This is a genomic window from Novosphingobium sp. MD-1 (assembly GCF_001014975.1).
Taxonomy (GTDB): Bacteria; Pseudomonadota; Alphaproteobacteria; order Sphingomonadales; family Sphingomonadaceae; genus Novosphingobium.
Window position 1 is genome coordinate 165,388 of the sequence record NZ_BBXA01000026.1, and the last position, 53,295, is coordinate 218,682.

The 53,295-nt window shown below is 68.1% G+C and carries 59 protein-coding genes (2 of these 59 cut by a window edge); 25 read left to right on the forward strand and 34 right to left on the reverse strand.

What is annotated here, in order from left to right; translation table 11 throughout:
* A protein-coding gene (locus NMD1_RS09360) for an MFS transporter (RefSeq protein WP_125954509.1) crosses the window boundary here: on the reverse strand, positions 1-542 show its start. Its footprint begins 787 nt before the window's first position; 542 of the gene's 1,329 nt are visible here — the first part of the coding sequence; it begins with the start codon at positions 540-542; the stop codon falls past the left edge of the window.
* A gap of 60 nt (positions 543-602) precedes the next feature.
* Entirely contained in the window at positions 603-1,073 is a 471-nt protein-coding gene (locus tag NMD1_RS09365) for a MarR family winged helix-turn-helix transcriptional regulator (RefSeq protein ID WP_124810185.1), read from the reverse strand.
* A gap of 66 nt (positions 1,074-1,139) precedes the next feature.
* Between NMD1_RS09365 and NMD1_RS09370 the strand changes: the two genes are divergently transcribed.
* Together NMD1_RS09370 and NMD1_RS09375 are read left to right on the forward strand one after the other, a co-directional pair.
* Positions 1,140-2,621, forward strand: a complete 1,482-nt coding sequence (locus NMD1_RS09370; protein WP_125954510.1) for a carotenoid oxygenase family protein — start codon at positions 1,140-1,142, stop codon at positions 2,619-2,621.
* Entirely contained in the window at positions 2,618-3,091 is a 474-nt protein-coding gene (locus tag NMD1_RS09375; protein ID WP_124810183.1) for a DUF3237 domain-containing protein, read from the forward strand. The genes NMD1_RS09370 and NMD1_RS09375 overlap by 4 nt, the downstream gene beginning before the upstream one ends.
* 127 nt (positions 3,092-3,218) lie before the next feature.
* Here NMD1_RS09375 and NMD1_RS09380 read toward each other — a convergent pair whose 3' ends face one another.
* The 10 genes from NMD1_RS09380 to NMD1_RS09425 all read right to left on the reverse strand — a co-directional run bounded on the left by NMD1_RS09380 (position 3,219) and on the right by NMD1_RS09425 (position 13,494).
* Positions 3,219-3,449 (reverse strand): hypothetical protein, encoded by a 231-nt coding sequence (locus NMD1_RS09380; protein WP_125954511.1) that lies wholly within the window; start codon positions 3,447-3,449, stop codon positions 3,219-3,221.
* Positions 3,450-3,648: 199 nt separating this feature from the next.
* A complete protein-coding gene (locus tag NMD1_RS09385; RefSeq protein ID WP_125954512.1) occupies positions 3,649-4,914 on the reverse strand; it encodes an N-succinylarginine dihydrolase in 1,266 nt (421 codons plus the stop codon).
* 27 nt (positions 4,915-4,941) lie between these two features.
* A complete protein-coding gene (locus tag NMD1_RS09390) occupies positions 4,942-5,955 on the reverse strand; it encodes an arginine N-succinyltransferase (protein ID WP_125954513.1) in 1,014 nt (337 codons plus the stop codon).
* 5 nt (positions 5,956-5,960) lie between these two features.
* Entirely contained in the window at positions 5,961-7,166 is a 1,206-nt protein-coding gene (locus tag NMD1_RS09395; protein WP_125954514.1) for a hydrolase, read from the reverse strand.
* Positions 7,167-7,251: 85 nt separating this feature from the next.
* Positions 7,252-7,398: a lmo0937 family membrane protein gene (locus NMD1_RS09400; protein ID WP_124810178.1), complete on the reverse strand. Its 147-nt coding sequence runs from the start codon at positions 7,396-7,398 to the stop codon at positions 7,252-7,254.
* A gap of 115 nt (positions 7,399-7,513) precedes the next feature.
* Entirely contained in the window at positions 7,514-8,593 is a 1,080-nt protein-coding gene (locus NMD1_RS09405) for a phosphotransferase family protein (RefSeq protein ID WP_125954515.1), read from the reverse strand.
* Positions 8,590-9,681 carry a Zn-dependent alcohol dehydrogenase gene (locus NMD1_RS09410; RefSeq protein WP_125954516.1) on the reverse strand — a complete coding sequence of 364 codons (1,092 nt, stop codon included), beginning with the start codon at positions 9,679-9,681 and terminating at the stop codon, positions 8,590-8,592. Before NMD1_RS09410 ends, NMD1_RS09405 begins: the two co-directional genes overlap by 4 nt.
* 123 nt (positions 9,682-9,804) lie before the next feature.
* Positions 9,805-11,094: an acyl-CoA dehydrogenase family protein gene (locus NMD1_RS09415; RefSeq protein ID WP_125954517.1), complete on the reverse strand. Its 1,290-nt coding sequence runs from the start codon at positions 11,092-11,094 to the stop codon at positions 9,805-9,807.
* A 127-nt stretch (positions 11,095-11,221) separates the two neighbouring features.
* Complete coding sequence (locus tag NMD1_RS09420) at positions 11,222-12,649, reverse strand: MFS transporter (RefSeq protein ID WP_158453935.1); 1,428 nt, start codon at positions 12,647-12,649, stop codon at positions 11,222-11,224.
* The gene (locus NMD1_RS09425) at positions 12,646-13,494 is read right to left on the reverse strand and encodes an SDR family NAD(P)-dependent oxidoreductase (RefSeq protein WP_125954519.1); all 849 of its coding nucleotides are present in this window, start codon (positions 13,492-13,494) and stop codon (positions 12,646-12,648) included. Before NMD1_RS09425 ends, NMD1_RS09420 begins: the two co-directional genes overlap by 4 nt.
* A gap of 206 nt (positions 13,495-13,700) precedes the next feature.
* Here NMD1_RS09425 and NMD1_RS09430 point away from each other — a divergent pair, with 206 nt between their 5' ends.
* The 3 genes from NMD1_RS09430 to NMD1_RS09440 all read left to right on the forward strand — a co-directional run bounded on the left by NMD1_RS09430 (position 13,701) and on the right by NMD1_RS09440 (position 16,969).
* Positions 13,701-14,861 (forward strand): acyl-CoA dehydrogenase family protein, encoded by a 1,161-nt coding sequence (locus tag NMD1_RS09430; protein WP_124810172.1) that lies wholly within the window; start codon positions 13,701-13,703, stop codon positions 14,859-14,861.
* 119 nt (positions 14,862-14,980) lie between these two features.
* A complete protein-coding gene (locus tag NMD1_RS09435) occupies positions 14,981-16,120 on the forward strand; it encodes an acyl-CoA dehydrogenase family protein (RefSeq protein WP_125954520.1) in 1,140 nt (379 codons plus the stop codon).
* A gap of 45 nt (positions 16,121-16,165) precedes the next feature.
* Positions 16,166-16,969: an SDR family oxidoreductase gene (locus NMD1_RS09440; RefSeq protein ID WP_124810170.1), complete on the forward strand. Its 804-nt coding sequence runs from the start codon at positions 16,166-16,168 to the stop codon at positions 16,967-16,969.
* A 62-nt stretch (positions 16,970-17,031) separates the two neighbouring features.
* Here NMD1_RS09440 and gmk read toward each other — a convergent pair whose 3' ends face one another.
* Positions 17,032-17,685, reverse strand: coding sequence for a guanylate kinase (gene gmk / locus NMD1_RS09445; protein ID WP_125954521.1), 654 nt, complete (start codon positions 17,683-17,685; stop codon positions 17,032-17,034).
* A 98-nt stretch (positions 17,686-17,783) separates the two neighbouring features.
* Between gmk and NMD1_RS09450 the strand changes: the two genes are divergently transcribed.
* On the forward strand, positions 17,784-18,161 hold the full coding sequence (locus NMD1_RS09450; RefSeq protein WP_124810168.1) for a VOC family protein: 378 nt from the start codon (positions 17,784-17,786) through the stop codon (positions 18,159-18,161).
* Positions 18,162-18,183: 22 nt separating this feature from the next.
* Here NMD1_RS09450 and NMD1_RS09455 read toward each other — a convergent pair whose 3' ends face one another.
* Both NMD1_RS09455 and NMD1_RS09460 read right to left on the reverse strand, forming a co-directional pair.
* Entirely contained in the window at positions 18,184-18,630 is a 447-nt protein-coding gene (locus NMD1_RS09455) for a hypothetical protein (protein ID WP_233497469.1), read from the reverse strand.
* 54 nt (positions 18,631-18,684) lie between these two features.
* Positions 18,685-19,182 (reverse strand): SspB family protein, encoded by a 498-nt coding sequence (locus tag NMD1_RS09460; protein WP_124810167.1) that lies wholly within the window; start codon positions 19,180-19,182, stop codon positions 18,685-18,687.
* A 158-nt stretch (positions 19,183-19,340) separates the two neighbouring features.
* Between NMD1_RS09460 and hisB the strand changes: the two genes are divergently transcribed.
* From hisB to NMD1_RS09530, 14 genes are all read left to right on the forward strand, one after another.
* Positions 19,341-19,943, forward strand: coding sequence for an imidazoleglycerol-phosphate dehydratase HisB (gene hisB, locus NMD1_RS09465; RefSeq protein ID WP_124810166.1), 603 nt, complete (start codon positions 19,341-19,343; stop codon positions 19,941-19,943).
* Entirely contained in the window at positions 19,936-20,571 is a 636-nt protein-coding gene (hisH, locus tag NMD1_RS09470; RefSeq protein WP_125954522.1) for an imidazole glycerol phosphate synthase subunit HisH, read from the forward strand. The genes hisB and hisH overlap by 8 nt, the downstream gene beginning before the upstream one ends.
* A 1-nt stretch (position 20,572) precedes the next feature.
* The gene (gene hisA / locus NMD1_RS09475) at positions 20,573-21,301 is read left to right on the forward strand and encodes a 1-(5-phosphoribosyl)-5-[(5-phosphoribosylamino)methylideneamino]imidazole-4-carboxamide isomerase (protein WP_125954523.1); all 729 of its coding nucleotides are present in this window, start codon (positions 20,573-20,575) and stop codon (positions 21,299-21,301) included.
* Positions 21,302-21,304: 3 nt separating this feature from the next.
* Positions 21,305-22,066, forward strand: coding sequence for an imidazole glycerol phosphate synthase subunit HisF (hisF, locus tag NMD1_RS09480; RefSeq protein ID WP_125954524.1), 762 nt, complete (start codon positions 21,305-21,307; stop codon positions 22,064-22,066).
* A gap of 52 nt (positions 22,067-22,118) precedes the next feature.
* Complete coding sequence (locus tag NMD1_RS09485; RefSeq protein ID WP_125954575.1) at positions 22,119-22,445, forward strand: phosphoribosyl-ATP diphosphatase; 327 nt, start codon at positions 22,119-22,121, stop codon at positions 22,443-22,445.
* Between the two features lie 54 nt (positions 22,446-22,499).
* On the forward strand, positions 22,500-22,880 hold the full coding sequence (locus NMD1_RS09490) for a histidine triad nucleotide-binding protein (RefSeq protein WP_125954525.1): 381 nt from the start codon (positions 22,500-22,502) through the stop codon (positions 22,878-22,880).
* A 120-nt stretch (positions 22,881-23,000) separates the two neighbouring features.
* Complete coding sequence (locus NMD1_RS09495) at positions 23,001-23,489, forward strand: YbgC/FadM family acyl-CoA thioesterase (protein ID WP_124810161.1); 489 nt, start codon at positions 23,001-23,003, stop codon at positions 23,487-23,489.
* Positions 23,486-24,187, forward strand: coding sequence for a protein TolQ (gene tolQ / locus NMD1_RS09500; protein WP_124810160.1), 702 nt, complete (start codon positions 23,486-23,488; stop codon positions 24,185-24,187). Before NMD1_RS09495 ends, tolQ begins: the two co-directional genes overlap by 4 nt.
* Before the next feature lie 3 nt (positions 24,188-24,190).
* Entirely contained in the window at positions 24,191-24,652 is a 462-nt protein-coding gene (tolR, locus tag NMD1_RS09505; protein WP_124810159.1) for a protein TolR, read from the forward strand.
* A gap of 12 nt (positions 24,653-24,664) precedes the next feature.
* Positions 24,665-25,618: a hypothetical protein gene (locus tag NMD1_RS09510; protein ID WP_125954526.1), complete on the forward strand. Its 954-nt coding sequence runs from the start codon at positions 24,665-24,667 to the stop codon at positions 25,616-25,618.
* The gene (gene tolB, locus NMD1_RS09515) at positions 25,615-27,030 is read left to right on the forward strand and encodes a Tol-Pal system beta propeller repeat protein TolB (protein WP_124811124.1); all 1,416 of its coding nucleotides are present in this window, start codon (positions 25,615-25,617) and stop codon (positions 27,028-27,030) included. The genes NMD1_RS09510 and tolB overlap by 4 nt, the downstream gene beginning before the upstream one ends.
* A gap of 141 nt (positions 27,031-27,171) precedes the next feature.
* The gene (gene pal, locus NMD1_RS09520; RefSeq protein WP_125954527.1) at positions 27,172-27,684 is read left to right on the forward strand and encodes a peptidoglycan-associated lipoprotein Pal; all 513 of its coding nucleotides are present in this window, start codon (positions 27,172-27,174) and stop codon (positions 27,682-27,684) included.
* A 163-nt stretch (positions 27,685-27,847) separates the two neighbouring features.
* Positions 27,848-29,542, forward strand: coding sequence for a caspase family protein (locus tag NMD1_RS09525; RefSeq protein ID WP_124811122.1), 1,695 nt, complete (start codon positions 27,848-27,850; stop codon positions 29,540-29,542).
* Positions 29,542-30,075 carry a DnaJ domain-containing protein gene (locus NMD1_RS09530; RefSeq protein WP_124811121.1) on the forward strand — a complete coding sequence of 178 codons (534 nt, stop codon included), beginning with the start codon at positions 29,542-29,544 and terminating at the stop codon, positions 30,073-30,075. The genes NMD1_RS09525 and NMD1_RS09530 overlap by 1 nt, the downstream gene beginning before the upstream one ends.
* Positions 30,076-30,309: 234 nt before the next feature.
* Here the strand turns inward: NMD1_RS09530 and NMD1_RS09535 are convergent, their stop codons facing one another.
* The 5 genes from NMD1_RS09535 to NMD1_RS09555 all read right to left on the reverse strand — a co-directional run bounded on the left by NMD1_RS09535 (position 30,310) and on the right by NMD1_RS09555 (position 34,737).
* Entirely contained in the window at positions 30,310-31,491 is a 1,182-nt protein-coding gene (locus tag NMD1_RS09535) for a CCA tRNA nucleotidyltransferase (RefSeq protein ID WP_125954528.1), read from the reverse strand.
* Positions 31,488-32,096 carry a CoA pyrophosphatase gene (locus tag NMD1_RS09540; RefSeq protein ID WP_125954529.1) on the reverse strand — a complete coding sequence of 203 codons (609 nt, stop codon included), beginning with the start codon at positions 32,094-32,096 and terminating at the stop codon, positions 31,488-31,490. The genes NMD1_RS09535 and NMD1_RS09540 overlap by 4 nt, the downstream gene beginning before the upstream one ends.
* Complete coding sequence (locus NMD1_RS09545; RefSeq protein WP_125954530.1) at positions 32,093-32,668, reverse strand: DUF1285 domain-containing protein; 576 nt, start codon at positions 32,666-32,668, stop codon at positions 32,093-32,095. Before NMD1_RS09545 ends, NMD1_RS09540 begins: the two co-directional genes overlap by 4 nt.
* A gap of 23 nt (positions 32,669-32,691) precedes the next feature.
* The gene (locus NMD1_RS09550) at positions 32,692-33,201 is read right to left on the reverse strand and encodes a GNAT family N-acetyltransferase (protein WP_125954531.1); all 510 of its coding nucleotides are present in this window, start codon (positions 33,199-33,201) and stop codon (positions 32,692-32,694) included.
* A gap of 114 nt (positions 33,202-33,315) precedes the next feature.
* Positions 33,316-34,737, reverse strand: a complete 1,422-nt coding sequence (locus NMD1_RS09555; RefSeq protein ID WP_125954532.1) for a short-chain fatty acyl-CoA regulator family protein — start codon at positions 34,735-34,737, stop codon at positions 33,316-33,318.
* 147 nt (positions 34,738-34,884) lie between these two features.
* Here NMD1_RS09555 and NMD1_RS09560 point away from each other — a divergent pair, with 147 nt between their 5' ends.
* Positions 34,885-36,480 (forward strand): isocitrate lyase, encoded by a 1,596-nt coding sequence (locus NMD1_RS09560; RefSeq protein ID WP_124811116.1) that lies wholly within the window; start codon positions 34,885-34,887, stop codon positions 36,478-36,480.
* A gap of 68 nt (positions 36,481-36,548) precedes the next feature.
* A complete protein-coding gene (locus NMD1_RS21355; RefSeq protein ID WP_168196035.1) occupies positions 36,549-36,707 on the forward strand; it encodes a hypothetical protein in 159 nt (52 codons plus the stop codon).
* A gap of 169 nt (positions 36,708-36,876) precedes the next feature.
* Here NMD1_RS21355 and NMD1_RS09565 read toward each other — a convergent pair whose 3' ends face one another.
* Positions 36,877-37,215 (reverse strand): PilZ domain-containing protein, encoded by a 339-nt coding sequence (locus NMD1_RS09565; protein ID WP_124811115.1) that lies wholly within the window; start codon positions 37,213-37,215, stop codon positions 36,877-36,879.
* Positions 37,216-37,858: 643 nt separating this feature from the next.
* On the opposite strand from NMD1_RS09565, the gene NMD1_RS09570 reads away from it, so the two are divergent.
* Positions 37,859-38,551, forward strand: coding sequence for a glutamine amidotransferase (locus NMD1_RS09570; RefSeq protein WP_125954533.1), 693 nt, complete (start codon positions 37,859-37,861; stop codon positions 38,549-38,551).
* A 26-nt stretch (positions 38,552-38,577) separates the two neighbouring features.
* On the opposite strand, the gene NMD1_RS09575 is transcribed toward NMD1_RS09570, so the two are convergent.
* From NMD1_RS09575 to NMD1_RS09615, 9 genes are all read right to left on the reverse strand, one after another.
* A complete protein-coding gene (locus NMD1_RS09575) occupies positions 38,578-39,411 on the reverse strand; it encodes a phosphoadenylyl-sulfate reductase (RefSeq protein WP_125954534.1) in 834 nt (277 codons plus the stop codon).
* Between the two features lies 1 nt (position 39,412).
* Complete coding sequence (locus NMD1_RS09580) at positions 39,413-39,847, reverse strand: DUF934 domain-containing protein (RefSeq protein WP_125954535.1); 435 nt, start codon at positions 39,845-39,847, stop codon at positions 39,413-39,415.
* Positions 39,840-41,474 carry a nitrite/sulfite reductase gene (locus NMD1_RS09585; RefSeq protein WP_125954536.1) on the reverse strand — a complete coding sequence of 545 codons (1,635 nt, stop codon included), beginning with the start codon at positions 41,472-41,474 and terminating at the stop codon, positions 39,840-39,842. The genes NMD1_RS09580 and NMD1_RS09585 overlap by 8 nt, the downstream gene beginning before the upstream one ends.
* 1 nt (position 41,475) lies before the next feature.
* Entirely contained in the window at positions 41,476-41,772 is a 297-nt protein-coding gene (locus NMD1_RS09590) for a DUF2849 domain-containing protein (RefSeq protein WP_124811110.1), read from the reverse strand.
* Positions 41,769-42,551, reverse strand: a complete 783-nt coding sequence (cobA, locus tag NMD1_RS09595; RefSeq protein WP_125954537.1) for a uroporphyrinogen-III C-methyltransferase — start codon at positions 42,549-42,551, stop codon at positions 41,769-41,771. Before cobA ends, NMD1_RS09590 begins: the two co-directional genes overlap by 4 nt.
* 110 nt (positions 42,552-42,661) lie before the next feature.
* On the reverse strand, positions 42,662-43,678 hold the full coding sequence (locus NMD1_RS09600) for a mechanosensitive ion channel family protein (protein ID WP_375600797.1): 1,017 nt from the start codon (positions 43,676-43,678) through the stop codon (positions 42,662-42,664).
* The gene (metC, locus tag NMD1_RS09605) at positions 43,678-44,913 is read right to left on the reverse strand and encodes a cystathionine beta-lyase (protein WP_125954538.1); all 1,236 of its coding nucleotides are present in this window, start codon (positions 44,911-44,913) and stop codon (positions 43,678-43,680) included. The genes NMD1_RS09600 and metC overlap by 1 nt, the downstream gene beginning before the upstream one ends.
* Positions 44,914-44,985: 72 nt before the next feature.
* A complete protein-coding gene (gene sseA / locus NMD1_RS09610; RefSeq protein ID WP_125954539.1) occupies positions 44,986-45,846 on the reverse strand; it encodes a 3-mercaptopyruvate sulfurtransferase in 861 nt (286 codons plus the stop codon).
* Between the two features lie 98 nt (positions 45,847-45,944).
* Positions 45,945-47,162, reverse strand: a complete 1,218-nt coding sequence (locus NMD1_RS09615) for a hypothetical protein (protein ID WP_125954540.1) — start codon at positions 47,160-47,162, stop codon at positions 45,945-45,947.
* Positions 47,163-47,329: 167 nt separating this feature from the next.
* Between NMD1_RS09615 and queF the strand changes: the two genes are divergently transcribed.
* Positions 47,330-47,782, forward strand: a complete 453-nt coding sequence (gene queF, locus NMD1_RS09620) for a preQ(1) synthase (protein ID WP_125954541.1) — start codon at positions 47,330-47,332, stop codon at positions 47,780-47,782.
* Between the two features lie 271 nt (positions 47,783-48,053).
* On the opposite strand, the gene NMD1_RS09630 is transcribed toward queF, so the two are convergent.
* From NMD1_RS09630 to NMD1_RS09640, 3 genes are all read right to left on the reverse strand, one after another.
* On the reverse strand, positions 48,054-48,314 hold the full coding sequence (locus NMD1_RS09630) for a hypothetical protein (protein WP_125954542.1): 261 nt from the start codon (positions 48,312-48,314) through the stop codon (positions 48,054-48,056).
* A gap of 124 nt (positions 48,315-48,438) precedes the next feature.
* Positions 48,439-51,006: an ABC transporter permease gene (locus tag NMD1_RS09635; protein ID WP_125954543.1), complete on the reverse strand. Its 2,568-nt coding sequence runs from the start codon at positions 51,004-51,006 to the stop codon at positions 48,439-48,441.
* Positions 51,003-51,692: an ABC transporter ATP-binding protein gene (locus tag NMD1_RS09640; protein WP_125954544.1), complete on the reverse strand. Its 690-nt coding sequence runs from the start codon at positions 51,690-51,692 to the stop codon at positions 51,003-51,005. Before NMD1_RS09640 ends, NMD1_RS09635 begins: the two co-directional genes overlap by 4 nt.
* A gap of 64 nt (positions 51,693-51,756) precedes the next feature.
* Here NMD1_RS09640 and NMD1_RS09645 point away from each other — a divergent pair, with 64 nt between their 5' ends.
* Positions 51,757-52,464, forward strand: coding sequence for a GDSL-type esterase/lipase family protein (locus NMD1_RS09645; RefSeq protein ID WP_125954545.1), 708 nt, complete (start codon positions 51,757-51,759; stop codon positions 52,462-52,464).
* On the opposite strand, the gene recF is transcribed toward NMD1_RS09645, so the two are convergent.
* A protein-coding gene (gene recF, locus NMD1_RS09650; RefSeq protein WP_125954546.1) for a DNA replication/repair protein RecF crosses the window boundary here: on the reverse strand, positions 52,465-53,295 show its 3' portion. The gene runs 243 nt beyond the window's last position; 831 of the gene's 1,074 nt are visible here — the last part of the coding sequence; the start codon falls outside the window, past its right edge; it ends in the stop codon at positions 52,465-52,467.

Genomic DNA, 53,295 nt, shown 5'->3' on the forward strand with positions numbered 1-53,295 from the left:
AGGAACACCGAACGCCAGTCGTGCGCTTTCAGCAGCTGCGCCGCGACGAGGCCGCCCAGGAACGCGCCCAGCGGATAGCCGATGACCATCAGCGACATCGCCATGCTGCGCGCCTTGCGGCTGGACAGTTCGAAGGCGATCGCGTTGATCGCGGCCAGCATCCCGCCGATGCCGAGGCCGGTGATGATGCGCCAGATCGAAAGGCCGACCGGCGACGTGGCGGTGGTCGCCATGAACATGCCCACTACCATCAGCAGCAGGCAGGCCAGCGTGGTCCGGCGCCGGCCGAAGCGGTCGGCCGCGCCGCCGAGCAGCAGCGAGCCGAGGCCCATGCCGATCAGTTCCATCGACAGCACCGCGCCCAGCCCGTCGGGCGCGAGGTGCCATTCCTTCTTGATGCCGGGGCCAGCGAAGGCGCTCGAGAGCACGTCGAAGCCGTCCAGCGCGTTGAGGAAGATCGTGATGACAACCGCGATCCACTGCCGCGCGGTCATCGGGGCATCGTCGAGGATGCTGCGTGGATCGGTGCTCGAATCGGCCATCACTCTCCCCTTCGCGCCAGATCGGTCCCTGCCGGCGGCGAAACTGTTATTTCCTATAACTCATTCATGAATGCGCGCCAGCAATTCCAGCAGGATCTTCACTTCGCGATCGCTAAAGCGGCTTTTGACCCATGCTTCGTGCTCACCGATCGCGCGCTTGGCGCTGGCCAGCATCTCGTTGCCGGCCGGCTCCAGATAGAGCGCCTGCTTGCGCCCGTCCTTCGGCGAACGGTCGCGGCGCAGGAGGTGCTTGGCCTGAAGCCGGTTGATGATCGCCATTGTCGTGGCGCGGTCCATGCGCAGGCGCTGCGCCAGATCGGTCTGGGCGATGCCGGGGTGGTCATCGACCAGCCACAACACGGAAACCTGCTTCTGCGTCAGATCGAGATCGGTGAACGTCTCGGTAAAGTGGCGCAGGCAGGCGCCGTGGGCCAGGCGGATGTGGAACCCCAGGATATCGTTGATCGCGCCGATATCACCGGATTCCGGGTCGGCCGGCGCAATCGCGTCCTCGAATTTGTCCTTGATCAATGATCCACCCCCGATGCCCCTTGCTTATTTGTTAGTGTCGCATACAAATATCACAAGGAGGATGTCATGGCCGAATTTCCAAAAACCCCGAGTTTCACGGGCTTCAACACGCCGTCGCGGGTGGAGGCGGATATCGCCGATCTGGCCCACGATGGCACGATCCCGCAGGAGTTAAACGGCGCTTTCTACCGCGTCCAGCCCGACCCGCAATTTCCGCCGCGGCTGGGCGACGACATCGCCTTCAACGGCGACGGCATGATCACCCGGTTCCACATCCATGACGGCCAGTGCGATTTCCGCCAGCGCTGGGCGAAGACGGACAAGTGGAAGCTGGAGAACGAGGCCGGAAAGGCGCTGTTCGGCGCCTATCGCAACCCGCTGACCGATGACGAGAGCGTGAAGGGCGAGATCCGCTCCACCGCCAACACCAACGCCTTCATCTTCGGCGGCAAGCTGTGGGCGATGAAGGAGGACAGCCCCGCGCTGGTCATGGACCCGGCGACGATGGAAAGCTTCGGCTTCGAGAAGTTCGGCGGCAAGATGACCGGGCAGACCTTCACCGCGCATCCCAAGGTGGACCCGGCGAGCGGCAACATGGTGGCGATCGGCTATGCCGCATCGGGCCTGTGCACCGACGACGTGACCTACATGGAAGTCAGCCCGACGGGCGAACTGGTGCGCGAGATCTGGTTCAAGGTGCCCTATTACTGCATGATGCACGACTTCGGCATTACCGAGGATTACCTGGTGCTGCACATCGTGCCCTCGATCGGCAGCTGGGAACGGCTGGAACAGGGCAAGCCGCACTTCGGATTCGATACGACGCTGCCGGTCTATCTGGGAATCATCCCCCGCCGCGATGGCGTGACCGACGCCGACATCCGCTGGTTCAAGCGCGATAACTGCTTCGCCAGCCACGTGCTGAACGCCTGGCAGGAAGGCACGAAGATCCACTTCATCGTGCCCGAGGCCAAGAACAACATGTTCCCGTTCTTCCCCGATGTCCACGGTGCGCCGTTCAACGGGATGGAGGCGATGAGCCGGCTGACCGACTGGGTGGTCGATATGGCCTCCAACAGCGAGGATTTCGCCGAAATCCGTCCGCTGACCGATACCGCCAGCGAGTTTCCGCGCATCGACGACCGCTTCACCGGCCGCAAGACGCGCTATGGCTGGGGGCTGGAAATGGACATGAAGCGACCGGTCGAGCTGCGCGGCGGCAGTGCCGGCGGGTTGCTGATGAACTGCCTGTTCCTCAAGGACTTCGAGACCGGTGCCGAACAGCACTGGTGGTGCGGCCCGGTCAGCAGCCTGCAGGAGCCGGCGTTCGTCCCGCGCGCCAAAAACGCGCCCGAAGGCGATGGCTGGATCGTGCAGGTCTGCAACCGGCTGGAGGAACAGCGCAGCGATCTGCTGATCTTCGACGCGCTCGATATCGAGAAGGGGCCGATCGCCACGATCCACGTCCCCATCCGCCTGCGCTTCGGCCTGCACGGTAACTGGGCCAATGCCGAGGAGATCGGCCTGCTGGAAGCGGAGGCCGCGTGAATCCGCCGGTAAGCCCGCCCGGCCTCGAATTCGTCTACGAGGCCACGGGCGATCTCGAACCGCCGCGCCCGATCGGCGAAACCTATGACGGGACGCGGCGGATCATTCCGATCGTGGGTGGCGGACGCGTGGAAGGGCCGCTGATCAGCGGAAAGCTGGTTGGCAACGCGGCGGACTGGCAACTGACCCGCCCCGACGGAGTGACGGTGGCCGACGCGATCTATGCACTGGAGACCGACGACGGCGTGGTCATCCAGATCCGCAACCGTGGCCTGCGCCACGGCCCGCCCGAGGTGATGCAGCGGCTCGCCGCCGGAGACGCGGTCGATCCGGCGGAGTACTATTTCCGCACGGTGCCGGAATTCATCGCGCCCAAGGGCCGGTATGAATGGATGAACCGCTCGATCTTCATCTGTTCGGGCGCGCGCTTCCCGCTGGGCATCAAGCTGTGGGTCTGGCGCGTGCTGTAGCAGCGAATGCGTTGGTTACATCGTCATGGCGAGGGGCGCAGCCCCGCGGCAATCCCGAGCGGCACGTGGAACTCTGGATTGCTCCGCTGCGCTCGCACTGACGATGCCGGGGTGGAACCGCCTGGTTCTAAAGCCGGAGCCGGCCGGCCTGTTCGTGCCGCAGGCAGTCGAAAATCTTCGACCCTGCCATGAACACGGCGGCGGTGCAGGCCAGGAACAGCAGCTTGCCGCCGAAGCCGGGATAGACCGACAGGTAAACCTGCCCGCGCTCGACCGCGCCCAGCGCCAGCGCATAGATGATGGCGCAGGCCTCAAAGCGAGTCTTGATGACGAAAAGGCGACCGAGCTTTCCGAACATTGTTATCCCCTGCGCCGCTGCGTCCTTCTCTGCGGGGACGGCCGGCGCCATTTTACAACCACCAGTCAGCAATCATCGTGCCAGCCCCGGATTTCCGGGAAAGGGCAAGGTTAACTGGATGGTAACTGTAAAACGCGGCGACAGGTAAGGAAATCTGCGGGTCCCGATGTTCCAATGTGGGAGTGATCCCGCTGTGGCGTCAGGCCAGCGCACCAAGGTCCAGCGCATCGAGCAGGCCCGCGCGCGCCGCTCGCACCGTGGTGGCAAGCGTTTCGGAGCCGAGATCGGCCGGATCGATCTGTTCGGGCCAGAGCCGGGCGATGAGGGCCTCGATCCGATCGGCCTTCGCCTCGTCCAGCAGGAAGCGCGGATCGACCGTGGCGGGATCGGCCACCACGCGCAGCCGCAGGCAGGCGGGACCGCCACCGTTGGCCATCGATTGCCGCACGTCCACCGGCAGCACGCGGCGGATCGGGCCGTTGCCGGCCAGCATCCCGTCCAGCCAGCCGCGCACGGCGGGATTTTCCCAGGCTTCCAGCGGGATTACCAGGCCCATGTCGCCATCGGGCAGTGTCAGCAACTGCGCGTTGAACAGATAGCTGCGGATCGCGTCGGCCAGGCTCACGGCGGCGGCGGGCACGATCACGATCTCCGCCTCGGGCAGTTTCGCGCGGATCGCGGCATAGGCGCCCTCGGGGTCGGCGAAGGCCTGTTCGTGGGTGAACAGCACGCGTTCGTTGGCGACGGCGACCACGTCGTTGTGGAAGGCGCCGGCGGCGATCGCCTCGGGCGCCTGTTCGATGAACAGCGCGCGTTCGGGATCGAGGCCGTGCAGCCGGGCGACGGCGCGGCTCGCCTGTTCGTGCTGGCGCGCCGGAAACGCGCCGCCGGTGCGGCCATAGACGAAGATCTCGATGCCGGGCGCGTCGTGCCGCGCGGCCATGCGCATGTGGTTGGCCGCGCCTTCATCGCCGAAGCACGACGGAACCGCACCATGGAGCGCGAAATGCGCCGTGTCGGCAAAGGCGAGCGCGAGCTGGCGGGCGGTGTCCGGCCATTCCTGCGAGCGGTGGAGCATTGTCACGAGGTTGGCGGGGGTCAGGTGGCACCGGCCGTCGGCGGTATCGGGGCCGGGGCTGACCGTGGCGGCGTTGGCGGTCCACATCGACGAGGCCGACCAGGCCGCCGCGCGCAGCCGGCGCTGCACCGGATCGCCTTCGTCGATCGCGGTCAGGCCCATGGCCTCCACCAGCGTGGAATTGGGCCGGGGCAGCGGCGCGAAAAAGCCCTGCGCCAGCCCCAGCGCCAGGTTGTGCCGCATCTTGGCCACGCCCTGCAGCGCGGCGGCGCGCGGATAGGAGACATCGCCGGCATGGCTGGCCGAGGCGAGGTTGCCGAGGCTCAGCCCCGCGTAGTTGTGGCTCGGGCCGACGATGCCGTCGAAGTTGATTTCCACCAGTTTCACAGGAGACTCCGTCCGGTTCGCGCGGCCTTAGCGTTCCACATGCCAGATCCTATCGCCCTCGCGCACGTCCAGCGCGGCGGCGGCCATGGGATCGAGCGTCACCCCGTCACCATCCTCCCCGATTTCCGCGAAGGTGCAACGGAAGGTGGAAAGGTGGCCGGTGGCGGCGAGCGCCTTCTTCGGATTGTCGGGCGGGCAGACCCGTACCACTTTCACATGGCGCGCCTCGGCGATCGACTTCACCCGGTCGGTGCGCGCGGTCATCGTCGGGCCGCCATCGAAGATGTCGAAATAGCCTTCGTTGGCAAAGCCTTCGCCTTCCAGCATGCGCATCGCGGCGCGGCCCGAAGGGTGGGGCAGGCCGATCGCGCTGCGCGCCGAATCGGGCAGCATCGCGATATAGACCGGGTGCTTGGGCATCAGATCGGCGATGAACTGGTTGCCATTGATGGCGTTGAAATAGTCCGCTTCCTGGAAGCTCATGCCGAAGAAGCGCCCGGCCACGCCATCCCAGAAAGGCGATCCGCCGCGTTCGTCGATGATGCCGCGCAATTCGGCCAGGATGCGGTCGGAAAAGCGCGCGCGGTGCATGGCGATGAACAGGTAGCGGCTGCGCGCCAGCAACATGCCGAGGCCGCCCGCGCGCTCGGACGGGTGCAGGAACAGCCCGCCGACCTCGCTCGACCCTTCGAGATCGGTGACGAGGTTGAGCATTTCGGCGCGGAAGGTGCGGCCCAGCTCCTTGGAATGCTGGGTCAGCGTGGCCATGCGATAGGAATAGAACGGCCACTGCAGACCGACGCGCGTGAAGAGCTGCGCGGTGCCGCGCACTTCGCCGGTCTCGATGTCCTCCAGCACCAGCACGAACAGCTCGTCGCCGCCCGTTTCCTCGGTGCCATAGGCTTCGGCCGAGCGGTCGAGCTTGGCCTGCAGCGCCTTGCGGTCGGGCGGCAGGTTGGTGAAGCCGCCACCGGTCAGCTTGGCCATCTCGTACAAGTGCTGGAGGTCCTGCGCGCTGGCGGCGCGGATACGGTGCGTCATGACGGTCAGTTGCCTCCGGAAAGCCGGTGAAGGACCAGCGCGGACAAGGCCGCGCGTTCCGCCAGCGAGGATACGATCAGGAATTCGTCGGGCGAATGGATCGCGCCGCCGCGCACGCCCATCGTGTCGACCACGGGCACGCCCAGCGCGGCGATGTTGTTGCCATCGCAGACCCCGCCCGAACTTTGCCAGCGGATCGGTTGCCCCAGCGCCGCGCCGCAATCGCGGACCAGCCCGAACAGCGCCTCGGCCGGGGGATCGAGCGGCTTGGGCGGGCGCGAGAGGCCGCCGTGGAGGTGGATGGAGACTTCATGCTCGCGCTCGATCTCGGCGATCAGGCCGCGCAGCGCCACGGCGAAGCGATCGGCATCGGTCACCGCGCGCGGGCGAATGTTGAAGCGCAGCACCGCGTGATCGGGCACCACGTTGTTGGCCGAACCGCCGTCGATCCGCGCGGGATTGACCGAAAGCGTGGCCGTTTCCATGTGCTTGAGCCGCAGGGCGAGATCGGCGGCCGCGACGATCGCGTTGCGCCCGTCCTGCGGATTGCGCCCGGCGTGGGCGGAGCGGCCGGTGACGATCAGCGAAAAGTTGCCGCTGCCCGCGCGCGCGCCGGCCAGCGTGCCATCGGGCAAGGCAGAGGGTTCATAGGTCAGCGCCGCCGCCTTGCCGCGCGCCAGTTCCGCGATCAGCGCGGCGGAGGCGAGGCTGCCGGTCTCCTCGTCCGAGTTGATCATCACGTCGTAGCCGACGTTGCCGGCCGCCACGCTGGTTTCGAACGCGGCGAGCGCGGCCAGGATCACCGCGATCCCGCCTTTCATGTCGGCGACGCCGGGGCCGTTCAGCGTCTCGTCGTCCAGCCAGCGCTGCTGCTGGAAGGCGTGGGTGGCCGGAAACACGGTGTCCATGTGCCCGGTCAGCAGATAGCGCCGCGCGGCCTGTGGGCGGACCGAGAGCACGAAATGCGCGCCGTGGCCCACTTCTTCCTCGCGCCCGTCCGCCGCGATGGCGGTCACGCGCGCGGGTTCAACCTTGCGGATTTCTCCCGGCAGATCGGAAAAGGCACCGGCCAACAGGTCCCACTGCCGCGCCAGACCATCGAGATTGCGCGTGCCGGTGTTGACCGCGCTCCACGCCTGCACCTGCGAAAGCATGGCGTCGGCATTGAACCGGCCGACGAGATCACGTTCTGTCGCTGAAAGCTGTTGCATATGTAACCGGTGTAGCCGCTGCCGCGGGCGGGGTGAACCCCCGTTGGCAGAGGACCGTGCCGGTTACAATTGGTTCAGTCTCCGGCTAGGCTCTGCGACCGGTGAACAGCTGGAACAGACCCACGACGATCGCCACCACCAGCACCAGGTGGATCAGGCCAGCGGTGATCTTGAACACGAATACGCCCAGCAGCCACAGCACGAGCAGCACGACGGCGATGGTCATCAGCATGGTTGGCATCCTTTTTCGGGTGCTGCCGGGTCGTCTGCTGAGAGCCGCCCGGCGCTTTCCTGTTTCGATGCCCATCTACGCCGAAGCGCCGCTTTGGTTCCTGGTTACGTAACGTTCAGGCGCCCGCCTTGACCGCGAAGGACCACGCCGTTTCGGCGAGCGGCGTGACCCGTTCCGACATCTGCCGGGCATGGGCGCTGGAAGCGGTGCCATCGATCACGCGCTTCTTGATGCCCTGGATGATCCCGGCCAGGCGGAAGAAGTTGTAGGCGAAGTACCAGTTCAGATCGGGCACGCCATCGCGCCCGGTGGCAGCGCAATAGCGTTCGACGATCTCTTCCAGTTCGGGAATGCCCAGCGCCTTGCGATCAAGGTCCATCACGCCCGACCGGCCGCCGTTCTCGGTCACCCAGGCGAGCGCGACATAGGTGAAATCGGCCAGCGGATCACCCAGCGTGGACAGTTCCCAGTCCAGCACGGCGGCGACGCGGGCCTCGGTGGGCGCGAAGATCATGTTGTCGATGCGGTAATCGCCGTGGACCACCGAGGTGCGCGTCTGTTCGGGCAGCGTGGCGGGGAGCCATGCGATCAGCCGCTCCATCATGTCCATGTGTTCGGTTTCGGCCAGCTTGTACTGCTTGGTCCAGCGATCGACCTGCCGGCCGAAGTAGTTGCCGGGCTTGCCGAAATCCGAAAGCCCCGCCGCCTCGATGTCCGCGCTGTGTAGCGCCGCCAGCGTGTCGATCATGGCATGATAGGTCTGGCGGCGGAAATCGGGCGTGGCGCCGGGCATGGCGCCATCCCAGATCGTGCGGCCTTCGACCATGCCCATGACGTAGAACATCGATCCGACCACCGAATCGTCGGTGCACAGGCCATATTGCGGCGCCACGGGAAAGCCCGTCTTGGCCAGCCCGGCCTGGACGCGGTGTTCGCGATCGACCGCGTGCGCGGAGGGCAGCAGCTTGCCGAACGGCTTGCGCCGCAGCACGTAGCTGCCCGAAGGCGCGTCGATGCGGTAGGTCGGGTTGGATTGCCCGCCCTTGAACTTGCGCACCGTCAGCGGCCCCCGGAAGCCCGACACGTTGGCCGCGAACCATTCGGTCAGGCGCGCTTCGTCGAGCCGGTCGGCCCCTTCGGGCACGACCGTTCCGGTAAAGGCGGCCTGGGCGTCGATCGGGGCCGGTTCGCTCATTGGTCGAACACGATCACCGAACGGGCGGAATGGCCCTGCTTCATCTTCTCGAAGCCTTCGTTGATCCCTTCCAGCGGAATGCGCTCGGCAATGATCGTGTCGAGATCGAGCAGGCCGCGCATGTAGAAATCGACCAGGCGCGGCAGGTCCACCGGGAAGCGGTTCATGCCCATGATCGCGCCTTGCAGCTTCTTGCCCGAAAGCAGGTCCATCGCCGGCAGGGCGACCGCGTGGTTCAGCGGCATCATGCCCAGGATCGTGGCGGTGCCACCCCGGCGCAGCGACTTGACCGCGAGTTCGCCCGAAGCCGGCCGCCCCACCGCCTCGATCGCGTGATCGACACCGCCCTTGGTCAGTTCGAGGATCTGCTTGGCCGCATCGGGGGCCATCGCATCGACCACGTCGGTCGCGCCCAGCTTCTTCGCCAGTTCCCGCTTTTCCGGCATCGGATCGGCGGCGATGATCCGTCCGGCGCCGGCGATCTTCGCGGCGTTGACGGTGGCAAGGCCCACGCCGCCGCAGCCGACCACGGCCACGGTTTCGCCCGGCGTCACCTTGCAGGCGTTGAACACCGCGCCGGCGCCGGTGGTCACCGCGCAGCCGATCACCGCCGCGCGATCGAGCGGCATCTCCGGATTGATCGCGACGCAGGCATGTTCGTGCACCAGCATCATTTCCGCGAAGGCGGACAGGTTGAGCATCTGGTTGACCGCGCTGCCGTCGCTGGCCCGCGTCAGGCGCGGCGCTTCGCCGGCGCCCCGCCGCGTGTCGCCGCCCAGGCACAGCGCCATGCGGCCGGTCACGCAGAACTCGCAGTGCCCGCAGAAGGCGGACAGGCAGGTGACGACCGCGTCGCCCTTCTTCACGGTGCGAACTTCGCTGCCCACCGCTTCGACGATGCCGGCCGCTTCATGGCCCGGCACGGCGGGCAGCGGGTGGGGATAGGTCCCCTCGATGAAATGGAGGTCCGAATGGCACAGGCCGCAGGCCGCCGTGCGGATCAGCACCTCATGCGGGCCGGGCTTGGCAATGGCGAGCCGGTCGATTTCCAGCGGCTGGCCGGGCTTTTCGAGAATGGCGGCTTTCATGTGTGCTTTTCCTTTGTGGTCCCCATCGGGACGGAGCAGGGTGAGCGTTTGCGGCGGAGCGCCCGACCGGCCCACCCCCACCCCCTCCCGCGTGCGGGAGGGGGGAGTTGGCGCCAGAGAGGCCTAGCGCGCCACGCCCAGATCGCCCGAGCTGAAGCCGCGATCGCCCTGCGGGCCTTCCGCGTGGCGGGCGAACTCGATGCGCGCGATGGCGCGGTTGTGGACTTCGTCGGGCCCGTCCGCCAGCCGCAGCGTGCGCATGTGGGCATAGCTTTCGGCCAGGCCGAAGTCTTCGGACACGCCGCCGCCGCCGTGCGCCTGGATCGCGTCGTCGATGATGCGCAGCGCCATGTTGGGGGCCTGCACCTTGATCATCGCGATTTCCAGCGCGGCCGCCTTGTTGCCCACCTTGTCCATCATGTCCGCCGCCTTCAGGCAGAGCAGGCGGGTCATGTCGATGTCGATGCGGGCCTGCGCGATGCGCTGTTCCCAGATCGAATGTTCGGACACGCGCTTGCCGAAGGCGACGCGCGATTGCAGGCGCTTCGCCATCTTGGCGATGGCTTCTTCCGCCACGCCGATCGTGCGCATGCAGTGGTGGATGCGGCCCGGCCCGAGGCGCCCTTGCGCGATTTCGAACCCGCGCCCTTCGCCCAGCAGGATGTTCGACGCCGGAATGCGCACGTTGTCGAGCCGGATTTCCATGTGGCCGTGCGGCGCGTCGTCATAGCCGAACACCGGCAGGAAGCGCTCGATCGTCACGCCCGGCGCATCCAGCGGCATCAGCACCATCGACTGTTGCTGGTGGCGCTTCGCCTCGAAATCGGTCTTGCCCATGACGATGGCGATCTTGCAGCGCGGATCGCCCGCGCCCGAGGACCACCACTTGCGCCCGTTGATGACGTATTCATCGCCTTCGCGGCGGATCGAGGTTTCGATGTTGGTGGCGTCGGACGAGGCGACCTGCGGTTCGGTCATCAGGAAGGCGGAACGGATTTCGCCGTTCATCAGCGGCTTGAGCCATTCCTCCTTCTGGTCGCGCGTGCCATAGCGGTGCAGCACTTCCATGTTGCCGGTATCGGGCGCGGAGCAGTTGAAGGTTTCGCTGGCCCAGCCCACGCGGCCCATTTCCTCGGCGCAGAGCGCGTATTCGAGGTTGGTGAGGCCGGGGCCTTCGAACGCGAAGCTGTCGTCCACATGGGCGCGGCCCGACTGCGGCGGCATGAACAGGTTCCAGATGCCCTGCGCCTTGGCGCGGGCCTTCTCCTCTTCAAGGACCTGGATCACTTTCCAGCGTTCGCCGCTGTTCTTCTCGGCCTTGAATTCGGCATTGCGCGGGCGGACACGGTCCTCGATGAACTGGCGTACGCGGTCACGCCAATAGACCTGGCGTTCTGTGGGGTCGAAATCCATCTGTCCTCTCCTTGCGTCCGGGAAGAATTCACCGGGCATCGGGCGAATTCAAGCGAAAACTAACTGTGCGGTTAAAGCGGGCCTTGATCCGGAGCAAAACCGGTCCCGGGGGCTTCAGGCCCCAGCGTCAGGGGTGCAGCCCTCCCGCGTCGGGATCGCTGTGCGCCAGCTTGTCGAGCAGGGCGAGCCGCGCTTCGTGGGCGGCGCGATCGATCGGAAACCGGCGCGCGATCAGGGCGGTGGCCACGGCGAGAAGGGCGGTGCAGACGGCATAGGCCAGGCTCAGCCGGTCTATCACCGCGGCGGGCACCGCGTCCGGTCGCGCGTTGGGCTGCAACTGCGCATAGCTGAGCAGCAGCCCGGCGGCGAAGATACCCAGCCCGGTGGCGCACTTGGACGCAAGGAACGCCCCGGCCGACAGCGTGCCTTCCGACCGGCGCCCGGTCTGTTCCTCCGACGCTTCCACCACGTCGGCCACCATCGACCACAGCGCGATCGACGAGGTCACGGTGAAGGTGTTGGCCAGCAGCGTGCAGACGAACATCGCCACCAGCGCCGGCGTGCTGCCGTCCGCCGCCCAGAGGTCGCCATAGCGCAGCAGCAGCGGGCCGACCCAGAACAGCATGCCCAGCGGCGCGGTGGCCGCCACCGCGCCCGCCTTGCCCCAGCGCCGCTGTGCCGGCCCGGCGAGCAGCGAGGCGCCGATGACGCTGCCGAACAGCACGACCGGAAAGATCTGCAAGGCCGTGGGCGTGAAGCGCCAGACGTAGAGGTACAGGTAGTTCGACAGCGCGAAGGTGATGCCCTGGCTGGTCATGGCGCAGGCGATGCCGGCCATCACCACCAGGCAGGCGGGGTGCGAGAAGCTTTCGCGGATTTCACCCAGCGAACCGAGCAGTCCCTTGCCGGATGAGGCCTGTTGCGGCGGCCAGCCGGCGATGGTGCGGTGGAGGCCGATCGCCGAGCCGAGCACGCAGCCTGCCATCAGGATCGCGCCGGCGATGCCGAACGCGCGATAGCCTTCGCGGGCCAGCATCGCGTTGGGCAGGAACACGCCATAGGCCAGCAGCAGCATCAGCAGCCCGCCGCCCCAGGCGAACACGAAGCGGAAGCGGGTGAGGCGGGTGCGCTCGTCGTAATCGCGGCTGATTTCGGCCACGAGCGCGGCCGAGGGCACCTCGCAGGCCGCGACCAGCCCGCGCACGAGAATGGCCGAGACCAGCAGCGTGGCGAAGCTGGGCGCGCCGGTGGGCGACCACAGCAGCACCCACGCGATCCCCAGCGGGATCGGGGCAAGGTAGAGGAACGGCAGGCGGCGGCCGAAACGCGTGCGCGTGCGATCGCTGACATGGCCGACCAGCGGATCGACGAGCCCGTCGAAGACCAGCGCGATCAGCAGCGCAAGGCTGACGAGCCGGGCGTCCATGCCCAGCACCTGGTTGTAAAACAGCAGCAGGAACGTGGAGAAGCCGTTGTCCTTGATCCCGTAGGCCACGCTGCCAAGCCCGGCAAACGCCGCGGTCCGCGTCGGAACGCGGCCTTCTATCGGGATCACGCCGGCTGCCCGGCGTCTGCCATCTGCTGCAGGGCGTCGAACATCCCCGGCATGGTGGGATCCCAGCTGTGGCGCGGGCCGATGGTGATGCCGCCATCGACGATCAGCGAGGTGCCGGTGACGAAGCCGGCCGCGTCGCTGGCCAGGAACAGCACGGCGTCCGCGATGTCGTCCGGCTGGCCGCCGCGCGCCACCGGCTGTGCGCTTTGCGACATCATCGCGATCGCGCCCTTGGCCTGCGCTTCCAGTTCGGCCGGCATGTCCAGCGAACGGGTGAAGATGTTGGTGTTGATGAAGCCCGGCTGCACCGCGTTGACGCGGATCTGGTGCTTGGCGAGGTCCGCCGCCGCGCACTTGGTCAGGTGCAGCACCCCGGCCTTGGCGACGGCATAGGCGGTGGGCGAATAGCCCGGCCCGACCGCCGCGACCGAGGAAGTGTTGACGATCGCCGCGCCCGGGCGGCCGATCATGTGCGGGACGGCATAGCGGATGCCGAACGCCACCGATCGCAGCAACAGGTCCATCGTGCGGTCCCAGCCGGCCGGCTCGATCTCGTCGATCGTGGCGCGATCGCCGCCCGCGCCGGCATTGTTGAACACCACGTCGATTCCGCCGGTTTCGGCGGCAGCGCGGTCCATCAGCGCCTTGATATCCTCGGTCCGGGTCACGTCGCACCGCGCGGTGGCGATGCTGCCGTTGGTGGTCGCCGCCAGCGCGGCAAGGCCCTGTTCGTCGATGTCCGCCGCATAGACGCGCGCGCCTTCCGCGGCGAACTTGAGCGCGGTGGCGCGGCCGATTCCCGAGGCGGCACCCGTTACGACAACGGTCTTTCCTTCGAAGCGCATGGTTCTCTCCCGGCCCGGTCGGGCCTGTGTTCTGGACCGTGTTCCGGTCTGTCTGTTTGGCCGGGAGCTTAGGCGCGAATGGGTCTTCGTCAATGCCTTGGCGCTTGACGCTACGGCATCCTTGCATCGCGCAAACCCTTGGAAATCCGCGCTTGCGCAAGCGCGGCGACTCGCCTTAACCTTGCGATTAAGAGAGGAGCCCGAACATGTCTGATCTCGACAGTTTCCGACAGGAAATCCGTGCGTGGCTGGAAGCCAACTGCCCGCCGGAAATGCGCGAGCCCGTGCGCGACGAAGGGGACATATGCTGGGGCGGGCGGCGCTTCCAGTTCAAGAACGCGGCCCAGAAGACCTGGCTCGAACGCTGCGTGGCCAAGGGCTATACCGTGCCGGACTGGCCCAAGGCCTATGGCGGCGCGGGCCTGTCCCCGGCCGAAGCCAAGATCTGGCGCGAGGAGTGCGCCCGCATTGGCGCCCGCCCGCCGCTGTCGAGCTTCGGCATCTGGATGCTTGGCCCGGCGCTGCTCAAGTTCGGCACCGAGGAGCAGAAGGTTCACTACCTGGGCCAGATCGCGCGTGGCGAAATCCGCTGGTGCCAGGGCTATTCCGAGCCCGGATCGGGCTCCGACCTCGTCTCGCTCCAGACCTTTGGCGAAGATAAGGGCGACCACTGGGTGGTCAACGGCCAGAAGATCTGGACCTCCTATGCCGACAAGGCCGACTGGATCTTCTGCCTCGTCCGCACGGACAAGACCAACAAGTACCAGGGCATTTCCTTCCTGCTGTTCGACATGGAAAGCCCCGGCGTCACCACCAAGCCGATCAAGCTGATTTCGGGCAGTTCGCCGTTCTGCGAGACGTTCTTCGACAACGTGCAGGTGCCCAAGGCGCAGATCGTCGGCCAGCTCAACCGCGGCTGGGACGTGGCGAAATACCTGCTGGGCCACGAGCGCGAGATGATCTCCGGCGCGGGCGGCAGCGACCGGCTGACCACGATCGGCGCGGTGATCGCGCGGAACGGGCTGGAAGACCCGATCCTGCGCGCCGAACTGGCGCAGTTCGATGTCGATGCGCTGGCCTATACCGCGATGGGCGAGAAGTTCCTCGACGAGATCAAGGTGGGCAAGGCGCATCCGGCGCAGCCCAACATGATGAAGTATGCCGGGACCGAGCTGAACAAGCGCCGGCACGAATTGCTGATGGCCGCCGGCGGCAGCACCGCGCTGGAATGGGAAAGCGAGGCCACCAGCGGCGGCACGCCCGCGCGATCGTGGCTGCGGACCAAGGCGAACTCGATCGAGGGCGGCACCAGCGAGGTGATGCTCAACGTGATCGCCAAGCGCATCCTGGATCTTCCGGGGGCCTGACGCTTCGATCCCCCCTCCCGCTTGCGGGAGGGGCCGGGGGTGGGCCGAACGAGGCGCCCCCCAAGCCATGCCCACCCCTGACCCCTCCCGCAAGCGGGAGGGGAAACGGAGCAAACGACATGCCGCTCTACCATACCGAAGATCAGGCGATGCTCGCCGAAACCGTCACCGGCTTCATGGCCGACGAAGGCGGGATCAAGCAGCAGCTGCGCCACTGGCGCGACATCAACTGCCCGGACGGGTTCGGCCATGCGCTGTGGAAGCAGTTCGCCGAGCTGGGCCTGACCGGCATCCTCGCCGCCGAAGCCGATGGCGGGCTGGCGATGGGCCATGTCGAGGCCGGCATCGTTCTCACCGAAATCGGCCGCAACCTCACCCCTTCGCCGTTCCTGACCACGGCGGTCATGGGCGTGACCGCGCTGTCCGCCGGATCGGACGAGCTGCGCGGCCGCTGGCTGCCCGGCGTTATCGCGGGCGAGACGGTGCTGGCCGTGGCGATCGACGAAGGTCCCAAGCACCGCCCCGAACGCATCGCCTGCCGCGCCGAGAAGGCGGGCAATGGCTTCCGCCTTTCTGGCCGCAAGGACTTCGTGGTCCACGGCGCCTCGGCCGATGCCCTGATCGTGGCCGCGCGCACCGCGGGCAGCGACGGCGATGCCGATGGTGTCACCCTGTTCGCGGTCCCCAAGGATGCCGCGGGCGTGCGGCATGACGTGGTGCGGCTGGTCGACAGCGCCATGGCCAGCCACGTCACGTTCGACAACGTGGAGCTGGATGGCGATTGCGTGATCGGCGAGGTCGATGGCGGCCGCGCGCTGCTGAACCGGGTGCTCGATGCCGGCCGCGTCGGCGCGGCGGCGGAGCAGATCGGCGTCGCTTCCGGCGCGTTCGACATCACCACCGCCTATCTCAAGACGCGCAAGCAGTTCGGCCAGCTGATCGGGGAGTTCCAGGCGCTGCAGCACCGCGCCGCGCATCTTTATTCGGAAATCGAGATTGCCGAGGCCGCAGTGATCAAGGCGCAGCAACTGCTCGATGCCGGCTCGGACAAGGCGGAACTGATGGTGGCCGTGGCCAAGGCCAAGGCGGGCAAGGTCTGCAACCTGGCCGTGCGCGAAGGCGTGCAGATGCACGGCGGCGTGGGCATGACCGACGAGTTCGACATTGGCCTGTACATGAAGCGTGACCGCGCGCTGTCCGAATTCACCGGCGATCCGTTCTACCATGCCGAGCGCGTGGCGAAGCTGAGCGGATATTGACCCTGATTGCCCTTCCCGTGCGGAAGGAAAGCGAAAGGCACTGACATGGATTTCAGCAAGCTGTTCAGCCTTGAAGGCCGCGTCGCGGTGATTACCGGCGGATCGCGCGGGATCGGCCGGATGCTGGCCGAGGGGTTCCTCGCCGCCGGTTGCGCGAAGGTCTACATCACCGCGCGCAAGGCGGCGGTGGTAGAGGAAACCGCGCGCGAACTGGGCGATCGCGTGATCGCGCTGCCGGGCGACATTTCCACGCTCGCCGGGATCGAGGCGCTGGCCGAGGATCTGGCGAAGCTGGAGCCCAAGATCGACATCCTGGTCAACAACGCCGGCGTGGCGTGGGGCGCGGACTTCGAGGACTTCCCCGAAGGCGGCTGGGACAAGGTGATGAACCTCAACGTCAAGACGCCGTTCTTCCTCACGCAGAAGCTGCACGGTCTGCTCAAGGCGGCCGCGTCGGCGGGGCAGCCGGCCAAGGTCATTAACATCGCCTCGATCGACGGGATGCGGGTCAACCCGTGGGAAACCTACAGCTACCAGGCGTCCAAGGCGGCGGTGATCCACCTGACCCGCCGCATGGCGGCACGGCTGATCAAGGACAACATCGTCGTCACCTGCATCGCACCCGGCGCCTACCCTTCGGAAATGAACAAGGTGGCGGCGCGCAAGCCGGAGGAATCGGCACGCGGCATCCCGTCGGGGCGGATCGGTGGCGTCGAGGATATCGCCGGCGGTGCGATCTACCTGGCCAGCCGCGCGGGCGACTATGTCGTCGGCACGACGATCCCGATCGACGGCGGCATCGTCAACGCCTGGATCCCGAGCGACTTCGTCGATCCTTCGGGCCATTGAGCCGGCCTTCGGGGCACTGAGGCCGATCGCCGGCAGGTTGCCCGCCTGCCGGCGCGCCCGCTCTATCCCCGCGTCAGTTCGCGGACGAAGCCGATCAGCCCGGTCTGGCGCGCGCGCTTCATCCGTTCGGCGGCGAGGATCTGCTTCACCTTGTCGAAGCAGCTCTGGATGTCATCGTTGACCACGACATAGTCGTAGCCGTCCCAGTGGCTGATTTCGGCCTGCGCGCGGGCCATGCGGCTGGCGATCACTTCGGCGCTGTCGGTGCCGCGCCCGGTCAGGCGGCGGTGCAGCTCGTCCAGGCTGGGCGGCAGGATGAACACGCGCACCACATCGGTTTCCGCCTTCTGGTAAAGCTGCTGCGTGCCCTGCCAGTCGATATCGAACAGGAAATCGCGCCCTTCCTTCAGGCCCGCGCGGATCTGCGCCTTGGGCGTGCCATAGCTGTTGCCGAAGACATGCGCCCATTCGTAGAACGCGCTTTCCTCCACCATGCGGTCGAATTCCGCCTGGCTGACGAAGTAGTAGTCCTTGCCGTCGACCTCGCCCGGCCGCATCGGGCGGGTGGTGACCGACACCGACATCGCGATCTCGTCGTCCTCGTCCAGCAGCTTGCGCGCGATCGTCGTCTTGCCCGCGCCCGATGGCGATGACAGGATGAACATCAGCCCCCTGCGATGGAGCGTATCCGTGGTATGCGTGGTGCTATCGGCCATGCGTGCTAGTGGCGCATGGACAAGGCGGTGGTCAAGGCCGTGGTCAGGGTCGTGGTCAGGGTCGTTACTGGGCGGCGAGCCGCTGGCGGGAGCAAGGGATGGACATTCAGAGGCTCGATCACGTGCAACTGGCCATGCCACCGGGCGGAGAGGACCGCGCGCGGGCGTTCTACCGCGACGTGCTGGGCATTCGTGAAGTGCCCAAGCCGCCGCATCTGGCGAAGCTGGGCGGCTGCTGGTTCGAACGCGATGCCGTCAAGGTCCACCTCGGCGTCGATCCCGACTTCCGCCCGGTGCATAAAGCCCACGTCGCGTTCATCGTGGCGCATCTTGGCGATCTGGTGCGGAAGCTGGAACATGCCGGCTGCTACGTGATCCGCGACGAGGCGTCGCGCGATGGCTACCAGCACGCCTATGTCGACGACCCGTTCGGCAACCGGCTGGAACTGATGGAGCTTTCGGCCCGGCTTCGCTGACGGCTGCAGGCGGACCGCCGGGCTATTCCTTCGCGCCCTTTTTCGCCTTCGCATCCACGGCTGCCTCGCCTTCCGCCTTCGCGGATTTGCCGTGCCGGCGATCGTACAGCGTCTTGGCCAGCAGGCCGCCGCCGACCATGATCGCGCCCGGTACCGACCGGGTGGCGACGCGGGCCAGCGCGGTGCCGATCAGCGTTTCGCCCATGGTGCGGCCGCGGATGATCTTTTTCGCCTTGGCCGTGCCGGTCTTGTTGCCCAGCAGCCCGCGTTCCACCCCGCGCCGCAGCAGCGCGCCGCCGGCGCGCAGCGCGATGTCGGCCAGGATCAGGTTGGTCATGGCGTTGGTGCTGGGGCCGGGAATGCTGGGGCCGCTCCCTGCTTCATCGGCCGCCTTCCCGACAGGCGCGGTGCCGCCTTTCCCGGTGATCCGGCCGGGTTTGATTTTTGCCAGCTTGTCCCTGATCGTCATGCCTTGCCCTTCGGTATTCCCGCCGGGGCCGACATCCTGCGGCAGGCCCCGCCGCTATTTCTTGCGGCCGAAATCCACCGTCACCACGTTGGAACCGTCCTCGTTGCGTTCAACGGCCGGGTGCTCCGCCTGTTCCGGCGAATCGTTCTCGGCGCTTTCGTGCGGTTCGTCGTCGCTGTCGGCGATCGCCTGGAACTGCAGGCCGAAATCCACCGCCGGATCGACGAAGGCGGTGATCGCGCTGAACGGAATATCCAGCATGGCGGGCACCTGGTTGAAGCTGAGCCCCACGCTGAACCGGTCGCTCTCCACCTTCAGATCCCAGAACTTGTTCTGGAGCACGATCGTCATCTCGTCGGGGAAACGCTCTTTCAGGCGCGCCGGGATCGAGACGCCGGGCGCCTGGGTCTTGAAGGTGATATAGAAATGGTGGTTGCCGGGCAGCGAGCCGCCAGAGGCTTCCACTTCGCCCAGCACGCGGCCGACGACGGCGCGCAGGGCCTCCTGCACGATCTCGTCATAGGGGATCAGGCTGTCGGGCGTATCGTTCATCGTCGCCACAACTGGCCTTGGCCGCCCGCGCGGTCAAGAGGGCATGTCTCCACATGGCCTTGTTGCGCGCAAAGATTGATTCTCGTTCGCACCCGCCTATAGGCGGCGCAGTTGAGTCCGCCTCGGATACGCAGGCCCAGACAGCACAGGACCAAACCATGCAGCAGTCCCGTACCGGATCGGTCGCGCGCAAGACCGCGGAAACCGACATCGCGGTCTCGGTCAACCTCGACGGCACGGGCGCCTATGACGTGTCCACCGGCATCGGCTTTCTCGATCACATGGTCGAACAGTTTTCGCGCCATTCGCTGATCGACGTGACGATGCGCGTGGTGGGCGACCTGCACGTGGACCAGCACCACACCACCGAGGACAGCGCTATCGCGCTGGGCCAGGCGATCACCCAGGCGCTGGGCGACAAGAAGGGCATCGCCCGCTACGGCACCGCTTATTCGCCGATGGACGAGGCGTTGTGCCGCGTCGCGCTCGATATTTCGGGCCGCCCGGTGCTGGTGTGGAAGGCCGCGTTCACCCAGCCGCGCCTGGGCGAGATGGACACCGAGCTGTTCGAGCACTGGTTCCAGTCGGTGAGCCAGGCGGCCGGCATCACCCTGCACATCGAATCGCTCTATGGTTCGAACAACCACCACATCATCGAAGGCATCTACAAGGGCTTCGCCCGCGCCATGCGGCAGGCGGTGGAAATCGATCCGCGCAAGGGCGATGCGGTGCCGTCCACCAAGGGCATCCTCGGTGGCTGAAGTCCTCGCGCTGGTCGATTACGGCGCCGGCAACCTGCGGTCGGTGGCCAATGCGCTGAAGGCGGCGGGGGCGGAAGGCGTCGCGGTGACCGCCGATCCTGACGTGGTGCGGGCGGCGGACCGCATCGTGCTGCCCGGCGTGGGCGCGTTCAAGGCCTGCATCGATGCGCTGGAGGCGGTGCCGGGGCTGGTCGCGGCGATGCGCGAGCGCGTGCTGGTGGGCGGCGCGCCGTTCCTGGGCATCTGCGTGGGGATGCAGCTGCTGGCCGATCGCGGCGTGGAGCACGGCGTGACGCCTGGGCTGGGCTGGATTGGCGGCGAGGTCCGCCTTATCGAGCCGACCGATCCCGCGATCAAGGTGCCGCACATGGGCTGGAACGACGTTGCCCCGGCGCACCATGCCGGCGCGCCGGCGGCGGGCCTGATCGAGCCGGGCGAGGCCTATTTCCTGCATTCGTACCACTTCGTGCCCGAAGCGGGCGCGGACGTGGCGGCGATGACCGACCACGGCGGCGGAATCGTCGCCGCCGTCGCGCGCGAGAACATCCTGGGGGTGCAGTTCCACCCCGAAAAGAGCCAGTCCTACGGGCTGGAGCTGCTGGCCCGTTTTCTGGAATGGAAGCCCTGACATGATCGTCTTTCCCGCCATCGACCTGAAAGCAGGGCAGGTCGTCCGCCTCGCCGAAGGCGATATGGACCGGGCGACCGTCTATGGCGACGACCCGGCGGCCCAGGCGCTGCTGTTCGCCGAAGCGGGCGCGATGCACCTGCATGTCGTCGATCTCGACGGTTCGTTCGCCGGCCGCGCGGAAAACCGCGAGGCGGTGGAAGGCATTCTCGAAGCCTTTCCCGGCCACGTCCAGCTGGGCGGCGGCATCCGCACGCGCGAAGCGGTGGCGGGCTGGTTCGACCTGGGCGTGAGCCGCGTGGTCATGGGCACCGCCGCGCTGAAGGACCCGGAATTCGTCAAGGACATGGCGAAGGAATTTCCCGGCGGCATCGTGGTGGCGGTGGACGCGCGCGACGGCATGGTCGCGACCGAGGGCTGGGCCGACGTGTCCGACGTTTCGGTGGTCGATCTCGCCCGCCGGTTCGAGGACGCCGGCGTCGCCAGCCTGCTGTTCACCGATATCGGCCGCGACGGGCTGCTCAAGGGCGTGAACATCGAGGCGACGGTGGACCTGGCCCGGCGCGTGGACATTCCCGTGATCGCCAGCGGCGGGGTGAAAGGGCTGGACGACATCCATGTCCTGACGCTCCACGCCGAGGACGGGATCGAGGGCGTCATCACCGGCCGCGCGCTCTATGACGGGCGGCTGGACCTGCGCGCCGCGCTGCAGATGGCGGCGAGGGGCTGATCGATGACCGTCCGCGTCCGCGTGATCCCCTGCCTCGATGTCCGCGACGGGCGCGTGGTCAAGGGCGTCAACTTCGTCGACCTGCGCGATGCCGGCGATCCGGTGGAGCAGGCGCGCGCCTATGACAAGGCCGGGGCGGACGAGCTGTGCTTCCTCGACATTTCGGCCAGCCACGAAGGGCGCGGCACGCTGCTCGACGTGGTCGCGCGCACGGCCGAGGTCTGCTTCATGCCGCTGACCGTGGGCGGGGGCGTGCGCAGCGCCGAAGACGCGCGCGCGCTGCTGCTGGCGGGGGCGGACAAGGTCGCGGTCAATTCCGCCGCCGTTGCCCGGCCCGAACTGGTGGCGGACATTGCCCAGCGCTTCGGCGCGCAATGCGTGGTCGGCTCTGTCGACGCGCGGCGGGTGGCGCCGGGGAAGTGGGAAATCTTCACCCACGGCGGCCGCAAGCCGACCGGGATCGACGCGCTGGACCATGCCGTGCGCCTGGCCGACCTGGGCGCGGGCGAACTGCTTGTCACCTCGATGGACGGGGATGGCACGCAGCAGGGCTATGACCTGGAACTGACGCGGACGATCGCCGATGCCGTCAGCGTGCCGGTGGTGGCGAGCGGCGGCGTGGGCGCGCTCGACCACCTCGTCGCCGGGGTGACCGAGGGCCACGCCAGCGCGGTGCTGGCGGCGTCGATCTTCCACTTCGGCACGCATTCCATCGCCGAGGCGCACGCCGCACTGCGGGCGGCGGGCCTTCCTGCGCGCGCTTGACCGGGATTCGGGCCTCTTGACCCGGAGGCCCGGCCGCTCCATCCCCCGCGCCATGGACCACGCCACCACTCTCGCGCGCCTGGAAGCGACCATCGCGGCGCGGCGCAACGCCGATCCCGCGACCAGCTATGTCGCCAAGCTCCACGCGCGGGGGCTGGGCAAGATCGCGCAGAAGGTGGGCGAGGAAGCGACCGAGACGGTGATCGCCGCGCTATCGGGCAGCGCCGACGAGCTGACCGGCGAAGCGGCGGACCTGCTGTTCCACCTGCTCGTCCTGCTGGGCGCGCGGGGCGTGCCGCTGGCCGCCGTGCTGGCGGAACTGGACCGGCGCGAAGGCGTTTCCGGCATCGCCGAAAAGGCCAGTCGGCCGACGGAGTAAGCGACCTCGAAAGACCCGCCATTCCGACAAGAAACGCCAAGAGGAGAGCCGGCCATGGCCGTTGACGCCACCCTGCCTTACGACGACCAGAACGTGTTCGCGAAGATCCTGCGGGGCGAGATCCCCTCGCGCAAGGTCTATGAGGACGAATGGGCGCTGGCGTTCCACGACATCAACCCGCAGGCGCCGCTGCACATCCTGGTCATCCCCAAGGGCGCCTATGTGAGCTGGGACGATTTCTCGGCCAAGGCGTCTGACGCGGAGATCGGCGGCTTCGTGCGCGCGGTGGGCACGGTGGCGCGCGAGGCGGGGGTGATCGAGCCGGGCTATCGCCTGCTCGCCAACGTCGGGCCGGACAGCCACCAAGAAGTGCCGCACCTGCACGTCCACGTCTTCGCGGGCCGTTCGCTGGGGCCGATGCTGGTGACGCGCTGAGCGAGCGAGGGCGTAGCGGCGGCGTTTTCGGGTTCTGTCCTTCGGTTCGCCTGATGCTTAACAAAGTTCGCCGCACGACCTTGCCCTTCGACTCGTCGCACGGCTAGAAACGGAACGCCCATGCTCCCGCCCGCGCCGCCTTCCGGCCGTTTCGACGGCGCCGTCCATCTTTTCCCGGTCCGCGTCTATTTCGAGGACACGGACCTTTCCGGCGTGGTCTATCACGCCAACTACCTGCGCTGGTTCGAACGCGCCCGGTCCGACATGCTGCGCTGCCTGGGCATCGACCAGCGCGGCGCGCACGACGCGGGCGAGGGCGCCTATGCCGTGACCGACCTGGCGATCCGCTATCTCCGGCCCGCCCGGCTGGACGATGCGGTGCTGGTGCGCAGCGAGGTTTCCGATATTTCCCCCGCGACTTGCCGGATCGTCCAGCGTGCGTTCAGGGAAGACGCGCTCTTGTCCCAGGCGACCGTGCGTGTCGCCTTCGTTGCGCCCACTGGCCGGCCCCGCCGCCAGCCGCGCGCGTGGGTCGATGCGTTCCACACTGTCCTCGTTGCTCCATCCGAAGCGACCTCATCCGAACAGGAAGGCCCGATTTCCGCATGATGCTCGAAGTTCTCGCCAGCGGCGCCGCCGGCGCGCCGACCCAGCTCAATCCGGTGGAGCTTTTCCTTCACGCCGACATCGTGGTGAAGGCGGTGATGGGCGGGCTGGTGCTCGCCAGCGTCTGGGTCTGGACGATCATCGTCGGCTTCCGGATCAAGATGGGCCGCGTCCAGCGCCAGTGCGACAAGTACGAGCGCGAGTTCTGGGACGCGCACGACATTGACGCGTTCCAGAAGGAGAACGGCAAGCGCGATGTGGCCTCCGCCCGTGTCGTCAACGCCGCGCTGGGCGAATGGCGCCGGTCCACCTCGGGCCGCACGATCGACCGCGAGGGTACGCGCCAGCGGCTCAGCCTGGCGCTGGAAGGCGCGGTGACGGCGGAAAGCGACGCGCTGGCCGGGCGGTTGAACTTCCTGGCCACGGTCGGCTCGGTGGCGCCGTTCGTGGGCCTGTTCGGCACCGTGTGGGGCGTGATGGACAGTTTCTTCAACATCGGCGCGCAGCAGAATTCGTCGCTGGCGGTGGTCGCGCCCGGTATTTCCGAAGCGCTGCTGGCCACCGCGATCGGCCTGTTCGCGGCGATTCCGGCGGTCGTCGCCTACAACCGCTTCTCGCACCGGGTGAACCGGTTCGAAGCGCGGCTGTTCCGCTTCGCCGATCGCTTCCAGGCGTCGCTGAGCCGCGAGCTGGAGCAATAGGCGATGGCGATGAACCTTTCGGCGGGCGGCGGCGGGCGGCGCGGCCGGCGCGGGCGGGGCCGGGGCGGCCCGATGTCCGAGATCAACGTCACCCCGCTGGTCGACGTGATGCTGGTGCTGCTGATCATCTTCATGGTGACCGCGCCGATGCTGACCGCTGGCGTGCCGATCGACCTGCCCGACAGCAAGGCCGAAGCGCTGAAGGAAGAGCAGGACGAAATCACCGTGTCGATGGATGCGGACGGGCGCATCTTCCTGGGCGATCAGGAACTGGCCCCCGGCGAACTGGGCGATCGGCTGATGACCATGCGCCCGGCCGAAGGCGTGGGCAAGCCGCCGCTGGTCACGCTGCGCGCCGACCGCGGGCTTGATTACGGCCGCGTGATGGCGGTGATGGGCGAACTGAACAACGCCGGGTTCAAGTCGATCTCGCTGGTCACCAACGGTTCAGCGGCCACGCCATAGGCGCTATCGACGATGCGCGATCCCTCCGCTCCGGGCCTCTCGAAGGAAGAAGGCGTCGCCCTGGCGATTGCGGTGGCGGCGCATGCCGCGCTGATCCTGGCGCTGACGCTGTCACCTCCGGGCAAGAAGCTGCAGCCGCCGCCCGAACGCATGACCGTGACGTTCTCGGACGAGATCGCCGACAAATCGACCTCGCCCGATCCCAACGCGCAGGCCGCGCCCGATGTCGCGCCCGCGCTGGGAGAACCGCAGCCGGCGCAGGAAGCGCAGCCGGAACCCCAGCCGCAACCCCAGCCGCAGCCGGCGCCGCAACCCCAGCCGCAGCCCAAGCCGCAACCTGAGCCAAAGCCCCAGCCGCAACCGAAGCCCGTGGCGCCGCAGCCACGCCCCGCGCCGCCAAGGCCGGTTCCCCGGCCTGCACCGCCGAGGCCCGCGCCCCCCAAACCCGCGCCCCCGAAACCTGCGCCACAGGCTCGTCCCACCCCGGCGCGCCCGCAGGCTGACGCCGCGCGAGCCGGTGACGACCGTCCGCGCCGCCGGCCCGATGCGCCAGCGGGGGGCAGCTTCGTCGGCAGCGATTTCCTCAAGGGCGTGGCCGGCGCGACCACCCCCGGCACCGCGCACACGCCGCCCGCCGCTACGCTTGGGCCGGAGGTGCGCTCGTCGCTCGCCAGTTCGATCTCGCGCCAGATCAAGCCGCACTGGACCGCGCCGCAGGGGGCCGATGCCGACCTGCTGGTGACGATCCTGGCCTGGGATCTCAATCCCGATGGTTCGCTGGCCGGGCGGCCGCGCGTCGTCCAGCAATCCGGCATCACCGACGCCAACCGCCCGCAGGCGCAGCGCCATGCCGAAATGGCGATCCGCGCGGTGCAGCTTGCCGCGCCTTTCAACCTCCCCGCACAATACTACAATGGCTGGAAGCGCATCGCGCAGTTCCGCTTCGACAGGAAGTTGTCCCAATGACCTCGCGCCAGACCGTCCTTCTGTTCAGCCTCGCCCTGCTGCCGCTCGGCATCGCCGCGCCGGCTTTCGCGCAGGCGCAGTTGCTGCCGCCCTCGGCCGCTCCTACACCCGCCCCCAATTCCTCTGGCGCACCGCATGACGATGGCGGCCTGACCGGCTCGGTCACCGACGACAACGCCTGGCAGGACCTGGGCATCGCCATTCCCACCTTCGCCACCGACCAGGCGGTGCCGACGTCGGCCGATGGCGGCAACACCGCCGCGCTGGGCAAGAACCTGGCGCGGGTGATCTACAACGATCTCAAGAACAACGGCCTGTTCAAGCCGGTGGGGCCGGACGCGCTGCCCGCGATCGATTTCGCGCAAGTGACCGCGCCCGCGTTCGACGGCTGGCGCGGGCGTTCGGCCGAAATGCTGGTGCAGGGCTTCGTCAAGGGCAACCCGGATGGCCGCCTGACCGTGGGCTGCTATCTCTATGACGTGCAGCTGGGCAGCGAGCTGGGCCGGCAGGGCTATATCGTGAAGCCCGAGGAATGGCGTCGCGCCGCGCACAAGTGCGCCGACATGGTCTATTCGCGGCTGTCCGGCGAAAGCCCGTTCTTCGACAGCAAGATCGCCTATATCGCCGAAACCGGCCCGAAGGACCATCGTCGCAAGCAGCTGGCGATCATGGATTCGGACGGGGCGAACCACCGCTTCATCACCAACGGGCAGGCCACCGCGCTGACCCCGCGCTATTCGCCCGACTATCGCCAGATCGTCTATCTCAGCTACCTGAATGGCGCGCCGCGCATCTACATCTACGATATCGGCACGGGGCAGCAGCGGCTGGTGACGCAGAGCACCAACCCCACCTTCGCGCCGCGCTGGTCGCCCGATGGCAAGTGGATTCTCTATTCGATGGCCACCGGCGGCAACACCAACATCTATCGCGTCTCGGCCAACGGCGGCGCATCGCAGCAGCTGACCAACACGCCGGGCATCAACGTGGGCGGCAGCTATTCGCCCGATGGCAGCAAGATCGTGTTCGAAAGCGACCGTTCGGGCGGCCAGCAGGTCTATGTGATGGACGCGGACGGATCGAACCAGAAGCGCATCAGCTTCTTCGGCGGCCGGGCGGCGACGCCCGAATGGAGCCCGCGCGGCGACCAGATTGCCTTCACGCACATCGCCGGCAATTTCCGCATCGCGGTGATGAGCCCCAACGGCACCGGCCTGCGCGACCTGACCGACAGCTGGCAGGACGAGGCGCCGACCTGGTCGCCCAACGGCCGCATCATCCAGTTCTTCCGCACCGAACGGAACAGCGGGCGGACCGGCATCTGGCAGGTCGACCTGACCGGCCGCAACGAGCGCAAGCTCAACACCCCTGTTGACGGATCGGACCCGGCCTGGGGGCCGGTGCTGCCGTAACGGAACGCAACGGGCCGCAGGGGGTTGTATCAAGGCGCTTTCCGTCGCACTTTTCTCTCGCTCCATCGTACCTATTGCCAAACATCTGCGTTCGTCCCGCTTTTTCCTCCCCCGTACCCTCTCTTGCACAAGGAGAATGCTGTGCATCGCAAGATCCTGATCACCAGTGCCCTGGTCACCAGCCTGACGCTCGCCGCCTGCGCGCCCAAGGCGCCGAAGGAACTGCCGCCGGCCCCAACCACGACGACGACCACCACCACGCCCCCGGTAACGACCCCGGCTGGCCCGATGCCCGGCAGCCAGGAGGATTTCGTGGCTTCGGTGACGTCCGACACGATCCATTTCGACACGGATCGCTACAACGTCGACGTGCAGTCGCAGGCCATCCTGCAAAGCCAGGCGCAGTGGCTGGCGCGCTATCCCGACAAGAAGATCACCCTCGAAGGACACTGCGACGAACGCGGCACGCGCGATTACAACATCGCGCTGGGCGAACGCCGCGCCAATGCCGCCAAGAACTACCTGACCAGCGTGGGCATCGATGCCTCGCGCATCACCACGGTCAGCTATGGCAAGGAACGCCCGATCGCGCTGGGGTCTGACGAGGAAAGCTGGGCCAAGAACCGCCGCGCGGTGACGGTGACGGTGCAGTAAGCCGTTTCCTGCGTTTGCCGCCGCGACCCATCGCGGCGGCGGCATAAAATGGCTTCCCAACTAAGGCTGTCCCGGGGCATGGCTTGACAAGCCTTGCCCCGGGACGTTGCTTTTGGAGGGGGCGCGGCAAGCGGGAGGCCGTGGCGTGCATGGAGATGCAGGAATGATCCGGAAGGTTCTGGCATTTGCCCTGTTCCTGCTGGCGCAGGCGCTGGCCGGTCCGGCCATGGCGGCCGCGCCGCCGTCGCCGCGGTGCGATGCCGACATCGCCAGCGATCGGGTGGCGCTCGTCGTCGGCAATCGCCGTTACCTCGACCAGCACTGGGACCAGCTCGACAACGCCCGATCGGATTCGCGGCAGGTCTGCGCGGCCTTCGCCGCCAGCGGCTTCCGCGTGATCCTGCTGGAGGATGCCTCGCGCGATGACCTTGCGGCGGCCGTCGCGCTGTTCGGTGATCTGGCGGAGAAGGCCGAGACCGCGGTGTTCTATTTCGCCGGGCACGGCTTCGAATATGCGGGCGACAACTACCTCGTACCGTCCGATGCGCCTACCGAAACCAGCCGCGCCAACTTGCGCGGCCTGTTCGTCAATCTGGCGGAGCCGCTGGCCGCCGCCAATCGTTCCAGACACCCCGTTGCCTTCCTCGATGCCTGTCGCAGCCGCGCCGCGATCGTGCGCATCGTCGATGCCGACGAAAAAGGGCCGGATGGCCCGCCCGGCTTCATCGGCCTGCCGGACCGGTTCAGCGGGGTCGTGTTCTATTCCACCGCGCGCGGCAGCGTGGCCTATGATGCGCGGCCGTTCCCCACCGGGACCAACAGCCCCTTCGCCAGCGCCGTGGTCGACTGGCTCGCCACGCCAGGCGTGAACCTGACGGACTACATCGGCTTCGTGATGGAAGACGTGAAGTCGGGCACGCAGCGGTTTCCCTACGGGGTGCAAAGCCCGATTCCCTATGGCCAGTTGCCGGACCAGAACCGGTTCTACCTGCGCCGCGCCGCGGCGGTCGCAGCCGCGCCCGCCCCGACGGCCGCCCCGTCCGCGATGGCCGAAGCCCGCGCGGCGATCGCGGTCATTACGCCCGACGATTTGGCGCGCGAGGACGGCCCGATCCTGGCCGCCCGCGTGCTCAAGCGGGCGAGGCCTGAACAGATTGCCGCGCTTGCCGGCAGCGGCGACGAGATGGCGCAGTATGTCTATGGCACGATGCTCTACCTCGGCCTTGGCGTGCCGCGCGATCTCGCCGGCGCGCGGGGCTTTCTGGCCGATGCGGCGCGGGGCGGAAACCCGGCGGTGCTGACCGTCTATGCCTATTTCCTGCAATTCCTGGGCGATCGTCCCGGCGACCGCGCGGAAGCCCTGCGCGTCTATGCCCAGGCGGCGGAGGCCGGCTATGCCAAGGCGCAGTCGAACCTCGCCTACATGCTCTATACCGCTTCTCCGCCCGAGCAGGACCGGGCGCGGGCGATGGCCCTGTGGCGGACCGCGGCCGGGGCGGACTACCCCTATGCGGCCTATGCGCTGGGGTACTATGGCGGTGAACGCGATGCGGCGCGGACGCGGCTGGCGGCGCTGGCGGCCGCCGGCAGCCGATCGGCCGACAACTGGCTCTGCCAGCTTGAAGCCGGCACCGCGCCCGAGCAGAAGCCCGAAACGGTCTTCGCCAACTGTCTGCGCGCGGCTCAGGACAACCGGCCGGTGGCCATGGCCGCCACGGCCTGGCTCTATGCCACCGGGAAGGGGGTTGCCGTATCGGTAAAGGAAGCCAAATACTGGGCGCGGCTGGCGCGCAATGCGCTGAGCCCTTCCGATGCCCAGCTGGGCACTTATCTGGACTGGTACGAAAAGAAGAAGTGATGGCCCGTCAACGACGATCGGTGGATTGGGGTTTCCCGCGCTGGCGCGGGTATGGCGCTGCGAGCGAGGCGGCGACCGTGCGCCTGTGCGATCGCGCCGGGTGCGAGGAGAAGGGCGATTGCCCCGCGCCCAAATCGCCCAACAGCCCGGATCGCTGGTACTTCTGCGAAAAGCACGCGGCCGAATACAACGCCGGCTGGAACTATTTCGAAGGGCTGGACAAGGAAGAGGCCGAACAGCGCGAGCAGTCCGAGCGCGCGACGGGCGAGGCCTATCGCCAGTCGGCGTGGAGCCAGTGGGGCGGATCGGGCGACGGCACGCGCAGCCGCGACGAATTGCGGGCGCTGGAAGTGCTGGGGCTGGACCCGGACGCCGATTTCGAAGCGGTGAAGAAGGCCTGGCGCGCCAAGGCCAAGGAAGTCCACCCCGACGTGCGGCCGGGCGATGCCGAAGCCGCCAAGGCGTTTCATGCCCTGCAACTCTCCTACGAAGTGCTGCGCGCCGCCGAGGAGCGGCGGGAGTGGCGAGGGTAGTGCGTCTCGGTTCGCGCGGAGGCGCAGAGGCGTGATGACCGGCTTGTAGCCTTTCTACCTGCTTCGTCATTGCGAGCGTCAGCGAAGCAATCCAGAGCCCGGCGTGCATGCCACTCTGGATTGCCGCGGGGCTGCGCCCCTCGCAATGACGATGGAGGGCGATGTTGTCCCCTTAGGCCGCTCTGCAGGCGCTCAAGCCACCTTCACGCCTCCGCGCGAAACCGAAAGGTCAGGTCAGCCCAGTTCCGCGTCCAGCAGTGCGCCCACGCGCGCCGCGTCGGGAAAGCCTTCCGCGATCCAGCGCGCTTCCACGGCCCGCAGGATGCGCGCCACGTCCGGCCCCTTGCCGATCCCGCGCGCCACGATTTCGCCGCCCTTGAGCGGGAAACGGGGCACGTCCCAGCCGGTGAGCGGCGTGGTGGACACGCCCGCCAGCAGCAGCCGGTCCAGCGCTTCTTCGCGCCCCAGGCGGTAGGCAAGGCCGCGCGGATCGGACACCGCGCCGTCGCGCGCCGCCGCCGTGGCCAGCCGCTTGCGCTGAGCGATCGACAGGCGCAGCCGCGCCGCCACCTGTTCGGCAACGGGCGGATCGGCGGGCAGCAGCGCGGCCAGACGGCGCAGGGCGTCGGGCGTCAGCCCTTCGCGCCGTTCGCTGGCGATCAGCGCCGCGAGGCTGTCGAGGCCCGCTGCTGTCGCTTCCGGCAGCACTTGCGCCAGCACGCCCAGCTCCGCCATGCGCCGCACCGTGGGCGCGGGATCGGGCAGGCCGAGCAGGGTGAGCAGTTCCCAGCCGATACGTTCGCGCGAAAGGCCCTTCATCCCCGCCGCCAGCGCCGCGCAGGCGCGTTCCGCCTCGGCATCGGCGGGCAGCGTGCCGAAGCGCGCCTGGAAGCGGAAATAGCGCAGGATGCGCAGGTAATCCTCGCGGATGCGCTGCTCCGCCTCGCCGATGAAGCGGACATGGCGCCGCGCCAGATCGTCCAGCCCGCCGAAGAAATCGGTGACCGCCAGCGTGCGCGGATCGGCATAGAGCGCGTTGATCGTGAAATCGCGCCGCGCCGCGTCATCGCGCCATGCGGTGGAGAAGGCGACCGTGGCGTGGCGGCCGTCGGTGGACACGTCGCGCCGCAGCGTGGTGATCTCCACCCCGCCTTCGGGCAGCAGCGCGGTGACGGTGCCGTGGACGATGCCGGTGGGAATGGTGCGGATGCCGGCCGCTTCCAGCCGCGCCATGGTTTCCTGCGGCACCAGCTGGGTCGCCATGTCGATGTCCTTGACCGGGGCGTCCAGCAGCGTGTCGCGCACCGCGCCGCCGACATAGCGGCAATTGCCTTGCGCCAGCGGATCGAGCGCGGCGACCAGCGCGGCGAGGTCCGCGCGCTGCGTCCACGGGGCGGCGGGCAGATGGCCGGTCATGCGCCCCACGCGATCCGGCGCGAAAGGTTGGCGATGATTCCGGCAGTCACGCCCCAGATGCGATGCTGGTGCCACATGATTTCGAGGTAGGCGCGCTCGATGCCGTTGTGAAAGCCGGTCTTGCGGGTGTGGTTGGTGGGGTCGAGCACGAAGCCGAACGGCGGCTCGAACCATTCGGCCACTTCGTTGGGATTGGGTTCCAGCGCCAGCCCTTCGGGCACGACCGCGAGGACGGGGGTGATGTGGTATCCGGTGCCGGTGCGGAAGGAATCGGTGGCGCCGATCACGGCCACATGGCGGCGGTGAAGGCCCAGTTCCTCCTCCGCCTCGCGCAGCGCCGCCTCGATCGGGGTTTCGCCGGGTTCCAGCTTGCCACCCGGAAACGCCGCCTGCCCCGGATGCGCGCGCATGTGCGAGGGGCGGTGGGTGACGAGCACGCCCGGCCCGTCGGGGTGGTCCCGCCGGTCGGTCACCGCTATCAGCACGGCGGCATCGCGCAGCGCGCCATCGCTGGGGGCGCGCCAGTCGTTGTACAAGTCGTCGAGCGCGCGGCTGTGCCCGTCGGCGTAGAGCGCGGTCAGCCGGTCGAGCAGCGATGCGTTCATGCGGCGGGCACCAGCGGGAAGCGCGCACCCAGGCTTTCCACCGCGAGTGCGCCGTCTCCCGACACGTCCAGCGCGTGATCGATCAGTTGGCCATAGGTGCTGCGGTTGAGCCGCGCTTCCGCGCCGTGGCGCACCGCCAGGTAGAACGCGGGGACTTCGGCGGTGCCGGCCACACGCAACGGGTGCTCCGGCCCGGCCAGCACCACGTCGTCGGTGTTGAGCCGGAAGGCCAGCACCGGCCGGCTCCGCCCGTCCTCGTGCCGCACCTGCATGTCGGTGGCGACGAACGCCGCGTCCTCGACCGCGATCGACAGCTTCTCGAACGGGGTGACCAGCCAGTGCCCGCCGTCCGCTTCCCGCCGCAGCAGACCGGAAAAGGCGCGCACCATGGCCGGGCGGCGGATCGGCGATCCTTCGTGGAACCACGTGCCGTCCGCCGCGATCCGCATGTGGCTGTCGCCCGTGCGTGCGGGCGCCCACTGGTCGAGCGGTGGCAACCGGCGGTCGGCGTGGGCCTCGGCCAGTTCCGCGAGCGACATGGCCGCGAGTTCGGGGGGCGGGGTATAGGGCATCGCGATTCCGATGCCAGATCGGATCAGCCGCGCCAAGGCCCCAGCATGCCTTCCGCCGGCAACACCGCCGGATTGGCGGTGCGGCACAGCAGGCGGTGCTGCTCATAGGGACCGGGCAGGCGCCAGCCGCCCGTGTGGGCGTTGGCGAAGCCGAAGAACCGGCCGTAGTATTCCGGATCGCCGATCATCACTTGCGGCAGCGGCGCGCGGGGATCGATCGCGGTCAGGCTGGCGGTGACGAGCGCCTGGCCATAGCCCTTGCCCTGCAGCGCGGGCATCACCGCCACCGGGCCGACCATGATCATCGGATGCGCGCGGCCGGCGCCATCGTTCAGCGCCACCGGCCAGCACTGGATCGTGCCCGCCAGCATGTCGTCATCGTCCAGCGCGGCGAACGAAAGGCCCTGCAGCCATTCGGTGCCCTCGCGCACCTTGTACGCGGTGCGCTGGCGGCGTTCCGGCTCGAAGGCGGTATCGAGCAGCTGCTCGACCAGCGCGGGATCGACGTCGGCAAGGGGAATGATCTTGGACACGGGATGGGGGTGCCTTTGCGGCGGAACGGACAGGGAAGCGGCCGATAGCCCCCCGCTGCCCCCGCTGCAAGCGCTGGCGGGGTTGGCCACACCGCGCGCAGCCGGTCCCGGCTCTCAGCTTTCCGCGAACGCGAAGGGCTCGGCCGCGCGGCGGTAGTCATCCGGCAGGATCTCGCGGCCGATCGGCGGTTCGGCGCGCGCGGTACACTGCGCGCGGTGGCAGAGGCGGCAGGTGACGCCGATGGGTGTGGCGGATAGGCCCTGGGCATCGGCGCCGGCGGCATAGGCCAGCTTCCCGGCGTGTTCGGCGGCGCAGGCGAGCGCGATGGCGCGGGTGGTCCGGGGCCGCTCGTGCCCGCCGCCGCCCGAAACCACCGTCCGCGCGATCGAGAAGAAGCGTTGGCCGTCGGGCAGTTCCAGCCATTGCGTGACGATCTCGCCGGGCGTGCGGAACACGGTGTGGACGTTCCACAGCGGGCAGCCGCCGCCATGCGCGGCGAAGGGAAAGCCCGCGCCGTCCAGCCGCTTGGACACGTTGCCCGCCGCGTCCACGCGCAGGAAGAAGAACGGCACGCGCTCCTGCCCCGGCCGGCCCAGCGTGGTCAGGCGGTGCGCGACCTGTTCGAAGCTGGCGCCGAACAGGCCCGACAGCGCCTCGATGTCATAGCGCCGCGCTTCCACCGCGCGGGCGAACCGGTCATAGGGCATGACCAGCGCGGCGGCGGCATAGCCCGCCAGTGCGCGCCGCACGAGGTTGGCGGCGGTGGGGCTGGCGAAGCTTTCCCCCCGGATGATCGTCGAAATTTCGGGCCGCAGCGCGGTATAGGCGATGTGCAACGCGATGTTGTAGGCGCGGCTGGCCGGCGGCAGCGTATCGTCGAGCAGCAACTGTTCGTTGTGCCGGTCATAGCGGCGGATCGCATCCATCATCACGTCGGGCGGCAGGAAGCGCACGCGTACGCCCTGTTGGCGCAGCCATTCCGCACCACCGCCGGCGCGCTCGATCTCCGCGGCGAGTTCCTCGGCCTTCGAATCGAGCGTGGGGAAATAGTTGCGCCGCGCCGCCACGAAGCGCCGCGCCTCGCCCACCGGGTCCGCCGCCGGATCGCCGCTGCCCTGGCCGCGCTGCGCCGCCAGCGCCTGCTGTTCGCGCAGGTAGGCACCATGCAGGCGCAGCATGGCCTCGGTCACGCCGGGGAAGTTGGTGGCGACATCGGCGACTTCCAGCGCGGGCAGGTCGATATCGGCGAAGATCGGATCGCGCAGCGCATCGCCCAGCCGCCGCGCGTAATCGTCGCGCTCGTCGGCGGCGAGGTCCGCCATGTCGAGCTTGTAGGCGCGGGCCAGGCGCAGCAGCAGGTCGGCGGTCAGCGGGCGCTGGTTGCGTTCCAGCAGGGCGATATAGCTGGGGGAAATGCCCAGTTCCTCTGCCATGGCCTGCTGGGTGAGGCCCAGCTCGCGGCGCAGGCGCTTGATGCGTGGCCCCAGGTAGAGCGGGCGGGCGGGGGACTTGGCGGAAGGGGGCGTGCTGGCCATGGGCGGCATCCTGTCATGCCTGTACAACTTTACAACGAAAATCTGTAAAGTTTGACAACAGCACCGCGCGCCCGGTTCCGCGCGCGGATTCGACCCCTTATCCCGGCCTCAAGCACAGACGCATGACGCGGAAGGGAATCGGATACCATGACCTACCACCAGACCATCGTCGAAGCCGGCAAGGCGATCGGCCCGTTCCAGCAGACCTGGGATGGCATCGAACCGGAATCGGTCGCGCGGATGCGCCTCCAGAACCGCTTCCACACCGGTCTCGACATCGCCCGCTACACTGCCAAGATCATGCGCCGCGACATGGCTGCCTATGACGCCGATCCCGCGAACTACACGCAGTCGCTGGGCTGCTGGCACGGCTTCATCGGCCAGCAGAAGATGATCTCCATCAAGAAGCACTTCGGCACCACCAAGGGCCGCTACCTCTATCTTTCGGGCTGGATGGTTGCCGCGTTGCGCAGCGAGTTCGGCCCGCTCCCGGATCAGTCGATGCACGAAAAGACCAGCGTTCCCGCGCTGATCGAGGAACTCTACACGTTCCTGAAGCAGGCCGACGCGCGCGAGCTGGGCATGCTGTTCCGCGATCTGGATGCGGCGAAGGCCGCGGGCGACGCGGTCAACACCCACCGCCTGCTGCACAAGATCGACGAGTTCGAAACCCACGTTGTGCCGATCATCGCCGACATCGACGCCGGCTTCGGCAATGCCGAGGCGACCTACCTGCTGGCCAAGAAGTTCATCGAGGCGGGCGCCTGCTGCATCCAGATCGAGAACCAGGTCTCGGACGAGAAGCAGTGCGGGCACCAGGACGGCAAGGTCACCGTTCCGCACGAGGACTTCCTCGCGAAGATCCGCGCCGTCCGCTATGCCTTCATGGAACTGGGCGTCGATGACGGGATCATCGTGGCGCGCACCGATTCGCTGGGTGCCGGCCTGACCAAGCAGATCGCCTTCGTCCGCGAGCCGGGCGACATCGCCGACCAGTACAACAGCTTCCTCGATTGCGAGGACGTCGATACCGCTAACCTTGGCCACGGCGACGTCCTGATCACCCGCGACGGGAAGCTGGTGAAGCCCAAGCGCCTGCCTTCGAACCTCTACCAGTTCCGTCCGGGAACCGGCGAGGACCGCTGCGTGCTCGATTGCATCACCTCGCTCCAGAACGGCGCGGACCTGCTGTGGATCGAAACCGAAAAGCCGCACATCGGCCAGATCGGCGGCATGGTCAGCCGCATCCGCGAGGTGATCCCCAACGCCAAGCTGGTCTACAACAACTCGCCCAGCTTCAACTGGACGCTGAACTTCCGCCAGCAGGTGTTCGACGCCTGGGAAGCGGCCGGCAAGGACGTTTCCGCCTATGACCGGGCGCGCCTGATGAGCGTGGACTACGACGGCACCGAGCTTGGCGTCGAGGCCGACGAGCGCATCCGCACCTTCCAGAAGGACGCGGCGCGCGAGGCGGGCATCTTCCACCACCTCATCACGCTGCCGACCTATCACACGGCCGCGCTCAGCACCGACAACCTCGCCAAGCGCTATTTCGGCGAAGAGGGGATGCTGGGCTACGTGAAGCAGGTCCAGCGCGAGGAAATCCGCCAGGGCATCGCCTGCGTGAAGCACCAGAACATGGCCGGCTCCGACATCGGCGACGACCACAAGGAATACTTCGCCGGGGAAGCCGCGCTCAAGGCCGGCGGCGCCCACAACACGATGAACCAGTTCGCCGCCTAAGCCCCGGCGGACTGGCAAAGCAATCCTCGCGGCAATCAAGCCCCGAAGATCCAAGAAGGAGACCCACCATGGCTGAACCTGCACGTGCCCGCGCGGTCCTCTCGACCGAGGACTTCAAGCTGATCCGCGAAGCCGTACTGCACTATCTGAAGGCGATCGAGGACCAGCCGGAATCGGTGAAGTTCTCGAACCTCTACCACCGGCTCGGCAGCGCGATGGGGCGCTGATCCCGCACGGAACTTTCCTGGGGAGGAAAGCTGGCCCGCCACGCACGCCCGCGTGGCGGGCCTTCGCGTTTTGGCCCCTTTCCCGCCCTTTCGCGGCGATCGCCATGCAAAAACCCCTCCAGACGGTGATCCGGAGGGGTCTCGGGAGGAAGCTCGGGAAGGTCGGACGTCAATGCGCGTGGGCGCGACCCTGAGGGAGGATGCCGAAAACGGCTTCCAGCAGGTCCTCGGCGATGGGTTTGAGGAACTGGCAACCGGAAACATAGCCGTTCGTCCAGACCACTTTGGCATCGACCAGGATGTTCGGCGGAATGCGCAGGCAGATGTCGGCGTTGGGGCTGAGTTCGGAATAGGTTTCGATCCGCGATCCGTGCGTGGAAATGTCCACGATCTTGCACAGCGCGCTGCCCAGCATGTCGCCGCTCACCTTGGCGTCGGCAGCCACCTGTGTGCGGCGCGCCTTACGGCGCTGGCTCAAATCGACCTGTTGATATTCGGCAGAGACCATCGGTGTTGTTCCGCAGGATTGTGTTTAATGGGGATACACTAGGTCTGGCTAAAAAGTGGTTAAGAGCGGGCCGTGCGGCGTGCTCGAAAAAGACCTTTGTTTACCATTGCTTGCCCCGCCAGAGCGCCGCGAAGCCCTGCTGCTCGCGGTGGCACCTGAACCATGTTCCGCAGGAATCGGCGTGGGCAAAGCCAGGCTTTGCCCGGCCCAAGCAAGCCTGTTCTTGATAAACTCAACTGATTAGGTAGATATAACGCGTCCGGGCGACGCTTCCCTCTCCCTTCGCCGTCCGGACCGCGGCTTTTGATGGATGTCAGCTTGCTCCGCGTCACCAACGGCTAAAGCGCACGAACCCGGGCGACCTCGCCAGCTTCGTGTTCCGTGAACAGGAGAATGCGAATGTCGAGAGCAGCCCAGTCGTCACCATCCCCGTCCCGGTCCGGCCCACTGGCGCGCATTCCGCGCCGTCGGGCCGTGCCGCCATTGCCTCATCCCTCATGGGCGCGTGGCGACAGTGGCGAAGGGCGCCCCCGGCCGGCGGCGGTCACGGCGACCGACTTCTGGGACCGGCTCGGCCTGTAGGCTGGCCGGTCCCGGAAACGGGGTTTTGACACCAGATTGCGGATGGGTGACCAAAGGCAAGATGAAGACAGCGCTGATCATTCGCCACGTTCCCCACGAGGGGGTGGCGGGCTATCGAGACCCGATCGAGCAGGCGGGTTACGCGGTCGACCGTATCGACGTGTCGGACCCGGCCTTTGGCTCGCTCGATCTGCGCGAACCCGACCTGCTCATCATGATGGGCGGCCCGATGGGGGTCTACGAACACGAGGACCACCCGTGGATACGTTGCCAGATGCGCCGGCTGGCGCTGCGGCTGGAAGCGGACCGGCCCACGCTGGGTGTCTGCTTCGGCGCGCAGATGATCGCCGCCGCCATGGGCTCTGCTGTCTATCCCGGCGGCGCCCGGGAAGTGGGCTTCCATCCGGTCAGCGTCCACGCCGGGGACAGCCCGTTGCGCCATGTCGAAGGCGTGCCGGTGCTGCACTGGCATGGCGATACGTTCGACCTGCCCGAAGGCGTGGAACTGCTGGCGTCGAGCCACGTCTATCGCCACCAGGCGTTCCGGCGCGGGCGCAATCTGCTGGCGCTGCAATTCCACGCGGAGATGGGCGAGGACCCCCGCTTCGACGCCTGGATCGAACAGTCGCCGGACGATGTCGCGGAGGCCGGCCACAGCCCGGAAACGCTGCGCGCGGCGCACGAGGCGCATGGGCCGGGCGCGGTTTCCGCCGGGCGCCGCATGATCGCGGAATGGCTGGACGCGCTCGGTTGAGCGCTGCCCAGGCCCTGGGAAGCATATCAGAAGATCGGATCGTATCCCGGTGGCACGTCGTCGATGCCGGAACTGCTGTCGGTCGATCCCGGCACATGGATGCCGCATTCGGTCTTGTCCCAGCCCTTCCAGCGGCCCGACCGCGGGTCTTCGCCGGGGGCGACCTTGCTGGTGCAGGGCGCGCAGCCGATCGAGGGGTAGCCCAGCGCCACCAGCGGATGGCGCGGCAGCCCATGCCGGTCCATCCAGCCTTCGAGGTCGTCCTTGGTCCAGCTCGCCAGCGGATTGATCTTCAGGCGGCCCTGCGCGTCGGAATGGTCGATCTCGAAGCGGGGCAGCCCCGCGCGCGTGGCGGACTGGAAGCCCTTGCGGCCGGTGATCGAGGCATCGAAGTGCAGCAGCGCCTGCGCCAGAGGCTGGACCTTGCGGATTTCGCAGCAGCCGTCCGGGTCCCACGACCAACGCAGGCCGTTGTCGTCCTTCTTCGCGAGCACCTCGGCGTCCGGCTCCACGATCTGCAGCCCGGTCAGCCCCAGGTGCGCCACCAGTTCGTCGCGATAGGCGACCGTTTCCGGGAAATGCTTGTGCGTTTCGAGGAACAGCACCGGGGTGGCCGGATCGATCTGCGCGATCAGGTGGAGCAGCACCGCGCTTTCCGCGCCGAAGCTGGACACGACGGCAAGATCGCCGGCCAGCCGGTCGCGCAGCACGCCGCGCAGCATGTCCTGCGTGTCGCTGCCGCGGAACAGGTTGTTCAGCCGGATCGCGTCGGTTTCGGTGAAGCGCGGCGCGGTGTCGATCCGATCGACGCGCCGGCCCTGCGCCCGGGCATCCTGCTTGCGCGCCGCCGTTTCCGCCATGTCAGGCCAGCCCGTGCCGCTTGGCCCAGATCGCCGCACGGCCATCGACCGTCTTCTGGTAGACCTCCGGCCAGGTAGCCAGCGCCTTGTCCGCCGCCGCGCGATCGATCGCCTGATTGGGCGCGAAGCTGTCGAAGCCGCAGCGGCGCATGTGCGAAAGCTGGTCCAGCAGGACGTCGCCCACCGCACGCAGTTCGCCGTCATAGCCGTGTTCGCGCAGGATGCGCGCCGCCGAATAGCCGCGCCCGTCGGTGTAGGCGGGGAAATTCACCTCGACGAGGCTCAACCGGCCAAGATGCGGCAGCAGGATGCGCGCATCGTCGCCCGGTTCGATCCGCACGGCCGAGGCGTTGGTCTGTTCGGCGAAGGCGTCCACGGTCACGGCCGGATCGGCCACAGGTTCGTCATCGCGATAACGCAGCGCGTTCTCAACCATAGATCGCCTCCTTGAACGGGGCCATGCCGATGCGGCGGTAGGTATCGAGGAAGCGCTCCCCGTCGGTGCGCTGGGCCAGATAGACGTCGGTAGCCTTCTCCACCGCATCGACGATGCCGTCCTCGTTGAAGCCGGGGCCGGTGATCGTGCCGAGCGAGGTGTCCGCGCCTTCCGATCCGCCGAGCAGGAGCTGGTAGTTCTCCACGCCCTTGCGGTCCACGCCCAGAATGCCGATGTGGCCGGCGTGGTGGTGCCCGCAGGCGTTGATGCAGCCCGAAATCTTCAGCTTCAGCTCGCCCAGTTCACGCTGGCGGCCCAGATCGGCGAAGCGTTCGCTGATCTTCTGCGCCACCGGAATCGAGCGGGCGTTGGCGAGGCTGCAATAATCGAGGCCGGGGCAGGCGATGATGTCGCTGATCAGGTCCAAGTTGGCGCTGGCGAGGCCCGCCGCGTCCAGCTTCTGCCACAGCGCGTAGAGATCGGCCTTCTTCACATGGGGCAGCACGATATTCTGCGCGTGGGTCACGCGCAGTTCGTCGAACGAATGCGCCTTGGCGAGATCGGCCATCAGGCGGATCTGGTCGGCGCTGGCATCGCCCGGAATGCCGCCGGTGGGCTTCAGGCTGATGGTGACGATGGCATAGCCCGGCTGCTTGTGCGCATGGACGTTCTGGTCCAGCCACAGCGCGAAATCGGGATCGCTGCGGTCGATGTCCCCGGACAGGCCGGTCTCGAAGCCCGGATCGGCGAAATAGCCCTTGATCCGCTCCAGCTCGGCCGGCGGCGGTTCCAGCCCCAGCGTCAGGATATGGGCGAATTCCTCTTCCACCTGGCGGCGGTATTCGTCCGCGCCGATCTCGTGGACCAGGATCTTAATCCGCGCCTTGTACTTGTTGTCGCGCCGGCCATAGCGGTTGTACACGCGCAGGCACGCTTCCAGGTAGCTGATCATCTGCAGCGGCGGCACGAAATCGCCGATAACCGGGGCGATCATCGGCGTGCGGCCCATGCCCCCGCCGACGTAGAACCGGCAGCCGATCTCGCCCGCCGCGTTCTTCACGATCTGGATGCCGATGTCGTGCAGCTTCATCGCCGCGCGATCGGTGTCGGACCCGATGATGGCGACCTTGAACTTGCGCGGCAAGTAATCGAATTCCGGATGGAACGTGGACCACTGGCGCAGCAGTTCGGCATAGGGGCGCGGGTCTTCCAGTTCGTCGGCGGCGGCGCCGGCGAACTGGTCGGCGGTGGTGTTGCGGATGCAGTTGCCGCTGGTCTGGATCGCGTGCATTTCCACGCTGGCAAGGTCAGCCAGGATATCGCCCGCGTCTTCCAGCTTGATCCAGTTGTACTGGATGTTCTGGCGCGTGGTGAAGTGGCCATAGCCGCGGTCGTACTTGTCGGCGATATCGCCCAGCATCCGCATCTGCGCGGAATTGAGCGTGCCATAGGGTATCGCCACGCGCAGCATGTAGGCGTGCAGCTGGAGGTAAAGGCCGTTCTTCAGGCGCAGCGGCTTGAACTGGTCCTCGGTCATTTCCCCGGCCAGGCGGCGGTTCACCTGATCGCGGAACTCCGCGACGCGGGCATCGACCATGGCCTGGTCGTACTGGTCATACTGGTACATGTCAGATCACCCAGTTGCCGGCGGCGGGGTCGGCGGGCTTGAGGGAAAGGTCGAGCCGGACGGTGGGGCCAAGCGCGCGGATGCGTTCCTTGATATGCGCGGGGCGCACGCCTTCGCCGGTCACCGATGCGTCGATGGCGTAGGAGCCGACCACGCGCTGCGCGGCTTCCTCGCGCGCGAGGATCGCTTCGGGGTGTTCGCCCGCGTCCACCGCATCGTTGACGTGGCGCGACCAGCCTTCGCCGGTCCACCAGATCACGTCCCCGGTCTTGAGATCGTTGCCGGTCAGGACTTTCACAGCACCGTCTCCCCGGCCGCCCGGGCCATCTTCGCAAGTTCCATCGTTTCTCCCCGCGCCGCGACCTCACCGATGATGATGAGCGCCGGGCTCTTGACCTTTTCGCGCGCGACCAGATCGCCCAGGCCGGCGAGCGGCCCGCGCAGCACGCGCATGTCTGGCCGCGCCGCGTTCTCGACCACGGCCAGCGGCATGGTGGGCGCAAGCCCGTCCGCGATCAGCTTCTCCGCGATCGCCTCGCTGGTGGCGACGCCCATGTAGATCACCAGCGTGCGGCCCACGCCGGCAAGGCCCGCCCAGTTCTGGTCGGATAACCCTTTGCACTGGCCCGCCACGAAGCTGACGATGCTGGCGTTCTCGCGGTGGGTCAGCGGGATGCGCGCCGCCGCCGCCGCGCCCAGCGCCGCGCTGACGCCGGGGACCACTTCCACCGGCACGCCGGCGGCCTCGCAGGCTTCCATTTCCTCGCCGCCGCGCCCGAACACGAACGGATCGCCGCCTTTCAGCCGCACCACGTCGTGCCCTTGCCGCGCCTCGCGCACCAGCAGGGCGTTGATGTCGCTCTGCTTCATCGTGTGGCGGGAGCGCTGCTTGGCCACCGAGACGAACCGCGCGCCGCGCGGCGCCATGGCCAGCACGGCAGGATCGACCAGCCCGTCATGCACCACCACTTTGGCGCGCATCAGCAACCGCGCGGCGCGCAGAGTCAGCAGGTCGGGATCGCCGGGGCCGGCACCGACCAGATAGACCGTTCCGGGAGTGGGGGCGGGATTCTTCATGAGGGCCAGATGGGCGCCCCCGCCCTTTCGCACCAGCGAGAATGGTTTGGGGGCGGCCTAGGCGAACTTTAGGGGCGAACTTTAGGGGCGAACTATCCCGCCCTGCCGGTTCACTGCGCGGGGCCGGTTTCGGGCGGATCGCGCGACTCATGCCGCGCCGCCAGCGCATCGGCCAGCCGGCGTAGCCCTTCCGAATCCTTGAGCGAGACGTCCTGCTGGGGATAGGGGATCTCGATGCCGTTCTCGCGGAACAGGTGCCACACCCGCTTGAGCACTTCGGAGCGGACGTTGCCCACGCCCTCTTCCGGATCACCGATCCAGCACACGATGACCATGTCGATCGAATTGGGACCGAAGGCGCTGAGCAGTACGCCGGGCGGTCGGTCGGCCAGCACCCGGTTCGCCCCGCGCGCGGCTTCCAGCATCAGCCGTTCGGCCAGGTCGATGTCGCTGCCATAGGCGATGCCCACCGGGATCTGGATCGAGACCTCGCGCGAGGAATAGGACCAGTTCTCGACCTGGCTGGTCATCAGGTTTTCGTTCGGAATCAGGTATTCGCGGTTGTCGCGCGTGGCGACGGAGACCGCGCGGATGCCGATCTTGCGGACCTGCCCGAAGCTGCTGCCCTTGCCGTCGTTCACCGCGATCACGTCACCCGGCTTGATCGAGCGGTCCATCAGCAGGATGATCCCGGCGATCAGGTTGCCGAAGGTCTTCTGCAGGCCGAAGCCGATGGCAAGGCCGAACGCGCCGGAAAAGACCGTCAGCGCGGTCAGGCTGATGCCCAGCAGGTCGATGCCGAGCAGGAAGGCGAAGACCCACACCGCCAGCGAAACCAGCTTTTCGCCCAGCACCTGCTGCGCGCTGTCGAGGCTGGTCATGCGCGAGAACAGATGCCGCGCGATCCGGCTGCCCAGCCGCGCGATCATGAACATCGCCACGACCACCAGCACCATCTTCGCGGCGTTGAACACCGAGATGTGATAGTGCCCGATGTCGAAGCCGTAATCGTCGAGCACGTCCATGAACGCGCGCGCATCGCGGCGGAACTTGGCCCAGCCGTGCACGACCTGCCCGTGGACGGCGGAATCGGACATGACCGCGGCGAGCATGGCGGAATTGAGCATCACAGCGCCGCCGCCCAGGCCGCCAGCCCGGCTTCCAGGTCGGCGATAAGGTCGCCGGCGTCTTCCAGCCCGATCGACAGGCGCACGCCGAAGCGGTCGGCGGCGTCCATGCCCGGCAGCGGCCAGGCGGAGGCGGTGCGGATGCTGGCGGGATCGACCGGCGTTGCCAGGCTTTCGAAGCCACCCCAGCTATAGCCGATGCCGAACAGCGCCAGCGCATCGATCAGCGCGTCGCGCGCCGCGCTGGTGCCGCCTTTCAGCACGAAGCTGAACAGGCCGCAGCCCCCGGTGAAATCGCGCGTCCACAGATCATGCCCCGGCGATCCCGGCAGCATCGGGCACAGCACCCGCGCCACTTCGGGCCGCGTTTCCAGCCATTGCGCGATGGCCAGCGCGCTTGCGGTCTCCCGGTCGAGCCGCACGTTCATGCTGCGCAGGCCACGCAGCACCAGCGCCGCGTCATCGGGCGAGACGACCTGCCCCAGCCCCTGCGCGCGCAGCCGCAGCTTGCGGTACCACTCCGCCCCGGCCGCAGCGCTGCCCATCATCACGTCGGAATGGCCGCCGACATGCTTGGTCAGCGACATCACGGTGATGTCCACGCCTCGTTCCAGCGCCGGAAAACCAAGCGGCCCGGCCCAGGTGTTGTCGAACACGGTGACGATCCCGCGCGCACGGGCGATCGCTGCCATGGCGGGCACGTCCTGCACGTCCATGGTCAGGCTGCCGGGCGATTCGAGCAGCACGGCGCGCGTCCGTTCGCAGATCGCCGCCTCGAACGCGACGGTGTCGCACGGATCGAACCAGCGCGTTTCCACGCCGAAATCGCGCAGCAGTCCGCGCGCCATCGCGCGGCTGGGCTCATAGGCGTTGTCGGTCAGCATCAGCACGTCGCTGGGGCGCAGCACCGTCAGCAGCGCGCCGGCAATGGCGGCCACGCCCGAGGGATAGAGCACCGTGCCGGCCGCGCCCGGCTCCAGTTCGGTCAGCGCCTCGCACAGCGCCCATTGCGTCGGCGCGCCGCGGCGTCCGTAATAGAACCGCCCGTCGTCGTTGCGCGCGCCGCCCTGCCGCAGCGCGGCCATGTCGGGGTAGAGATGGGTGCTGGCGCGCCATACCGCCGGGCTGACCACCGCGCCCGGCTGGTCGGCGGTGCCGGTCCATTCGGGCCGCCGGCCGGCGGCGGCGAGGCGGGTGGCGGGCTTCAGGGGGCGATCGTCGCGCGTGCTGCTCATCGCTGGCCCCTAGCAAACCTTGCGCGGGCTTTCGAGGCGCCAGTTCAGGCGGCCAAGATCAGGAAGGCAGGTTCAGGCCGGCTGCACGGCGGGCTGCGGCCCGGTTTCCTTCGGCGTCGCCGGATCGGCGCCCCATTCGGACCAGCTGCCGTCGTAGAGCGAGACGTCGTCCTTGCCGATCAGGTGCAGCGCGAAGATCAGCACGTTGGCGGTCATGCCCGATCCGCACGAGCTGATCAGCGGGCGCGACAGGTCCACTCCGGCCGCGTCGAACAGCGCGCGGATCTCGTCGGCGCTTTTCCAGGTTCCGTCCGGCCGGAACAGGCTGGCATAGGGCACGTTGCGCGAGGCGGGGATGTGCCCACTGGCCAAGGCCGGGTTGGTTTCCTTCTGTTCGCCGGTGAAGCGCCCGGCGCCGCGCGCGTCGATCACCTGTTCGCGCCGGTCCTTCAGGTTGCGCAGCACGTCGGCCTTGGAGCGGACGTGGCTTTCGTCGCTCCACACCGTGAAGTGGCGGTGCCGCAGCGTTTCGCGCCCTTGCGCGCAGGGGCGGCCCTCGGCCTTCCACTTGGCGATGCCGCCATCGAGCAGCGCGACGTTCTGCGCGCCGAACATGGTCAGCATGAACCAGGCGCGCGTGGCGCTCTTCACCGGGCTGTCGTCGTAGAGCACGATGCGGCTGCCGTCGCCCAGGCCCAGGCTCTGCATCCGGCTGGCGAACTTTTCGGCCGATGGCAGGGTGTTCGGCACCGGCGCGGTGGTGTCGACCAGATTGGCGAGGTCCATGAAGACCGCGCCGGGAATATGGCAGGCTTCGTATTCCAGCGCGGGATTGCGTTTCTGCTCGGGAAGAAACGCGCTCGCGTCGACGATGCGCAAATCGCTCGCGCCAATTTCGTCCGCGAGCCACTGGGTCGAGACCAAGGGATCCATCGTGGTTGTTCCTGCCTGCATGGGTGATCCGTCTATCGCGGATTCCCCTTATACTTAGGCAGGCGGCCAAGACGCGTCGAGACTGAAAAACGAACGATTCAGAGCGTTTCGGGTATTTCGAGCGCGCGCTGCCCGATCGCGTCCCACACGCGCGGACCAAGGTCGAGCCGGAACGGCTGGAGACGGTCGGATGCCGTAGCGTTATCCTGCCCGACCAGGAACGCGGCCCGGGCCGACACGGCGCGGTGCGCGCTGTCGCTGGCCCAGGCATCGAACCGCGCCACCGGCACGAAAAGCTGCGCCTGGCCATGGCGAATCGGCGTGACCGCGGCCAGCGGCAGGCGGAATTCGCCTTCCAGAACGGCGCTTTCGCCCGGCCCCAGCCGTTCGATGCGGCCGATCGGCGGCAGTTCCGGCCCGGCGATGCCGAGTTGTTCTTCCATCGAGCGCGAGGCGTGCGCCGCGATCATGTCGCCGCTGATTGCGATGTCGCTCAGCGCGTCCGGCCCGGCGTTGGTCGCGGTCAGGCGATAGGCAAGCGTGGTGTTGACCAGCGTCGCGCCCAGCCGCACCGCTTCGAGTGTCAGCACGAGGCCACGAGCGGCTGCGGGCGCCACGGGGGAAGGTGCGGGCGCAGGCGGCGGCGGAAGGGGCGTTGGCGCGGGGTGGGGGACCGGCATCGCTGCAACCGAAGGCGCTCTCTCCGCCTCTGCCTCCTGCACTTCCGCCGGCTCGTCCGGAGCGGCTGGCCGCCGCCGTCGCGCCCGGGCAGCCAGCGCCAGCACCGCGAGCGCCAGCGCGCCGCCGCCGACCCACCGCAGCCATCCGCTGGTATCCGGCGTGCTGGCGACAGGCGCCCCTGAAGGCGCGGTTTCGGGTTCGGGCACGGCGGAGGCCGCAGCTTCGGGCAGCGGCTCCGGTGTTGCCGAAGCGGCCGGGGAGGGCGTGAGGGAGGGGGTGGGAGAAGGCGTTGCCGATCGCGGTTCCGGCGCGCGCGCCTCGGGTGGGGCGCGCCGGTCTGCTGCGGGGGATGGGGATGCGGCAGGCCTGGGCGTAGCGCGCGGTGTCGGCAGCACGATGACGGGTGGCGTCCCGGTTGGCGAGGCGACCGGCGTGGGCGGCGGCGCGCCTTCCGCCACCGGACCGGCGGCGCGCGGTGGCGGTGTGGGGGTCGGCGTGGCGCTGGGCAACTGGTAGTCCTGCTGCGCCCGCGCGGCCGGGCCGTGCGCCAGCAGCGCCGCCACGATCGCCGGCGCCATCGCCGCCCCGGCCACCGCGCGTTTCCACCGTCTACCGCCCTTGAACCCTGCCGTCATTCGTCCCGTCCGTATGGTCTTGCCGTGTGTCCGCCGCTTCGCGCGCCAGCGGAACGCAAGCGCGCCTGAATAGCGCCTTGCCCGCGCGAGGCAATCCGCCGGCTTGCCCTTGTTCGACGGCGGGTGCATGGGCTGCGGCCATAGACCTAGTTCCCAAGGAAGGCCCCATGGCTGCAAACGGACCCCTCCACCTCGGCCAGACGAGCACGCTGCCAGCCTCGCCCGAACAGGCGGTGCTGGACTATGTGCCCAACCCGCGCCCCGGCGCGCTCTATCTCGTGCGCTTCGCGGCGCCCGAATTCACCTCGCTCTGCCCGGTCACCGGCCAGCCCGATTTCGCGCATCTGGTGATCGACTACGCCCCCGGCGAAACCATCGTGGAATCGAAGGCGCTCAAGCTGTTCCTCGGCTCGTTCCGCAACCACAACGGCTTCCACGAGGATGTCACCGTCGGCATCGGCCAGCGCCTGTTCGACGAGATGCGCCCCCGCTGGCTGCGCATCGGCGGCTACTGGTATCCGCGCGGCGGCATTCCGATCGACGTGTTCTGGCAGTCCGGCGCGTCGCCGGAAGGGTTGTGGCTGCCCGACCAGGGCGTGCCCGCCTATCGCGGCCGGTAATGGGGATAGGGTCAGGACCCATTACTGGCGCGATCGAGGTTTGAAACAAAATGGCCTGTTGCAAGGAGAGAGGGCGCAGGAATATGTCAATATTTCAAGCCCTCTCGACGCCGCAGCGGGCCATTTTGATCAAATCCCTGCGGGACGTCCAAATGGCTTCCATCTCGAACCGAAAGGCGCTTGCAAAGGCAACCAGCCTTCGCGGCGCGCATTTCGGCCCGATATGTTCGCCATTTGGACGCCTCGACCGCGCCAGTAATGGGTCCTGACCCTAACCACCGCTCGCCTGCGCCAGCATGTCCATGAAATCGCGGGCGATGTCCTGATCCGCCGGGTCCTTGAACGCCACGTCGAGATCGGGCGCGTTGCCCAGGATGTGCATCAGAGCCCACATCGCGAAGCGCCGGCCCCGGTCGCGCTCCAGCCCGAACTCGACCGCCAGCCGCTCCTTCCCGCTCTCCAGCGCCGCCGGGGTCAGCGTTTCCAGCTCGGTCGTGCCGAAATAGCGGCGCATCTGGTCGTCGAAATCCATAGGTCACCTGCGAGATCGGGCGGTATCGTCATTGCTAGGGGCGAAGCCCCGTGGCAATCCAGAGCCGCACGCGGCACTCTGGATTGCTTCACGTGCGTTCGCAATGACGAACGGATGTCATGCCCTAAAGCTCGCGCAAAGCCTGCGCGGGGCGCGTGCGGAGCAGGCTCAGCGAACCGGCCAGCGCCAGCACCAGCACCAGCGCGACCCCGGCCCCCAGCACGGCCAGGATGCGCGTCCAGCCGGGCATCCACGCGAAGTCGAACAGGCGCACGATCACCAGCCAGCCGGCGCCGCAGCCCAGCGCCAGCGCGATCACGGCCAATACCGCGCAGAGCAGCGCGTATTCGGCGAGGATCAGCGTGAGCAATTGCCGCCGGCTGGCGCCCAGCACGCGCAAGATCACGTTGTCGTACTGTCGCCTCTCGCGCGCGGCGGCGATCGCGCCGGCCAGCACCGCCATGCCGGCCAGGATCGCGACGCTCGCGGCGGCGAGGATCGCCGTGCCCATCTGCGAGAGGATGTCGCGCGCCTGGTTCAGCACGGGGCCGATCTCCACCACCGAACTCGATGGCAGCGCGCGGACGAGGCCCGACAGGATCGCGCGGCGCACGCCCGGCGATTTCGCCGCGTGGGGCAGCTCGATCGTGGCGGCCAGGTTGTGCGGGGCATCGGCAATGGCGTTGGGGCTGAACACCAGCACGTAGTTGAAGCCCATGTTTTCCCAGTCGATTTGCCGGAACGAGGCGATCGTGGCGGTGCGCTCCACGCCCAGCAGGCCCACCGTGATCCGGTCGCCCAGCTTCAGGTTCAGCGCCTTGCCGAGGTCCGCGTCGACCGAGACCAGCGGTTCGCCGGCATAGTCCTTCGGCCACCACTGCCCGGCGGTGAGAGTGTTCCCCTCCGGCACCGTCTCGGCATAAGTCAGGCCCCGGTCGCCGCGCAGCGCCCAGGCGTTCTCGGGCAGTTCCTTGAGATCGGCCACGCGCACCATCCGGTCTTGCGGGCCATAGGCGACGATCGTACCGCGCAGCGCGGGGACGGTGCGGATCGTCGCACCGGGTGCGGCGTGGCGCACCACCGTTTCGAAACGGGCAAGGCCATCGCGCGGCACGTCGAGCACGAAGTAATCTGGCGCGCGATCGGGCACGCGCCGCGCGATATTGGCATCGAGGCTCGTCTCCACCGCCGCCAGCAGCACGAAGGCGGACAGGCCGAAGCCCAGCGCCACCACCAGCGCGCCGGTCTGCGCGCCGGGGCGGTGCAGGTTGGCCAGCGCCATGCGCGCGATGGCCCCGCGCGGACGCGGCAGGCGCGCGGCGAGCCGGGCGAGGCCCAGTCCGAGGGCCGCCAGCAGCACGAACAGCGCCGCCGATCCGCCGAGAAAGCCCGCCGCCAGTTCCTTCTGCGGCGCGGTTGCGATCGCCAGCGCGGCGATGCCGGCAAGCCCCGCCCCGACCGGCAAGCCCATGGACCGTACCGCCGCGCGCCACCGCGTGCGCAGTGGGCTGACGCGGGCACGCATCAGCGCCATCGCCGGAAACTCGCGCGCGCGGATCAGCGGCGGCGCGGCGAAGGTCAGCGCGATCAGCGCGCCATAGGCGGCGGCGAGCAGCAGGGCTTTCGCGTCGATCACCACGCCCGTTTCCACCGGCAGCAGGCCGGAAAGCGCGCGGCCCAGCAGCGGCGTGGTGGCCACGCCGATCAGCAGCCCGGCGGCGATCGCGATGGCCGAGGCGACGGCCATCTGCAGCAGGTAAATCCTTGCAATATCGCCGCTTTCTGCGCCGAGGATCTTGAGCGTGGCGATGCTGCCGCGTCGCGCTTCGAGATAGGAGGACACGCCGTTGCCGATGCCGATCCCGGCGATCGACAGCGCCGCCAGCGCCACCAGCACCAGGAACTGCCCCATGCGCCCGACGAAGCGGTCCAGCCCCGGCGATGCCTTGTCGCGCGTGCGCGCCTCGAACCCGGCCACGGGGAAGCGCGCGGTGAAGGCATCGGCCAGCGCTTGCGGATCGGCGGCCGCGCCACCGGCGGGCAGGCGGACGCGGTATTTCGCGCGGATCATCGATCCGGGCTGGACCAGCCCCGAAGCGACCAGCGCCTCCGGGCTGACGATCACGGTGGGGCCAAGCGAGAACCCTTCGGACAGCCGGTCCGGCTCGTCCGCGATCACCCCCCCGATGGTCAGCAGGGCATCGCCGATCCGCAGTTTTCCGCCGGTCGTCACGCCCAGCCGGTCGGCCACGCCAGCGGCGATCCACGCGGTCATGCCGGTGGGGGCGCCGGCCCGGCGGCCGCCTTCCAGCGTGAGCGCGCCATAGAGCGGCCAGCGCGCGTCCACCGCTTTCAGTTCCACCGGAACGGCCACGTCGTCGCCCTGCGGCAGCCGGGCCATCGCCTGCAGCCGCGTGCCGGCCGAAACCGTGCCCAGCGCGCGCATCGCCGCCATTTCGGCGTCCGACGCGGCGCGTTGCGCCAGCGTGAATTGCAGGTCGCCACCCAGCAGCACGCGGCCCCGGCTGGTCAATTCGCGCTCGATCGCGCCGGTCAGCGTGCCGATCGCGGCCAGCGCGGCGGTGCCCAGCACCAGGCAGACGAGGAGCAGCCGCAGGCCGCGAAAGCGCCAGTCGAGCCCGCGCCGGGCCAGCCGCCAGGCGGTGCCCCAGCCCATCCGGCTTGCCGTCATCGTGTTGAATCCGAAACGATTTCGCCATCGGCGAGCCGCACCACGCGGCCGCAGCGGGCGGCCAGCGCCTCGTCGTGCGTGACCATGATCAGCGTCGCCCCGGCTTCCCGCGCGCGCTGGAACAGCAGGTCCGCCACCGCCGCGCCGGTCGCCGCGTCAAGATTGCCGGTCGGCTCGTCCGCGAACAGGATCGCCGGGCGCGGCGCCAGCGCGCGGGCGATGGCCACGCGCTGCTGTTCCCCGCCGGAAAGCTGCGCGGGATAATGATTCAGGCGGTGGCCCAGCCCCACGGCACCGAGTTCGGCCTCCGCCCGCGCTGCGGCCCCGGCCATTCCCGCGAGTTCCATCGGCGTTTCGACGTTTTCGCGCGCGGTCATCGTCGGCAGGAGGTGAAACGCCTGCAGGACGATGCCGATTCGCCCGCGCCGCGCGGCAGCAAGGCCGTCCTCGTCGAGCGCGGTGAAATCGGCGCCCGCCACCTCCAGCGCGCCGCCGCTGGCGCGTTCCAGCCCCGCGAGCACGGCCAGAAGCGAGCTTTTGCCCGATCCGGAGGGGCCGAGCAGCGCCAGCATCTCGCCCGCACCGACGGTGAGGTCGATGCCGCGCAGGATGTCGACGCGGCCCTCGCCGGAGCCGAGATGGAGGGTCAGGTTGCGGGCGGAGATGATCGGAGAGGTGCTTGTCACCGCGCAGGAGTGGCATAGATTGGTTGCGCTTCGCAACCTGTGCCGTCCGATCCAGAAAGCCCCCATGCGCCGTTTCCCGCTCGTTATCGCCCTTGTCCTGTCGCTGGCCGCCTGTTCGGGCGAAAAGACTGCGGATTCAGAGCCTTCCGCGTCCCCAACGACGGCGGTTTCGGCCGCGCCCGTTCCCGCCAACGCGCCGGTGATCCTGGCGTTCGGCGACAGCCTCTACGCCGGATACCAGCTCCGGCAGGACGAGAGCTATCCGGCGAAGCTGCAGGTGGCGCTCAACGCGGCGGGAACGCCGGTGAAAGTGGTGGGCGCGGGCGTCTCCGGCGATACCACGGCGGCCGGCTTGCAACGGCTGGCGTTCACGCTCGACAACCAGCCCGTAAAGCCCGCGCTGGTGCTGGTGGGGCTGGGCGGCAACGACATGCTGCGCGGGCTGCCACCGGCCGAAACCCGCGCCAATCTCGATGCGATCCTGGCCGAATTGAAGAAGCGCGGGTTGCCCGCGATGCTCACCGGAATGCTCGCCGCGCCCAACATGGGGGCGGACTACACACGGGCGTTCAACCCGATCTGGCCGGCGCTGGCGAAGAAGTACGACGTGCCGCTGGTGCCGTTCTTCCTGCAACCCGTGATCGGCAACAAAGCGTTGTTATTGGGCGATAATATCCACCCAAACGCGCAAGGAATCGATCGCATCGTGGTGGCCACGCAGGGCGATGTGGCGAAGGCGCTGAAGGCGGCGGAGGACAGGCACGGGGCCTGATCAGGCCCGCGTGGCCACGCCGTCCGCCACGCGCCACACCGCGCTGCCGCCTGCGATTTCCTCGAACGGGGCGAGTTCGGTGCCGGTCATCCACACTTGCGCGCCCGATGCCGCCAACCGCTCGAACAGTGCCGCGCGGCGCAGCGGATCGAGATGCGCGGCGATTTCGTCCAGCAGCAGCAGGCGGGGCCGCTCGCCGGCGGTGAGCTGTGCGTGGGCCAGCACAATCGCGATGAGCATGGCCTTTTGCTCGCCCGTGGAGCAGTCCGCGGCGGGCGATTGCTTGGCGGCGAGGGTCACGGCCAGGTCATCGCGGTGCGGACCGGTCAAACTGCGCCCCGCCGCACGGTCTCGGCGGCGGTTGTTACGTAACAAAATGCGCAATTCTTCGCCGTCCGAAGGCGTTTCGGAGGCATATTCGAGCGCCGGACGGGCGAAAGGCCGCTCCGGCAGCACCGCGATGGCGCGCGTCAGGTCGGCCACCAGATCGCGCCGGGCCGCAGCAACTAATGCTCCGTTTTCAGCCATTTGGCTTTCGAGCGCGTCCAGCCACAGCGGATCGGGATCGTCCGGATCGGCCAGCAGGCGGTTGCGTTCGCGCAACGCCGTCTCGTAACGGCCGGCATTTCGGGCGTGTCCGGGCAGGCGCGCCAGCACCAGCCGATCGAGGAAGCGGCGCCGTCCGCCCGCGCTTTCGGCGAAGAGGCGGTCCATGGCCGGGGTCAGCCAGGTGATGGAGAGCCACTCGGCCAACCGTGCTGCCGGCCCTTCCGCACCATTTATCCTTACATTCCGGCGGTTTGGAGCGTCTTCCGTGCTGGCCGTGCCGAG

Excerpts from the sequence above, each read along its gene's own strand:
- NMD1_RS09370 (WP_125954510.1), top strand. The coding sequence starts at position 1,140 with ATGGCCGAATTTCCAAAAACCCCGAGTTTCACGGGCTTCAACACGCCG.
- NMD1_RS09380 (WP_125954511.1), bottom strand. The coding sequence starts at position 3,449 with ATGTTCGGAAAGCTCGGTCGCCTTTTCGTCATCAAGACTCGCTTTGAG.
- NMD1_RS09390 (WP_125954513.1), bottom strand. The coding sequence starts at position 5,955 with ATGACGCACCGTATCCGCGCCGCCAGCGCGCAGGACCTCCAGCACTTG.
- NMD1_RS09395 (WP_125954514.1), bottom strand. The coding sequence starts at position 7,166 with ATGCAACAGCTTTCAGCGACAGAACGTGATCTCGTCGGCCGGTTCAAT.
- NMD1_RS09400 (WP_124810178.1), bottom strand. The coding sequence starts at position 7,398 with ATGCTGATGACCATCGCCGTCGTGCTGCTCGTGCTGTGGCTGCTGGGC.
- NMD1_RS09405 (WP_125954515.1), bottom strand. The coding sequence starts at position 8,593 with ATGAGCGAACCGGCCCCGATCGACGCCCAGGCCGCCTTTACCGGAACG.
- NMD1_RS09410 (WP_125954516.1), bottom strand. The coding sequence starts at position 9,681 with ATGAAAGCCGCCATTCTCGAAAAGCCCGGCCAGCCGCTGGAAATCGAC.
- NMD1_RS09415 (WP_125954517.1), bottom strand. The coding sequence starts at position 11,094 with ATGGATTTCGACCCCACAGAACGCCAGGTCTATTGGCGTGACCGCGTA.
- NMD1_RS09425 (WP_125954519.1), bottom strand. The coding sequence starts at position 13,494 with ATGCGCTTCGAAGGAAAGACCGTTGTCGTAACGGGTGCCGCCTCGGGA.
- NMD1_RS09430 (WP_124810172.1), top strand. The coding sequence starts at position 13,701 with ATGTCTGATCTCGACAGTTTCCGACAGGAAATCCGTGCGTGGCTGGAA.
- NMD1_RS09435 (WP_125954520.1), top strand. The coding sequence starts at position 14,981 with ATGCCGCTCTACCATACCGAAGATCAGGCGATGCTCGCCGAAACCGTC.
- NMD1_RS09440 (WP_124810170.1), top strand. The coding sequence starts at position 16,166 with ATGGATTTCAGCAAGCTGTTCAGCCTTGAAGGCCGCGTCGCGGTGATT.
- gmk (WP_125954521.1), bottom strand. The coding sequence starts at position 17,685 with ATGGCCGATAGCACCACGCATACCACGGATACGCTCCATCGCAGGGGG.
- NMD1_RS09450 (WP_124810168.1), top strand. The coding sequence starts at position 17,784 with ATGGACATTCAGAGGCTCGATCACGTGCAACTGGCCATGCCACCGGGC.
- NMD1_RS09455 (WP_233497469.1), bottom strand. The coding sequence starts at position 18,630 with ATGACGATCAGGGACAAGCTGGCAAAAATCAAACCCGGCCGGATCACC.
- NMD1_RS09460 (WP_124810167.1), bottom strand. The coding sequence starts at position 19,182 with ATGAACGATACGCCCGACAGCCTGATCCCCTATGACGAGATCGTGCAG.
- hisB (WP_124810166.1), top strand. The coding sequence starts at position 19,341 with ATGCAGCAGTCCCGTACCGGATCGGTCGCGCGCAAGACCGCGGAAACC.
- hisA (WP_125954523.1), top strand. The coding sequence starts at position 20,573 with ATGATCGTCTTTCCCGCCATCGACCTGAAAGCAGGGCAGGTCGTCCGC.
- hisF (WP_125954524.1), top strand. The coding sequence starts at position 21,305 with ATGACCGTCCGCGTCCGCGTGATCCCCTGCCTCGATGTCCGCGACGGG.
- NMD1_RS09485 (WP_125954575.1), top strand. The coding sequence starts at position 22,119 with ATGGACCACGCCACCACTCTCGCGCGCCTGGAAGCGACCATCGCGGCG.
- NMD1_RS09490 (WP_125954525.1), top strand. The coding sequence starts at position 22,500 with ATGGCCGTTGACGCCACCCTGCCTTACGACGACCAGAACGTGTTCGCG.
- NMD1_RS09495 (WP_124810161.1), top strand. The coding sequence starts at position 23,001 with ATGCTCCCGCCCGCGCCGCCTTCCGGCCGTTTCGACGGCGCCGTCCAT.
- tolQ (WP_124810160.1), top strand. The coding sequence starts at position 23,486 with ATGATGCTCGAAGTTCTCGCCAGCGGCGCCGCCGGCGCGCCGACCCAG.
- tolR (WP_124810159.1), top strand. The coding sequence starts at position 24,191 with ATGGCGATGAACCTTTCGGCGGGCGGCGGCGGGCGGCGCGGCCGGCGC.
- NMD1_RS09510 (WP_125954526.1), top strand. The coding sequence starts at position 24,665 with ATGCGCGATCCCTCCGCTCCGGGCCTCTCGAAGGAAGAAGGCGTCGCC.
- tolB (WP_124811124.1), top strand. The coding sequence starts at position 25,615 with ATGACCTCGCGCCAGACCGTCCTTCTGTTCAGCCTCGCCCTGCTGCCG.
- NMD1_RS09525 (WP_124811122.1), top strand. The coding sequence starts at position 27,848 with ATGATCCGGAAGGTTCTGGCATTTGCCCTGTTCCTGCTGGCGCAGGCG.
- NMD1_RS09530 (WP_124811121.1), top strand. The coding sequence starts at position 29,542 with ATGGCCCGTCAACGACGATCGGTGGATTGGGGTTTCCCGCGCTGGCGC.
- NMD1_RS09535 (WP_125954528.1), bottom strand. The coding sequence starts at position 31,491 with ATGACCGGCCATCTGCCCGCCGCCCCGTGGACGCAGCGCGCGGACCTC.
- NMD1_RS09540 (WP_125954529.1), bottom strand. The coding sequence starts at position 32,096 with ATGAACGCATCGCTGCTCGACCGGCTGACCGCGCTCTACGCCGACGGG.
- NMD1_RS09545 (WP_125954530.1), bottom strand. The coding sequence starts at position 32,668 with ATGCCCTATACCCCGCCCCCCGAACTCGCGGCCATGTCGCTCGCGGAA.
- NMD1_RS09555 (WP_125954532.1), bottom strand. The coding sequence starts at position 34,737 with ATGGCCAGCACGCCCCCTTCCGCCAAGTCCCCCGCCCGCCCGCTCTAC.
- NMD1_RS09560 (WP_124811116.1), top strand. The coding sequence starts at position 34,885 with ATGACCTACCACCAGACCATCGTCGAAGCCGGCAAGGCGATCGGCCCG.
- NMD1_RS21355 (WP_168196035.1), top strand. The coding sequence starts at position 36,549 with ATGGCTGAACCTGCACGTGCCCGCGCGGTCCTCTCGACCGAGGACTTC.
- NMD1_RS09565 (WP_124811115.1), bottom strand. The coding sequence starts at position 37,215 with ATGGTCTCTGCCGAATATCAACAGGTCGATTTGAGCCAGCGCCGTAAG.
- NMD1_RS09570 (WP_125954533.1), top strand. The coding sequence starts at position 37,859 with ATGAAGACAGCGCTGATCATTCGCCACGTTCCCCACGAGGGGGTGGCG.
- NMD1_RS09575 (WP_125954534.1), bottom strand. The coding sequence starts at position 39,411 with ATGGCGGAAACGGCGGCGCGCAAGCAGGATGCCCGGGCGCAGGGCCGG.
- NMD1_RS09580 (WP_125954535.1), bottom strand. The coding sequence starts at position 39,847 with ATGGTTGAGAACGCGCTGCGTTATCGCGATGACGAACCTGTGGCCGAT.
- NMD1_RS09585 (WP_125954536.1), bottom strand. The coding sequence starts at position 41,474 with ATGTACCAGTATGACCAGTACGACCAGGCCATGGTCGATGCCCGCGTC.
- cobA (WP_125954537.1), bottom strand. The coding sequence starts at position 42,551 with ATGAAGAATCCCGCCCCCACTCCCGGAACGGTCTATCTGGTCGGTGCC.
- NMD1_RS09600 (WP_375600797.1), bottom strand. The coding sequence starts at position 43,678 with ATGCTCAATTCCGCCATGCTCGCCGCGGTCATGTCCGATTCCGCCGTC.
- metC (WP_125954538.1), bottom strand. The coding sequence starts at position 44,913 with ATGAGCAGCACGCGCGACGATCGCCCCCTGAAGCCCGCCACCCGCCTC.
- sseA (WP_125954539.1), bottom strand. The coding sequence starts at position 45,846 with ATGGATCCCTTGGTCTCGACCCAGTGGCTCGCGGACGAAATTGGCGCG.
- NMD1_RS09615 (WP_125954540.1), bottom strand. The coding sequence starts at position 47,162 with ATGACGGCAGGGTTCAAGGGCGGTAGACGGTGGAAACGCGCGGTGGCC.
- queF (WP_125954541.1), top strand. The coding sequence starts at position 47,330 with ATGGCTGCAAACGGACCCCTCCACCTCGGCCAGACGAGCACGCTGCCA.
- NMD1_RS09630 (WP_125954542.1), bottom strand. The coding sequence starts at position 48,314 with ATGGATTTCGACGACCAGATGCGCCGCTATTTCGGCACGACCGAGCTG.
- NMD1_RS09635 (WP_125954543.1), bottom strand. The coding sequence starts at position 51,006 with ATGACGGCAAGCCGGATGGGCTGGGGCACCGCCTGGCGGCTGGCCCGG.
- NMD1_RS09645 (WP_125954545.1), top strand. The coding sequence starts at position 51,757 with ATGCGCCGTTTCCCGCTCGTTATCGCCCTTGTCCTGTCGCTGGCCGCC.